35 protein-coding genes (1 of these 35 only partly in view) are annotated in these 49,160 nt (G+C 66.9%); 23 read left to right on the forward strand and 12 right to left on the reverse strand.

All coding sequences use genetic code 11. From position 1 onward, the window contains the following. The 5 genes from JW958_01830 to JW958_01850 all read left to right on the forward strand — a co-directional run. Positions 1 to 216: the end of a hypothetical protein gene (locus JW958_01830; GenBank protein MBN1824974.1), read on the forward strand. 1,029 nt of this gene lie to the left of the window's left edge; the window shows 216 of its 1,245 coding nt (coding positions 1,030–1,245); its start codon lies beyond the left edge, outside the window; the stop codon is at positions 214 to 216. Between the two features lie 130 nt (positions 217 to 346). Beyond that, positions 347 to 1,936, forward strand: a complete 1,590-nt coding sequence (locus tag JW958_01835) for a hypothetical protein (protein MBN1824975.1) — start codon at positions 347 to 349, stop codon at positions 1,934 to 1,936. Between the two features lie 167 nt (positions 1,937 to 2,103). Next, positions 2,104 to 2,916 carry a class I SAM-dependent methyltransferase gene (locus JW958_01840; protein MBN1824976.1) on the forward strand — a complete coding sequence of 271 codons (813 nt, stop codon included), beginning with the start codon at positions 2,104 to 2,106 and terminating at the stop codon, positions 2,914 to 2,916. After that, positions 2,913 to 3,947: a hypothetical protein gene (locus JW958_01845; GenBank protein ID MBN1824977.1), complete on the forward strand. Its 1,035-nt coding sequence runs from the start codon at positions 2,913 to 2,915 to the stop codon at positions 3,945 to 3,947. The genes JW958_01840 and JW958_01845 overlap by 4 nt, the downstream gene beginning before the upstream one ends. Then, positions 3,944 to 4,495, forward strand: a complete 552-nt coding sequence (locus JW958_01850) for a hypothetical protein (protein ID MBN1824978.1) — start codon at positions 3,944 to 3,946, stop codon at positions 4,493 to 4,495. Before JW958_01845 ends, JW958_01850 begins: the two co-directional genes overlap by 4 nt. A 91-nt stretch (positions 4,496 to 4,586) precedes the next feature. Here the strand turns inward: JW958_01850 and JW958_01855 are convergent, their stop codons facing one another. Both JW958_01855 and JW958_01860 read right to left on the reverse strand, forming a co-directional pair. After that, positions 4,587 to 5,048 (reverse strand): hypothetical protein, encoded by a 462-nt coding sequence (locus tag JW958_01855; GenBank protein ID MBN1824979.1) that lies wholly within the window; start codon positions 5,046 to 5,048, stop codon positions 4,587 to 4,589. A gap of 9 nt (positions 5,049 to 5,057) precedes the next feature. After that, positions 5,058 to 5,606 carry a hypothetical protein gene (locus JW958_01860; GenBank protein MBN1824980.1) on the reverse strand — a complete coding sequence of 183 codons (549 nt, stop codon included), beginning with the start codon at positions 5,604 to 5,606 and terminating at the stop codon, positions 5,058 to 5,060. 213 nt (positions 5,607 to 5,819) lie between these two features. On the opposite strand from JW958_01860, the gene JW958_01865 reads away from it, so the two are divergent. Together JW958_01865 and JW958_01870 are read left to right on the forward strand one after the other, a co-directional pair. Continuing rightward, entirely contained in the window at positions 5,820 to 6,935 is a 1,116-nt protein-coding gene (locus JW958_01865; protein MBN1824981.1) for a polysaccharide deacetylase family protein, read from the forward strand. After that, positions 6,932 to 7,873 (forward strand): glycosyltransferase family 2 protein, encoded by a 942-nt coding sequence (locus JW958_01870; protein ID MBN1824982.1) that lies wholly within the window; start codon positions 6,932 to 6,934, stop codon positions 7,871 to 7,873. Before JW958_01865 ends, JW958_01870 begins: the two co-directional genes overlap by 4 nt. Positions 7,874 to 8,044: 171 nt before the next feature. Here JW958_01870 and JW958_01875 read toward each other — a convergent pair whose 3' ends face one another. The 3 genes from JW958_01875 to JW958_01885 all read right to left on the reverse strand — a co-directional run bounded on the left by JW958_01875 (position 8,045) and on the right by JW958_01885 (position 14,253). Beyond that, positions 8,045 to 10,780, reverse strand: a complete 2,736-nt coding sequence (locus JW958_01875) for a T9SS type A sorting domain-containing protein (protein ID MBN1824983.1) — start codon at positions 10,778 to 10,780, stop codon at positions 8,045 to 8,047. A 143-nt stretch (positions 10,781 to 10,923) separates the two neighbouring features. After that, on the reverse strand, positions 10,924 to 12,666 hold the full coding sequence (locus JW958_01880; GenBank protein MBN1824984.1) for an agmatine deiminase family protein: 1,743 nt from the start codon (positions 12,664 to 12,666) through the stop codon (positions 10,924 to 10,926). A gap of 174 nt (positions 12,667 to 12,840) precedes the next feature. Next, positions 12,841 to 14,253, reverse strand: coding sequence for an MATE family efflux transporter (locus tag JW958_01885; GenBank protein MBN1824985.1), 1,413 nt, complete (start codon positions 14,251 to 14,253; stop codon positions 12,841 to 12,843). 241 nt (positions 14,254 to 14,494) lie between these two features. Between JW958_01885 and JW958_01890 the strand changes: the two genes are divergently transcribed. The 5 genes from JW958_01890 to aceE all read left to right on the forward strand — a co-directional run bounded on the left by JW958_01890 (position 14,495) and on the right by aceE (position 22,489). Continuing rightward, entirely contained in the window at positions 14,495 to 15,439 is a 945-nt protein-coding gene (locus tag JW958_01890) for a patatin-like phospholipase family protein (GenBank protein MBN1824986.1), read from the forward strand. A gap of 3 nt (positions 15,440 to 15,442) precedes the next feature. Continuing rightward, the gene (locus JW958_01895) at positions 15,443 to 16,633 is read left to right on the forward strand and encodes an FIST C-terminal domain-containing protein (protein ID MBN1824987.1); all 1,191 of its coding nucleotides are present in this window, start codon (positions 15,443 to 15,445) and stop codon (positions 16,631 to 16,633) included. A 69-nt stretch (positions 16,634 to 16,702) separates the two neighbouring features. Next, the gene (locus JW958_01900) at positions 16,703 to 18,490 is read left to right on the forward strand and encodes a M3 family oligoendopeptidase (protein MBN1824988.1); all 1,788 of its coding nucleotides are present in this window, start codon (positions 16,703 to 16,705) and stop codon (positions 18,488 to 18,490) included. Positions 18,491 to 18,590: 100 nt separating this feature from the next. Then, a complete protein-coding gene (locus JW958_01905; GenBank protein ID MBN1824989.1) occupies positions 18,591 to 19,664 on the forward strand; it encodes an NAD-dependent epimerase/dehydratase family protein in 1,074 nt (357 codons plus the stop codon). 146 nt (positions 19,665 to 19,810) lie between these two features. Further along, positions 19,811 to 22,489, forward strand: a complete 2,679-nt coding sequence (gene aceE, locus JW958_01910; protein MBN1824990.1) for a pyruvate dehydrogenase (acetyl-transferring), homodimeric type — start codon at positions 19,811 to 19,813, stop codon at positions 22,487 to 22,489. A 71-nt stretch (positions 22,490 to 22,560) separates the two neighbouring features. Here aceE and JW958_01915 read toward each other — a convergent pair whose 3' ends face one another. Next, entirely contained in the window at positions 22,561 to 25,194 is a 2,634-nt protein-coding gene (locus JW958_01915) for an AAA family ATPase (GenBank protein MBN1824991.1), read from the reverse strand. A 211-nt stretch (positions 25,195 to 25,405) separates the two neighbouring features. On the opposite strand from JW958_01915, the gene JW958_01920 reads away from it, so the two are divergent. After that, on the forward strand, positions 25,406 to 25,924 hold the full coding sequence (locus JW958_01920) for a YIP1 family protein (GenBank protein ID MBN1824992.1): 519 nt from the start codon (positions 25,406 to 25,408) through the stop codon (positions 25,922 to 25,924). Between the two features lie 23 nt (positions 25,925 to 25,947). Here the strand turns inward: JW958_01920 and JW958_01925 are convergent, their stop codons facing one another. Together JW958_01925 and JW958_01930 are read right to left on the reverse strand one after the other, a co-directional pair. Continuing rightward, entirely contained in the window at positions 25,948 to 27,159 is a 1,212-nt protein-coding gene (locus JW958_01925) for an ABC transporter permease (GenBank protein MBN1824993.1), read from the reverse strand. Continuing rightward, the gene (locus JW958_01930; protein ID MBN1824994.1) at positions 27,156 to 28,466 is read right to left on the reverse strand and encodes an efflux RND transporter periplasmic adaptor subunit; all 1,311 of its coding nucleotides are present in this window, start codon (positions 28,464 to 28,466) and stop codon (positions 27,156 to 27,158) included. Before JW958_01930 ends, JW958_01925 begins: the two co-directional genes overlap by 4 nt. Positions 28,467 to 28,567: 101 nt before the next feature. On the opposite strand from JW958_01930, the gene ggt reads away from it, so the two are divergent. From ggt to JW958_01945, 3 genes are all read left to right on the forward strand, one after another. Beyond that, the gene (gene ggt / locus JW958_01935) at positions 28,568 to 30,286 is read left to right on the forward strand and encodes a gamma-glutamyltransferase (protein ID MBN1824995.1); all 1,719 of its coding nucleotides are present in this window, start codon (positions 28,568 to 28,570) and stop codon (positions 30,284 to 30,286) included. Positions 30,287 to 30,579: 293 nt separating this feature from the next. Beyond that, complete coding sequence (locus JW958_01940; GenBank protein ID MBN1824996.1) at positions 30,580 to 32,664, forward strand: elongation factor G; 2,085 nt, start codon at positions 30,580 to 30,582, stop codon at positions 32,662 to 32,664. Then, a complete protein-coding gene (locus tag JW958_01945) occupies positions 32,664 to 33,368 on the forward strand; it encodes a hypothetical protein (protein ID MBN1824997.1) in 705 nt (234 codons plus the stop codon). Before JW958_01940 ends, JW958_01945 begins: the two co-directional genes overlap by 1 nt. Before the next feature lie 62 nt (positions 33,369 to 33,430). Here the strand turns inward: JW958_01945 and JW958_01950 are convergent, their stop codons facing one another. Beyond that, positions 33,431 to 34,936 carry a carboxypeptidase M32 gene (locus JW958_01950; protein ID MBN1824998.1) on the reverse strand — a complete coding sequence of 502 codons (1,506 nt, stop codon included), beginning with the start codon at positions 34,934 to 34,936 and terminating at the stop codon, positions 33,431 to 33,433. 236 nt (positions 34,937 to 35,172) lie between these two features. On the opposite strand from JW958_01950, the gene pepF reads away from it, so the two are divergent. Next, positions 35,173 to 37,062, forward strand: a complete 1,890-nt coding sequence (pepF, locus tag JW958_01955; protein MBN1824999.1) for an oligoendopeptidase F — start codon at positions 35,173 to 35,175, stop codon at positions 37,060 to 37,062. Positions 37,063 to 37,160: 98 nt separating this feature from the next. Here the strand turns inward: pepF and nth are convergent, their stop codons facing one another. Then, positions 37,161 to 37,829: an endonuclease III gene (gene nth / locus JW958_01960; GenBank protein MBN1825000.1), complete on the reverse strand. Its 669-nt coding sequence runs from the start codon at positions 37,827 to 37,829 to the stop codon at positions 37,161 to 37,163. After that, the gene (locus JW958_01965; GenBank protein MBN1825001.1) at positions 37,826 to 38,503 is read right to left on the reverse strand and encodes a molybdenum cofactor biosynthesis protein MoaE; all 678 of its coding nucleotides are present in this window, start codon (positions 38,501 to 38,503) and stop codon (positions 37,826 to 37,828) included. The genes nth and JW958_01965 overlap by 4 nt, the downstream gene beginning before the upstream one ends. Before the next feature lie 341 nt (positions 38,504 to 38,844). Here JW958_01965 and JW958_01970 point away from each other — a divergent pair, with 341 nt between their 5' ends. Further along, positions 38,845 to 42,048, forward strand: a complete 3,204-nt coding sequence (locus JW958_01970; protein MBN1825002.1) for a PD40 domain-containing protein — start codon at positions 38,845 to 38,847, stop codon at positions 42,046 to 42,048. Between the two features lie 77 nt (positions 42,049 to 42,125). Here the strand turns inward: JW958_01970 and add are convergent, their stop codons facing one another. Further along, positions 42,126 to 43,154, reverse strand: coding sequence for an adenosine deaminase (gene add, locus JW958_01975; GenBank protein ID MBN1825003.1), 1,029 nt, complete (start codon positions 43,152 to 43,154; stop codon positions 42,126 to 42,128). Between the two features lie 229 nt (positions 43,155 to 43,383). On the opposite strand from add, the gene hflK reads away from it, so the two are divergent. The 5 genes from hflK to JW958_02000 all read left to right on the forward strand — a co-directional run bounded on the left by hflK (position 43,384) and on the right by JW958_02000 (position 48,822). Beyond that, a complete protein-coding gene (gene hflK, locus JW958_01980; GenBank protein ID MBN1825004.1) occupies positions 43,384 to 44,364 on the forward strand; it encodes an FtsH protease activity modulator HflK in 981 nt (326 codons plus the stop codon). Next, a complete protein-coding gene (gene hflC, locus JW958_01985; GenBank protein MBN1825005.1) occupies positions 44,361 to 45,305 on the forward strand; it encodes a protease modulator HflC in 945 nt (314 codons plus the stop codon). The genes hflK and hflC overlap by 4 nt, the downstream gene beginning before the upstream one ends. A gap of 57 nt (positions 45,306 to 45,362) precedes the next feature. Beyond that, positions 45,363 to 47,033, forward strand: coding sequence for an alanine:cation symporter family protein (locus JW958_01990; protein MBN1825006.1), 1,671 nt, complete (start codon positions 45,363 to 45,365; stop codon positions 47,031 to 47,033). Between the two features lie 8 nt (positions 47,034 to 47,041). Next, positions 47,042 to 47,497 (forward strand): isoprenylcysteine carboxylmethyltransferase family protein, encoded by a 456-nt coding sequence (locus JW958_01995; protein MBN1825007.1) that lies wholly within the window; start codon positions 47,042 to 47,044, stop codon positions 47,495 to 47,497. Between the two features lie 113 nt (positions 47,498 to 47,610). Beyond that, the gene (locus tag JW958_02000; GenBank protein MBN1825008.1) at positions 47,611 to 48,822 is read left to right on the forward strand and encodes a radical SAM protein; all 1,212 of its coding nucleotides are present in this window, start codon (positions 47,611 to 47,613) and stop codon (positions 48,820 to 48,822) included. Positions 48,823 to 49,160: the final 338 nt, after the last annotated feature.

A 49,160-nucleotide genomic window follows, 5' to 3' on the forward strand; every position in this document is an offset into this window, starting at 1 on the left:
GAGAGTGCCGACGGCGGCCCCCTCTCGCTGCTCGTCTACGAACCGTCGGGACGGCGGGTCCGCACCCTTCTGGAAGGTCCGGCCCGGGCGGGCGAGGGGGACACGGCCTGGGACGGCACCGACGACCGGGGACGCCCCGTGTCGAGCGGCGTCTACATCCTCCGCCTGCTCTGGAACGGCGGGAGCCAGAGCGGAAGGTTGGTCCTCGTCCGGTAAAACGCCGGCGGGAGCGGGCGCACGCCGCCGGCACTATCCCCCCGGCGGCTTTCCGTGTATAATAGAGGCGATTCGTAGATATCTCCCGGCACTCCCTCGCCATCGTTCACACAACACGAAGAGGTGCGATATGCGTTTGCGCGCGTCCCTGTCACTCGCGGCCTGTCTGCTTCTCGCGACTTCCGCCGCCGCTTCCAACCACACCGTGCTGCCCGACGGCATGGGAGACTTCCCGACGATCCAGGCGGCGATCGACGCCGCTCAACCGGGCGACACCGTTTCCCTGGGGAACGGCGTGTTCACCGGGGCGGGGAACCACCGCCTCCACGTGAACGGCAAGGCGATCACGATCCGGTCCGCCGCGGGCGATCCCGACCTCTGCGAGATCGATTGCGCCGGCGACGGCCGCTCCTTCTTCTTCGCCTTCGGCGAGGGCCCGGGCACGTTGATCGAGGGAATCACCATGCGGAACGGCGTGGTGCGCTACCCGGATTACGGCGGAGGCGCGATTTACATCTATCAAGCGACGCCGACGATCCGGAACTGCGCCTTCGAGAACAACTACGCCTCCGCGCAAACCAGGGATCAGGGCTTCGGAACCGGCGGGGCGATCTATATCGACAGTGCGGAACCGCTGATCGAGGAGTGCGTCTTCACCGGAAACATCGCCGACTACGACGGCGGCGCCGTGCGGTGCGCGTACTTCGCCTCCCCCGTCATCAACGGCTGCGTCTTCTCCGACAACGAAGCCTCCGGCGGCGGCGGCGGCGTCTCCATCGACGAGAACTCCTCGCCGATCCTCTCGGACTGCTTCTTCAACGGCAACAGCGCGCAATACGCCGGCGCGATCGAGGTGGATCGCCTCTCCTCCCCCGAGATCTACAACTGCGAGTTCCACGAGAACACGGCCGCCGGGGCGGGCGGCGCGCTTTCCATCTACTACACCTCCAATCCCGTTCTGCAGGGATGCCTCTTCGCCGGGAACCGGGCAACCGGAGGCGGCGCGATCTACAGCGGATACTTCTCCGAACCGACGATTCGATTCTGCACCTTCTACGGCAACGAGGGAACGAACCTCGCCTCCTCGATCTACTGCTACTACTACAGCACGGTGACGGTGGAGAACTCGATCCTGGCGGGCGGCGCGAGCGGCGGCTCGGTTCATTGCCTCGACGGCGGCTCGATCGTTCTCTCCTGCGCCGACGTCTGGGGGAACACGGGCGGCGACTGGATCGGCTGCATCGCCGGCCAGCTCGGCTCGGACGGCAACTTCAGCGAAGACCCGCTGTTCTGCGATATCGCCGGAGGGAACTTCCGGGTGGCTGAAACCTCCCCCTGCGCCGCGTCGAACTCGCCGGCGGGATGCGGAACCATCGGCCTCGGCGAAGGCTGCGTCAACGTCGGCGTGGACCAGGCGGAGGGGAACGCGCCTCGAAGCCTGCGCCTGGTAGGCAATGCGCCCAACCCCTTCAATCCGACGACGACGATCCGCTACATCGTCCCCGAGGACGGCTCGGAGGCGTCGGTTCGCCTGACGATCCACGACCTCTCCGGGCGCCTGGTTCGCACTCTCGTGGACGAGCCCCGCGGCGCCGGCGAGCACCGGGAGGTGTGGAACGGCGCGAACGACCGGGGAGAGCCGGTCGCGAGCGGAATCTACTTCAGCCGTCTTCTGCGCGGCGGGGAAAGCCGGACCGGCCGCATGGTTCTGGTGCGGTAATTTTACTTTTCGTGTAAACATCATGGGCCCGGGGTTCACGCCCCGGGCCTTTTTCATGCGTGCACGCCGCGGAAAAGCACGCGGCGCGGCCCCGCCCCTGTTACAATCCTCCGAAAGCGGGGTCCGTTCCCCCGGCGCGGCGGATCGGGAGAGGAGAAGAGAGAGAGATGTCTTCGCCGGCTTCGATGGAAGAGATCGATTGGAACGCGATCTACCGGCGCGAGCTCGCGGCTTCGGGTTTCGCCCGGAAAAGCGCCGAGGAATGGAGCCGCCGCGCCGGGATCATGGCGGACCGATGGTCGTCCGATAGCGATTACGTGCGGGACTTCGCCGGCCGGATGAATCTCGATGGATGCGCGTCGATGTTGGACGTGGGTTGCGGAACGGGCGACCTGCTCCTCTTCCTCGCCCCTCGCCTGGAGAAACTGTACGGGATCGACTTCTCTCCCGGCATGCTGGAACGAGCGGAAAAGAAGATCCGCGAGAAGGGCGCGACGAACATTTCTCTGGAACGCCTCTCCTGGACGGACGACTGGAGTTCCCTCCCCCCCGTGGACATCGTCACGGCGTCCCGTTCCTTCTCCGTCGCCGACGCCCGGGACGCCCTATCCCGGATGCACCGGCAGGCCTCGCGCCGGGTCTACATGACCTATCTTGCCGGCGGCTCCTTTCTCGACGAATCCATCCTCTCCGCCCTCGGACGGCGGGCGGCGCCCCGCCCCGACTACATCATCCTCGTAAACATCCTCCATCAGATGGGGATACGCGCGTCCGTCGATTTCATCCCCGGTCCATCCGACTCGATCGTCTCTCCCTCCCTCGACGACCTCGTGCGCCGCGTCACATGGAGCCTGGGGTCGATCGACGAGCGAGAAGAATGCGCCCTCGCGCTCTATTACGACACCCTTCCCCGGGTCGAAGCGGGAGCGCTCCTTCCCCGGGCGCGTCGCGAATGGGCTTGGATCGCATGGGAAAAATGACGGAGAAGCCGATTCCGCTCGTTCCCGACCGCGGGGCGGCCGTTCAGCGGCTGACCGCGCTCTGGGCGCTCAACGAATCCGGACTGGGCGGCGTCGTGCACGCACTGAAGATCCCCTTCACGGGCATTCTGGTCGGAGGAACGGCGATTCTGATCATCACGTTGATCGCGTTCTTCGCGGAGCACAAGGCGCGGGCCGTGCTGCGGGCCCTGGTGTTCGTGATCGTGATCAAAGCCGCCGCCGCGCCCCACACGCCCCTGCCCGCGTATTTCGCCGTCGCCTTCCAGGGGCTCGCCGGGGCGCTCCTCTTCTCCCTGCTGCCGGGAACGAGGCTCCCCGCCATGCTCCTCGCCGTCACCGGACTGCTCGAAGGAGCGGCGCAAAAGCTGATCGTCATGACGATCGTCTTCGGCGGATCCCTCTGGCGTTCCCTGGACCTGGTCGGCCGCCACGTCGCCTCCACCCTCCATCTCTCCGTCCCCGAGGAGTACCGTTTCAGCGGCCTCGTCATCGGCGCCCTTCTGGCCTATCACCTGGCCGGCGGCGTTTTGATCGGAGCGATCGCGGGAGGCCTGCCGGATCGCCTCCTTCGCGAACTGGAAAAGCCCATGCCGGCGGCGGCCGGAGACGCCGAAGAGAGAACGGGAGCCGCGCGCCCCTCGCAGGGAAAGCGGTGGAGGAAACGAATCCTTCATTGGTCCTTCCTCCTCCTCTTCATCCTTCTCGTTCTCGCGTTCCTCGGCTCCGAAGGCGGCCTTCTTCACCGCCTCCTCCGGCCGATCCTGCGCACGGCGGTCGCCCTCGGGGTCTGGTTTCTCTTCGTCGCCCCGCTTTTCCGTCTCGCCCTCTCCCGCCTCCGGAACAGACAGATGAGCCGTCACGCCCGGGAAATCGACGACATGCAACGCCTCCTCCCCCGCCTTCGCGTTCTCGCGGGCGTCGCCTGGCGGGAGACGAGGGGAAGCCGCGCGTCGCGCCGCTGGCCGGACTTCCTGATCCGCCTCGCGGCGCGGGCGCTCACGGAAACATGAGGATCCTTCTCACAGGCGAAATCGGCTCCGGCAAGAGCACCGTGGTGCGGGAGGTGCTGCGTCTCGCGGCATTCGAGCGCGTCACCGGCCTCTTCTCCCGCCGGGTGGACGAGCGGGACGGTTCGCGCGGCTACCGGCTCGTCTCCTCGCTCGACGGCCGGGAGATGCGGTTCGCCTTCCCGAAAAGCGGCCCGGACGACGGTCCGGGAAAATTCCGCATCGACCGGGAGGTCTTCGATCGCTTCGGCGCGGAAGTCCTACGGGCGGCGGCTCGCGACGCCGATTCTCCGCTGGTGATCGACGAGTTGGGGATCTTCGAACGGGGCGCCTCCGCGTACGTGGAGGCGGTGGGGGAGTGCGTCGCCCGCAAGCGGGACGCTCTCGTCGTCGTGCAGGAGAGGGCTCGGGATTTCTGGACGCCGATCCTTAGGACCGAAGAGTTCGACCGATGCGCGGAGGTGACGCTCCGGAACCGGGACGGGTTGCCCATCACGCTGGCGGAGCTTTTTTCTCGCCCGGGCGGCGGGGAGCGTCCGGGAAACCGGTGAGGGCGGGAGAGCGCCCCCCCGCGGAGAGAGGAGACCGCCCGCTCCGATCGTTTCACGCGCCGTGGGACCCGCGCGCCGCGCGCGAGGGATCCTACAGCACCATCCAGCGACGCTCCATTTTACCGAGCACCTTATCCACGGCGCGGAGTGGGATCGCCACGCGGACTTTTTCCCCCGTGTCGCGGACGTTGATGATGAGCCTGTCCCCCTCCTTGGAGATGCGCACCGTCTCCCGGCCGTCCCGCACGTCGACCAGCACGCAATCCGGAATATCACGCAGTTCGCCGCAGGCCCGGCGCGCGATGGTGAGATAGGGGATCGTCTCGCTGTCGATCTCCTCGTAAACCTCGCTCGGGAGAAAATTGAGGCCGAGGATGAGAAACGCCGCGGGGACCTCGATCTCCAGGTTCGCGCCGCCCGACCCGCTCTCGTCGACCATCACCTCGATCATCCCCACGCCGCCCAGATTGACGACCAGCGCCGCGCCGGTCAGCGAAAAGAGCGCGATCACCGCCGCGGATATCCAAAGCGCCTTCCGGTCTCTCGATTTCATGATCCTCTCCTAGTCCGACGAACAGCTGTCGTCGATCCAGATCCGGACACGGCTCTCCTCGTCGTTCACCATCACCAGCGTCTCCCCCTTCTGCTCCGACAGGGTGCGGAAGGCGGCGAGAAGGTCCAGCTCGTTCTCCTCGCCGGCGAGAAGGGCCCGGAAGAAGGAGAGGTGGACCTTCACGTCCACGTTCTCGCCGTCCCCCTCGCTGCGGATGAGGATGAAGCTCCCCTTCTTGGCGACGCGCACGTCCTCGTCCACCTCGTCGACGTGGATGTATTCCCCCTCCTCGGCCTTCTCGAGCGCGTCCAGGATCTTCTCGATCTGCTCGCGGTCGAAGTCCTCGTCGTCGATCACCACGCGACCGTGATGAAAATCGTCCTCGTCGATCAGCGGCAAAACCGCCTCGACCAGGTCGAAGGGAAGGTTGATCCTCACGGTTTCCCGTCCGCCGTCATCCTCCACGAACACGTGGAGCCAATCCGCGGCGTGCGCCGGGCGCGCCGCGAGCCCGAGCAACGTAAAGGCCAGACCCGCGGCGATAGCGATGCGTCTCATCTTACGCCCCCTTTCCTCTCCGGATGGCCCGGTGGGACTTTCGTTTCCTCCCTCCCCTACGTTCCCTCCCCTCCAATGGTTTCCGGTCCGGACCCCTCCCCCACCGCGCCGCCCCCTTTTTCTGCTATCCTGGGCTCCGTCGCCGGTCCCGAAGGCCATGCCGGGCCTCGGAACCCCTCCGCACGGGCCGCCGCGCCCGGGGGAGCGAACGCCATGGAACGACTCTCCTCGATACTCGCCGACGCCCGCTCCGTCGCGGCCGCGCTCGCCCGCTCCGGATACCCCCCTTTCGTCCTCTCCGGCGCGCCTCCGGAGGAAACGCCGGTCTTCGTCTTCCACCGCGCGGGCGGGAAACGCCTCGGCGCGAGCCTCCGGCGGCTGGTCCGGAACGGTTACCGCACACTGAGCATGGACGAGTACCTGAAGACGCGCCGCGGCGCCCGCCCCCCCGGAGAGCGGGAAGCGCTCCTCACCTTCGACGACGGCCTCGCCGACCTCCACCGCACCGTCTTCCCGCTTCTCCGGGAACACCGCTTCACCGCCGTCTCCTTCATCGCCCCGGCGCGGATCGGCTCGCCCGGCCTCGTGGATTGGGAAGAGGCGCGGCGCATGCATGAATCGGGGGTGATCGATTTCCAGTCCCACACCCTCTCCCACCGCGCCGTCCCCGCGTCGCCTCGGATCGCCGGCTTCCACCGTCCCACCCGCCGCCCCCCGCTCCCCTGGGAAGCTCCGGAGCGCCCGGACGAACCGCCGGGGCGCCCGCACCGCCCGGGTGAGCCGATCTACGCCTCCGCCCCCCGCCTCGCCGACGAGCCCGCCCACCTGCCGGACCCGGCGATCCGGGATCGCTGCGCCGCCCACGTCGCCGCCCACGGAGGGGAGGCTTTCTTCCGGCGCCCCGGCTGGAGGCGGGAACTGATGCGGATCGCGGCGGAGGGCGCGGAGAAGAGCCCCCTCGCGACCGATCGCCGCGAATCGCCGGAGGAGAGGACCGAAAGGATCCGCGAGGAGCTTCTCCTCGGGAGGGAAGCGATCGAGGAACGCCTCCCCGGCAAAAGGGTCGCCGCCCTCGCCTATCCGTGGAACCGGTGCGGCGCGATCGCCCGCTCCCTCCTCTCCTCCTGCGGCTATGAAGCCGCCTTCACCGGCATGGAGGGGGTAGGCGCCCCCTCCGACCCCTATCGCATCCCCCGGTTGAGCGGAGACTTCCTCGACCGTCTCCCCGGAGAAGGACGCACCCCCCTTCCGATTCTCTTTCTGCGGAAAACGGCGCGGCGGATCGCCCGAGGCCCCCACTGGTCGGCCGGCGAGGAGATTCGTGCATGAAGAAATCGCTCCCTCCCGTGGCGATCGTGGCGCTCACCTGGAACCGGCGCGACTCCATGCTGGAGTGCCTCGCCTCGATCGATGCGCTCGACTATCCCGACAAGAGGATCATCCTGGTGGACAACGCCTCCACCGACGGCACGGCGGCGGCGGCGCGGGAACGTTTCCCCGGCGTCGAACTCATCGTGAACGAGAGAAACCTGGGCGCCATCGGCGGAAAGAACGTCGGCCTCCGCCGGGCGCTCGACCTCCCCGTTCCCTATGTCTTCATGGTCGACGACGACGTGGTGCTGGAGAGGGAGACGCTCCGCGAATTGGTCCTCGCCGCCGAAGAGGACCCGCGCATCGGTCTCGTGGGGCCTAAAATGTTCGACCTGGACCGGCCCGAGATTCTCCTCGCCGCGGGCGGCCGGATCGACTACACGGAAAACATCGGCCGCCACATCGGCGAGGGGGAACGGGACGACGGCCGCTACGACGACGGCTTCGAACCGGATTATCTCTGCGGCGCGGTGCTCTTGGCCCGATCCGACGCGCTTCGAGAGGCGGGGCTCTTCGACTCCGACTTCGTCGGCTACTGGTACGAGGACACGGACCTCTCGGTTCGGGTCCGCGCCTCGGGCCTAAGGGTCGTTCTCGCCCCCCGCGCGCGCGTTCGGCTCCGCGCCGCCCCCGCGGCGGAGCAGCTCTCCTACCGGAAAAAATATCTCGCCTCGCGGAACGCGATCCGCTTCCTACGGAAGCACGCCGGCCGCCGGCAGTGGGCGAGGTTCCTCCTCTTCACCGCCGCCGGAGTCCCGTACGCGCTCGCCCGGGATCTCCTCCACGGCCGCGGTCCCGGCGCGGCGGCGGGGAAAGCGCTCGGCATCCTCGACGGCCTTCTCGGCCGCGAGAAAAGGGCGCGCCGTCTCATGGGCGGGCCGCCGCCCGGCGCGTGATCCAAGCGGGGGAACGAAGGACAACCCTCCGTTCCAAGAGGAGAGCATGTAAAAAGGCGGGGGAGTGATTCTCCCCCGCCCGCGATCGAACCGTGAATCGCCCGGGCGCCGGATCCCTTTCCCATCGCCGCGGCTCGCGAAAAGAGAACCCGGCACCCTCCCTTTCGTTCGCTACCGGATCAAGACCATCTTCTTCTTGGAGACGAAATCCCCCGCCTCCATCCGGTAGAAATAAACGCCGGAGCCGACGGAACGGCCCGTGTCGTTCCTTCCGTCCCAGAGAACGGCGTGCGCGCCCTCGCCGTACTCGCCGCTCGCCAGCGTCCGCACCAGGCGGCCGGAAGTCTCGTACACCTTGAGATCCACATGGGACCGCTTCGGAACGGTGAAGCGGATCGTGGTGACCGGGTTGAACGGGTTCGGCCGGTTCCTCTCGAGCGCGAAGCGCGCCGGCGCCGGTCCGCCCTCCTCCACGCCGGTCGGGTCGAAGGGCTCCAGGAAGAAGTGCTCGAGCATGTACTCCATGTTCCCCCGGAGGTCGGCGTGATTCATCCGGTAGGGACGGCCGCTCAGGAAGGCGAAGCGCCCGCCGTTGACGCGGTGCGTTCCCCCGCCGGCGGGGGCGCGGTAAGCGCCCGTCCCGTAGTTGCCGGTGCTCGAGTTCGAGGTGAAGAGAAGCTCCGTCTCTCCCTGGGAGAAAGAGGTGTCGAAGAGGGAGCAGAAGCTCTGCGTGCTGGTAAAGCTCTGGTTCGCCAGCGAGGGATGCTGGGAGACGTAGTTGTATAGCGTCGCCTCCGTGTCCCCCATCCAGCTCACGCCCAGGTAGTCCCAAAAGCCGGGGTGGAAGAAGTCGTCGCCCATACGGGTCAAGAGGATCGCGTTCCCGCCCGCCTGGAGGTAGTCGAGTATCGACGTGTTCATCCACCCATCCAGGTCGCCGAGATAGTTATTCCCCACCCAGATCACCGTGGAGAACTGCTTCAGCGTGTCCGCCGGTATCGCGCCGTGGCCGAGGGCGGCCGGGAGCGTGGAAGGATAGCCGCCGCCCGGTTCGGTCCAGTAATCCCAGAAGGAGATGTCGAAATCCCCCCAGAAGGCGCTGTCCTCGTAGGCGCTCGTGATCTCCGCGCCGTAGGAATCCCAGCGGACGCCGTTCACCACGAGAATGCCGCGGTCGAAGGTGGGCGCCGTGACCGGCTCCTGGATCACCTTGAGGATCCAGCCGCCGTTCAGCTTGTCCAGCTTCACGTTGGTCGGCTCTTCCGGAACGTTGAGCACGAAGGTCTGCGTCGCCAGCGTGTCCTGCACGACGTAGGTGTTGTTCGCCGTGGGCATCTCGACCCACACGTCGACGGGCATCTTGAAGACGCGGTTGGTCTGCTTCTGCTCGATGGTGACGGTCAGGTCGTAGCCGACGGCGGCGGGCTCGTAGCTCCACTCGAAGGTGTAGATCGGATACCACTCGTCGTACACCCACTGGTCGAAAAAGTCGTCCAGATCCATCCCCGAGACGGTCTCGGCGACCCGCTGGAGATCGTCGGTGTGGGCATTCCCGTACTGCACCGCCGGATCGGCGTAGTAGGCGCGCGTGATGTCGAAGAAGGTTTCGTTCCCCACCACGTGCCGCAGCATGTGGAGCACCCAGTTCGCCTTGTTGTATGTGAGGTCGAGGCTCATCACCCGGTTCGGGTCGCTCGTGTCGTAGCAGTAAACCGATCCCGGTCCGAGGTACTTGGTCTCGTTCATCGCCGCCCGGTACTCGCCCATGCCGTACTTGTACTCTTTCCAGAGCGCCTCGCTGTAGACGGCGAATCCCTCGTTCAACCAGATGTGGTTCCAGCTGATCGGCGAGATCATGTCCCCCCACCACTGGTGGGAAAGCTCGTGAAGCACCACGTCCTCCCCCCAGAAGCCCATGCTCGTGCAGGTCTGGTGCTCCATCGCCCCGCCCCAGAGGAACTCGGCATGGCCGTACTTCTCGTCCAGGAAGGGATAGGCGCCGTAGACGCTGTCCATGAAGGCGATCATCGACGGGGTGAGCGCCGTGTAGGAAGGCACCGTGCCGGCGCTTCCGGGGAAGATGAAGTTCTGGATCTCCATCGAGTCGTTCGCGCCGTAGACGTACCAGTCGGAGTAGACCAGGTAGGGATAGGCGGTGACGCTGACGAGGTAGGAACTGATGGGATGACCCTCGTGCCAGTGATAGGTCTTCTTCCCCGGCGTGGTCAGGCTGTCCACCGAGAGGAGGACGCCGTTGGCGGCGACGATCAGGTCGTCCGGAACGCGGTAGCGCAGGTCCACCGAGTCCGCCTTGTCCCCCACGACGTCCTTGCAGGGCCACCAGGTCCGCGCGCCGTACGGCTCGCTCAGGCTCCAGATCATGTCCTCGCCGTCGTAGGTGTCGAAACCGAAGCCTCCCCAGGACGCGGCGGGCGTCCCGCTGTAATCGACGGAGAGGACGAAGGTCTCGCCGTTCGAGTAGGTCCGGTCCAGGTCGACGGTGACCACGTCGCTCGCGTGCGACCAGGTGGTCGCCGATCCGCCGGAGGTCGCCCCCGAGACGGTCATGTTGTCCAGGAGATCCAGGTCCGCCTCGTCGAGCGAGGCGCCGGTCACCTCGGCGGTCATGGTCACCGTGCCGCTCACCAACTCCGTGGTCGGATCGAGGTCGATGTCCACGTCGTAGTGCTTCACGTCATAAAGGTCCATGTTGGACGTCGGCCGCCCGGCGATCATCAGCTGCCGGAAGAACTCCGCCTTTCGATCCGCCTCCGCCTTGTGCGCTTGGAGACGCGGCGAGAGCGCCTCGTCCTGCGCGAACGCGAGAACAGGCAGGAGAAGGGCGGCGAGAAGGAAAGCCGCGCCGAGAAGGGCGCGCCGCGGCGGACGCGGTGACAATGGGTTCATCGGTGATCTCCTTTTCTCGGACACAGAATGGATCCCTGAGAGTCTCCTGAAAACATACAAACGATTCTCCGGAACGTCAAACAGCCCAACCGGTTCGGCTGACCGGACCGGTGGCGGCGCGGGCTTTGCGCCGCCTCCGGCCTCTATCGGACCAGAACGGCCGGGCGGGTGTAGACCACGCCGGCCGCGCGCAAACGGTAATAGTAGACGCCGGAGGAGAGCTCCCGCCCCCGGTCGTCGCGTCCGTCCCAGACCACCTCGTGGCTCCCGGCGTCGCGCGCGCCGTCCACCAGATGCCGCACCGCGCGCCCCCGCACGTCGAAGACGGTCAGCTCCACATGATCCTCGTATTTGAGGTCGAAACGGAACGTCGTCTGCGGGTTGAAGGGGTTGGGGCGGTTGGGATGGAGGACGGTCACGGCCGGCACGCCCGCCTCGCCGGCGCCTGTGTCGATCCCGCGCAGGATCGAGAAGGTGTAGTACGCCGCCGGCTCCACGCGGGGCATCCCCTCGGCGCGCCCGTCGTTGTCCTCGGCGTGGATGTAGTAGTCCACGGTCGTGTCCGACGCCGGGTTGGGAATCTCCCCTTCGTAGTAGTCGCCGCCGAGGGCGGTCATGGCGACCGTCTGCCAGGAATCGCCGGAGAAACGGTAGTGCAGCTCCACCGCGGAGAGGCCAGTCTCGCTCCTGTCGTCCACGAAGGCGGTGACGGCGACCGGCCCGGTCATCTCCTCGCGGATGGGAATGTGCGACACGCGCAGCATCCCGCGATCCATCACCCCTTTGGTGCGGCAGTGAAGGGCGTCGTCGTCGAGGAAACCGCTGTAGTAGTACCCCTCCACGTCGTATCCGGGGGCGGCCGCCTGATAGGCGGCGATCGCCTGGTTGTCGTATGTGGAGTTCCCGAAGAAGGGGACGTAGATCTTGTCGTTCAGTATGAGGGAGTTGGTGTACGACGCCGGGCCGCTGCTGGTGCTGTAGCAATAGACCCGGTGGACCGTGTAGTTCCGTCCGGTGGAGGACTGCAGGGAGGCGATCAGGGTCGCCCTCTGCTCCAGAGCGGCGTAGGTGTAGTGGCTGGTCCACACCTCCTTGATCAGCACCGTCTCCTCGTCGAGGAACTTCCCCCATGTGTCGATGTGATGGATTCCGCTGGAGCTGATGTCGTCCACCACGTTGTAGGTGGTGATCCCCAGGTAGTCCTCCATCAGCTGGTCCACCGCCGCCTCGGACATCCCCGCCTCGTCGTAGACCAGGTCGGTGGACATGCTGATGTGGGCGCCGTCGGTCATGTAGTTGCCGCCTGTGTGGTCCATCCCGTGCGCGTAGACGGGGATCCCCTGCTGGGCGCCGAAGTAGCCGTTGATCCGGTTGTCATCGGCTCGCGGACGGTTGTATTCGTGATCGACGATGCCGATGTCGCCGTTCCCGTCGAAGACGAACCAGGGACCATAGTCGCGCGTCCAGATGGAGTTCAACGGCTCGACGAGAAACTCCACCTTACTCGTATCGATTCCGTTGGAGACGAGCCAATTTACGCATGAATTGTAGTAGCTGCTCGGAACGGCGATATGGATGGTCACCACATCGTCAAAATCCTGAAAAAGAGAGGCGGGGAGACCGAAGTAGCTCGGATATCCGATCAGAACACCCGTGCACGGCTCCCACTCGGCGCAGTTCCGTACCGGTGCCGTCGGCGGGGGATCGACGCGTAGATCGCGGGTTTGCTTGTATGCATCCCAAATCCTCTCCTCCTCCGGCGTCATGCCGATGGGGAGCGGGTCGTTTGGATCGGCGGATACGGATTCGGCGCGAACGGTCCATGGGGAAAGGAGTATCGAGATGCCGAGGCTGAGAAGCATCGCACGGAAGTAAAGGCGCAGCATGGCGACTCGCTTTCGGGAAGGGGCGGGAACCGCCCGTGGGATAAGAGGTTCCATCATCGGGGAGTGATTCGATTCTACCACAACGGGAGACAAAAATCGACCCTTTTCTCCGCGGGTCCTTGGCGGCAACACATTATATTGCAGGCGGTTAGGTCTGTCGGGCGGCCGCGCCGGTCAGTCGCCGAGGGCCGCCTCTTCGCCGGAGAAGATGCACATTCCCCTCCATGTCCCCGCGCGGAAACGCAGATAGGTCCCTCCCGCCATCAGTAGATAGCTGAAGATCCCCACGATCCAGGCGTGGCGCACGTCCCCCCCCATCACTTCGACGGCCAGATAGGTGAGTGGGACGAAGACGCAGAGGAGAGTCACGAAGGCGAGTCCCATCGGGAAGCGGGTGTCCCCCGCCCCCTCGAGGATGCCGAGGCCGATCATGCGGAGTCCGTCGAAGACCTGGAAGAGCGCCGCCAGCGCGGCGAGGCCCCCCGCCAAGGCGAGCACCCGCGGGTCGCTGGTGAAGACGCCGAAGATCGGCCGGCCGAGACCGACGATGAGAAGCGCGAGAAGGAAGGTGTAGTAGACGGCGATCCGGTACGCCTCGTTCCCGTAGCGCTCCGCGCGGTCCAGGTCCCCCTTGCCGATCTCGTTCCCCACCAGAACGGTCGCGGAGATGGTGAGCCCCCAGAGGGGCATGAAGGAGAAGGAGAGGATCTGGATCGTGATCTGGCTCGCCGCGAGCCCCGCCTCACCGGTCCTTCCGATCAGCGCCGTGAAGAGGAAGAAGGAGAGCATGTCGATGAAGTTGCCGATGCTCGCCGGAAAACCGACCCGCACCAGGTCGGCGATCTTGGCGAGGGCGGGGACGCGTGGGAGGTGGATCTTGTAGCGGACGCGAAAGATCTTCCGCCCGAAGAGGACCATAAGGAGGACCGCCGCGTTGGCGAAGACCGCGATGCTTGTGGCGATCGCCGCCCCCTTCAGCCCCATCGCGGGGGAGGCGAAGAGGCGCGCGCCGCCGACCGGGATCCCCTCCCACCCGAAGATGAGAATCGCGTCGAGGATCACGTTCAGCACGTTCGCGCCGACGCCGGCGTACATCGGCGTCTTCATGTCCTTGCGGCCGTTGAAGAATCCGGTGAGGCACATCAGCAGCTGCGTGGCCGTCGCGGAGAGGGTGCGGTAGCGGACGTAGACGTAGGCGTTCTGCTGAATGTCCGGGGCGTTCCCCGTCCAGCCGAGGACGATGTGGCTGTAGTAGCCGCCCACGGTGAGGAGCGCGCCGGCGATGAGGGCGATGTAGATCCCCTGCCAGGTATAGTCCCCGACCGCGCCGAGATCGCGCCTCCCCTCCGCCTGGGAGACGAAGGTGGAGGTGACCCGCGAGAGACCGTTGAACAGTGTATACACGGTCCAGGTGAGCATGCCGCCCAGTCCCGCCGAGGCGAGGGCGAGGCTGGAGACGTGCCCCAGAAAGGCGGAGTCCACCGTCCACATCAGCGTGTGGGAGAACATGGTGAGGATCGTGGGCGCGGCGAGGGAGAAGATCTCCCGGCCGTGCCGGATCCCCATTCTTTCCGCCAGACGCTGCAAGGCCCTCTCCCTCCCCTCCCCCGGGGAGACGCTCCCCGGCGCCGCCGGGCGCGCCCGGTTCCCGGAAATCCGGTTGTCGGCGGTGGGCGTCCCTCTCGGGTGAAGCGAATGATTGTACACCGGACCTATCGCGGCGGGAAGCCCGTAGCCGCGTTCTCCGGGGGCGCTTGTCCCTTTTCCCGCTCATACTCTATGATAGCCGGAGGCGGATGGGCCGCCGGGAGAGGAAGGGATTCGGAGGATGGGACGGAAGATCGGGCTCGCCCTCGGGGGCGGGGGGGCGCGGGGCATCGCCCACATCGGCGTGCTCAAGGTCCTGGAACGGGAAGGGATCCCCATCAACCTGATCGCCGGGACGAGCATCGGCGCGCTGGTCGGGGCCGTGTACGCCGCGGGGATCGGGCCGGAGGAGCTGGAGCGGAAGGCGATCGACTACATCCACGGCGCCGATTTCCGCGACTCCGCGATCCGGGCGATCGAGAGGGCTCACGCGGGCGAGGAGCGGAACTGGAAAGAACGCCTCCAGTCGTTTCTGCAGAACCGGTTCCTCGTGGTGCAGGCCATGTTCAAGCCGGGGATCCTCTCCGCCGAGGAGTTCCGCACCGTCATCAACTATTTCATACCCGATATACAAATCGATGAGACGCGGATTCCCTTCCGCGCCGTCGCCACCGACCTGAAAAGCGGACGGTTGGTGGCGCACGAGACCGGATCGCTCCGGAAGGCGGTGATGGCGAGCTGCGCCGTCCCGGGGGCGGTGGAACCTCTGAAGGAGGGGGAGATGATCCTCTCCGACGGGGGCGCGATCTGCCTGGTCCCCATCTCGGTGGCGCGCGCGGCGGGGGCGGACGTGGTGGTGGCGGTGACGGTGGACCGGGACATCTGCACGGCGACGGAGTTCCGGAACGCCCGCACCGTCACGCGCCGGGCCGCGGAGATCCTCGCCCGCCAGCTGGAAAACTACGAACTGATGGAGGCGGACGTGGTGATCCGGCCGAACGTCGGCGATCTGCACTGGTCCGAGTTCTCCCAGGCGGAGGGGCTGGTCCGGGAGGGGGAGCGGGCGGCGCGGGAGAAGCTGGAGGAGATTCGACGCGCCGCGCCGCGGCCCGTGACGCGCCTCAGGCTGGAAGGCCTCCTCCGGTCTCTCCGGCGCCGCGTCGCCATCGGGGAAGAGGAGCCGTAGGCGATGCTCTGGGTTTCCGCTTTCGGCGAGTCGCCCGTTCTCGAGGAGGCGGTGGAGTACGCCGCCGGCCGCGTCCGGGTGGAGCTGGCGGGGAAGAGCATCGACCTGGTGCTCGCCTTCCTCTCCCGCGATTTCCACGACCGCTACGCCGAGTTCCCCGAGATGCTGCAGATGGCCCTTCCGCACCACGTGCTGATCGGCTGCAGCGCCCGGGAGGTGATCGGCGACGGCCGCGAGGGGTTGGGCGCGCCGGGGCTCTCCCTCACGGCGGCGCACATCCCCGGTTCGATCCTCACCGCCACGGCGCTCCACTCTTCGGACCTCCCCGACATGGACGCGCCCCGGACGGCGTGGCAGAAACTGCTCGACGTCCCCCCCGAACCGGTCCCCTCCTTCCTGGTTTTCGCCGATCCCTTTACTTTTCACCCCGGAAATATCCTTTCCGGCCTCGACTATGCCTACCCGTCGAGCCCGAAGCTGGGCGGCCTCGCCGGCGGCGCCCGCAAGATGGGGGGAAACGCCCTCTTTCTCGGGAATGAGACTCGGTCCGACGGGATCGTCCTTCTCGCAATGGCGGGAAACGTGGAGATGCGCGCCGAGGTCGTGCAGGGGTGCCGCCCCGTCGGCGATCCGATGCGCGTGACCCGTTGCGACGGCGGCCTGTTGATCGAGCTGGACGGGCGCTCTCCCCTGGAGACGATCCCCCGGCTTCTGGGATCCCTGCCGGACAGGAACCGGAAGGCGGGGGTCCGGGACCTGATGGTCGGCGTGCAACAGGATTCCCTTTTGGAAGAGGCCGGCGCCGGCTCCTATCTGATCCGGGCGCTGATGGGGCAGGACCCGGAGACGGGGGCGATGCTCGTGGGGGAAACGCTCCGCCCCGGCCAGATGATCCGCTTTCATCTGCGGGACAAGAGGACCGCGCGGGTCGGTCTCGCCAAGAGACTCGCCCGAATCGCGTCGGAGGACCGGGCGTCGCGGAACCGTTGCGTGCTCCTCTTCCCCGACGAGGCGCGCGGCGAGGGTCTCTACGGCGAGCCGGAAACGGAGACCCGGCTTGTGCGGGAACACCTCGGCGACCTTCCGCTGGGAGGATTCTACTGCGGAGGCGCGCTCGGCCCCGTCGCAGGCGCGACGCATCTGCACGGCATGGCGAGCGCCTTCGCCGTCATTCGCCCGAAGAAAACGAAATAGCCATCGGCCCACCGGGCGGGCGGCGCGGCGCGCCCCGCCCCCGGGACATCGACGAGAAAGGAACGCCTCATGGGAACCTATCCGATCAACTGGAACCTGGATTCCCTCTACGAAGGGGGAAGCGGGTCGGCCGATTTCGCGCGGCTGTTGGACCAATGCGACCGCGCGCTGGACGGATACGAAAAGGTCCTGGCCGCCCTGCCGGAGCGGCCCGGCGGGGAATGGGCGCGGGCGGCGCTTGAACTCCAAAAGATCGCCCGCGACGTGTGGGAGGCGATCGCCTTCATCGAATGCCTCCAGGCGCGGAACGTCGAGGACGGGCGGGCCGACCTGCTCATGGCGCGCGCGGAGGCGATGAACGCGCGCCAGAGAAGCTACCGGACCCGGCTCGGCACGCTTCTGCTCTCCGCCGGCGACGAGGAATGGCGCGCCTTCCTCGCGAGGGAGGAACTAATCGCGATCGCCTTCCCCCTCGAGGAGCAGCGCGAGGTGATGCGCCTCAAGATGGACACGAACCGGGAGGTGCTCGCCGAGGAACTCGCCGTGGACGGCTACCACGGTTGGAGCCGGCTCTACGAGAAGATGGCCGGATCGCTCCGCGCCGAATGGACCGAGGGGGGAGAGACGAGCCGTATCTCCATGGGCCAGCTCCACAACAAGATGGAGAACCCGGACCGGGAGACGAGGCGCCTCGCCTTCGAGAAGCTGGAGGAGGCCTGGCGGTCCGTCGCGCACCCGACCGCCATGGCGCTCAACAATCAGGCCGGCTTTCGCCTCGGCCTGTACAAACACCGGGGATGGGACTCGGCGCTAGACGAGCCCCTCCGCATCAATCGCATCCGCCGGGAAACGCTGGACGCCATGTGGGGCGTGGTCGCCGACGAGAGCCGGCGCCTCCTCCCCTTCATGGAACGGAAGTGCCGCCTCCTCGGCATCGACCGGATGAAATGGTACGACCAGAACGCGCCCATCGGCGGGAGCGGCCGAGGCTACACCTACGACGAAGGAGCGGCGTTCATCCTGGAGCACTTCGGCGGCTTCAGCCCCGATCTGCGCGACTTCGCCGCCATGGTCTTCGAAAAGGGATGGATCGAGTCGGAGGACCGGCCGGGGAAGCGTGCGGGCGGCTTCTGCACCGATTTCCCGATCCACCGAGAGACGAGGATCTTCACCACCTTCGGCGGAACCTATGGAGGCGTGTCGACCATCGGCCACGAGCTGGGGCACGCCTATCACACGTGGCTGATCCGGGAACTCCCCTTCTGGACGACCCAGTACCCGATGACGCTGGCGGAGACGGCGAGCACCTTCTGCGAGACGCTCCTCCTGGACGCCGCGCTGGAGACGGCCGAATCGGACGCGGAGCGGCTCACACTCCTCGCCCAAAAGGCGGAGGAGGCGGTCACGATGATGATGAACCTGCGCGCCCGTTTCCTCTTCGAGTCCGCCTTCTTCGAGGCGCGGGCGAAGGGGGCTCTCGGCCCGGAGGAGCTGGACGAGATGATGACGCGCGCCCAGAAAGAGGCGTACTGCGACGGTCTCGACCCGGAAGGATATCACCCACTCTTTTGGGCGTCGAAACTGCACTTCTATATCACATCCATGCCCTTCTACAACTTCCCCTACGTCTTCGGGTATCTGTTCAGCAACGGCATCTACGCCCGGGCGACGGCGGAGGGACCGGCCTTCGCGAAGCGCTACGAGAACCTGCTGAAGGACACGGGACGGATGACCTGCGAGGATGCCGCGCGGAAGCACCTGGGCGTGGACCTGGCGCGGCCCGAGTTCTGGAAGAGCGCGGTGGACATCGTCCTGGACGGGGTGGAACGGTTCAACGAGCTGGCGGACAAAAGCTGATCCGGCGGACCCTATCGAGGGCTCTATTAGGAACCGGATTCTCTTCGATCGGGCGAGGCGAGAGAGAAGGCATCCGGTTCCGAAAACGCCGAGGAGAAAGATGGCTCCCATCCTGGTGACCGGCGCGACCGGCACGATCGGGACGCACCTCACGGCGCTCCTGAACCGGGAAGGGATCGAGCCGCGCGTCCTTCTCCGCCGCCCCTGTCCGCCCGAGGCGTGGGGGGATCTGCGCGTCCGGCCCGTGCCGGGCGACCTCGCCGACCGGAGCGAAGCGGGGGCGGAGCGGCTCCAGCGGGCGATGGAGGGGGCGCGGACGGTTTACCATCTCGCCGCGCCGGTCCGCATCTCCGGCGGCGACGCGGCGGAGCAGTGGGAGACGAACCGGGACGGAACGGCGAGACTCTACGCCGCCGCCGCCCGCGCCGGCGCCGCGCTTTTCCTTCACGTCAGTACCATCGGCGCCGTGGGCGCGTCGGAGGACGGCGAAGCGGTGAACGAGGACTCCCCCTGGAACCTGGGCGCCGCCCGAAACCCCTACTTCGACTCCAAAAGAGCCGCGGAGGAATATCTCCTCGCGCCTCCCGGAACCCCTTCCCCCGCCGGACTGCCGCCGCGCCCCGCCGGCCCGCCCGTCGTCGTGGTGAACCCTTCGGTGGTGCTCGGCTCCCGCGCATCGGTCCGAAAAAGGGCGCGCCTCCTCTCCCGCGGCGAACCGCCCCCTCTCCGCGCCGTGGAACGTCTTCCCCGTTGGACGGTACTCCTCCGCCTCCCCCTTCCGGCGCCGCCCGTCACGCTGAACCTGGTCGGCGCGGAAGACGTGGCCCGGGGGATTCTCCTCGCCTCCGCGCGCGGCCTCCCGGGAAGGCGCTATCTTCTGACCGGCGCGGACGTGGACTGGGCGACGGCGCTCCGCCTTCTCCGGCCGTGGGTGCGGACCGCCCCTCCCCTTCCGCCGATCCCCCGCCCCCTCTTCTCCCTCTTCTACCGCCTCTTCGCGCCGGCGGCGCTCCTCGCCGGCCGCTCCCCCGATCGGATGCGAACCCGCGCCCGGCTCGCCCGCTATCGCTGGATCTACTCCTCCGAGAGGGCACGCCGTGAACTGGGATGGACGGCCGCGCCGATCGAGGAGACGCTCCGCGCGGTTCTGGGGCCCGAGCGCGCGCGCTCCTGAGTCCGGTTCGGCGTGGGAAAACGCCGCGCCTGTTGCCCGGCCGCCGCCGCTCCCCTATGCTGATCGAAGCGGCGGGCGCCGAGCCGGTCCCGCCTGCGATCGCGAAAACCAACGAGGGCGAGCCGCCCTCTCCCGGGGGGAATCCGATGGAACCGCGTTCCTGCGTGCCGCAGCTCTTCGATCTCGATCCTCTGGAGACCGCCGAGTGGGTGGAGGCTCTGGACGGCGTCCTCCGCCGCGACGGACCGGAGAGGGCCCGCTTTCTCCTACGCCGCGTTCTCTGCCGCGCCGAGATGGACAAGCTCGGAATGGAGCTGATCCAGACCCCCTACATGAACACGATCCCGCCGGAGGAGGAGCCGGAGTTTCCCGGCGACGAATGGATGGAGAAGAGGATCCGGCGGATCGTCCGTTGGAACGCGATGGCGATGGTGAGCCGGGCCAACAGCCGCTTCCCCGGGATCGGCGGGCACATCTCCACCTACGCGAGCGCCGCCTCTCTCTACGAGGTCGGCTTCAACCATTTCTTCCGGGCGAGGACGGAGGAGCGCTCCGGCGACCACGTCTTCTTCCAGGGACACGCCGCGCCGGGGATTTACTCCCGCGCCTTTCTGGAGGGACGCCTGAGCGAGGAGTCGCTCGACCATTTCCGCCGCGAAACGGAGGAGGGGGGCCTTCCCTCCTACTGCCACCCGCGCCGCCTTCCCGACTTCTGGGAGTTCCCCACCGTCAGCATGGGGCTCGGTCCGTTGAACGCCATCTACCAGGCGCGCTTCAACCGTTACCTGATGAACCGCGGCCTCCGGGACACGGCGGAGAGCCGGGTATGGTGTTTCGTCGGCGACGGCGAGACCGACGAACCGGAGTCGCTCGGCTCGCTCCACCTCGCGGCGAACGAGGAGTTGGACAACCTGATCTTCGTGGTGAACTGCAACCTGCAGAGGCTCGACGGCCCGGTCCGCGGCAACGGCAAGATCATCCAGGAGCTGGAAGCGGTCTTCCGCGGCTCCGGCTGGCGGGTGATCAAGGTGGTGCTCGGCCGCGAATGGGACGAGCTTCTCAAGAAGGACGAGACCGGCGCGCTTCTGCACCGCCTGAACACGACGGTGGACGGCTGGTTCCAGCGCTACAGCGTGGAGGGTCCCGCCTTCGTGCGGGAGCACTTCTTCGGCGGCGACGAGCGGCTCGCCGCGATGGCCCGGGATCTGACGGACGAGCAGATCTGGCATCTCCGCCGGGGCGGCCACGACTATCGGAAGGTTTACGCCGCCTTCGCCCGCGCCGCCGAGCCGACGGGCCGGCCGACGGCGATTCTGGTCAAGACCGTCAAGGGATGGGCGCTCGGCGAGGGGTTCGAGGGGAAGAACGTCACCCACCAGCTGAAGAAGCTGAACGTGGAACAGCTCCGCGCCTTCCGCGACAAGCTGGAGCTGCCGATTCCGGACGATGAATTGGAGAAGACGCCCCCCTACTACCATCCGGGCGAGGAGAGCGAGGAGGTGCGCTATTTGAAGGAGAGGCGCCGCGCGCTGGGCGGTTCCCTGCCGGCGCGCCGCATTTCTTCCGAGGCGCTTCCGGCGCCGGAGGAGAAGCTCTTCGCCGAGTTCGGCGCGGGCACGCCGGAGGGGCAGGAGGTCTCCACCACCATGGCCTTCGCCCGGATCCTCCGCGCGCTCGTGCGGGACGAGAAGATCGGTAAGAGGATCGTGCCGATCGTGCCGGACGAGGCGCGCACCTTCGGTTTGGACGCCCTCTTCAAGGAGGTGGGGATCTACGCGCAGAAGGGGCAGCTCTACGAGCCGGTGGACCACAACCTCCTCCTCCGTTACCGCGAGGAAAAGAACGGGCAGATCCTCGAGGAGGGGATCACCGAGGCGGGAGCGATGGGGTCCTTCACGGCCGCCGGCACGAGCTACGCCACACACGGCCTCCCGATGATCCCCTTCTACGTCTTCTACTCCATGTTCGGCTTCCAGAGGACCGGCGATCTGATCTGGTCCTTCGGCGACCAGAAGGGGCGCGGCTTTCTCCTCGGCGCCACCGCCGGGCGGACCACCCTCGCCGGCGAGGGGCTGCAGCACAACGACGGCCACAGCCACCTGACGGCGTCGACGATCCCCAACATCCGCGCCTACGACCCCGCCTTCGCCTACGAGCTGGCGGCGATCGTCCGCGAGGGGATCGCGGCGATGGCGGAACGCGAGGAGGACTGCTTCTACTACATTACCCTTTACAACGAAAATTATCGAATGCCGCCGATGCCGGAAGGGGCGGAGCGGGGGATCGTGGAGGGGATCCACCCGGTCCGGGCGACGGAGAAGCGCGGCGGCCCGGAGGCGCGTCTCGTGGCGAGCGGGGCGATCCTTCGGGAGGCGCTCGCCGCGGCGGAGATTTTGGAGGAACGCTACGGCGTTTCGGCTCGCGTGTGGAGCGCCACGAGCTGGCAGAGGCTCCGCGCCGACGCCCTCGCCGTGGAGCGTCGCAACCTGCTCCGGCCGGAGAAGGAGGAGGAGAAGCCTCTGGTGACCCGCGCCCTCGAGGAAGGGGCGGGGCCGATCGTGGCCGTCTCGGACTGGGTGCGCGCGGTGCCGGAAATGATCGCCCGCTGGGCGCCCGGGCCCTTCCGCGCGCTCGGCACCGACGGGTACGGGCTGAGCGGCACCCGGGAAGGACTCCGCCGCCACTTCGAGGTGGACGCGGCGCACATCGCCTGCGCGGCCCTCGCCGCCCTCGCCCGGGAGGGAACCTTCGACGCCGCGGCGGCGGCCCGGGCGCGGGAGGAGTTGGGAATCGATCCGGATCGCCCCGATCCGATCGGTTTCTGACGGAAAAGAGCGCGTGTTAAAAGGGTCCCGGCGAGAGAACGCCGGGACCTTTTCTTTCGGCGGTGAACCGTTTACTTCTTCTTGCGCGCCCCCCGGCGGCGGACCGGCGCGGAACCCTTCTCCAGCTCCCGCAACCTCTCCTGGATACGGGCGTAGAGGGTCCCCTTGGGCCACTCCCCCTTTTCGTTCGGCTCGCCCGCCTCCGCGCCGGTAAGAAGCCCGATCCCCTGCTCGATCCGGGAGATCGGATAGATGTGGAAACTCCCCTTCTCCACGGCGCGGCGCACCTCTTCCCGCAGCATCAGATCCGGCACGTTCGACTCGGGGATCAGAACCCCCTGTTCGCCGGTGAGGCCCCTCTCGTTGCAGAGCGCGAAGAACCCCTCCACCTTTTCGTTGATCCCGCCCACCGCCTGGACGTCCCCCTTCTGATTCACCGAGCCGGAAACGGCCAGGTCCTGCCGGATCGGAACGCCGGCGATCGCCGAGAGAATCGCGTACAGCTCGGTGGAGGAGGCGCTGTCGCCGTCCACGCCTCCATAGGACTGCTCGAAGCAGATGCTCGCCGTAAGGCCGAGAGACGATTTACGAGCGAAGTTCTCGCGCAGGTAGCCGGTCAGGATCAGCACCCCCTTGTCGTGGGTGTTCCCGGAGAGCTTCGCCTCCCTCTCCACGTTGACGATCCCCGCCTTCCCCACGCCGACGGCGGCGGTGATCCGCGAGGGGATTCCGAAGCGGTGTTCGCCGTAGGCGAGCACGGCCAGACCGTTCACCTGGCCGACGCGGGAACCGCCGGTGTCGATCAGCACCAGCCCCTCCCGGTACCGGTCGCGCACCTTCTCCTCCACGAGATCGATCCGGTCCCGGCGGCCCCGGAGCGCCCTCTCCACCGCCTCGCCGCTCACCCGCTTCCGGCCGCTCTGCTCCGCCCAGAAACTCGATTCGCGGATCACGTCGGCGATCTCGCCGAAGTGGCTGGTGACCCGCTCCCGCCCTCCCGCGGCGCGCACGCCGTGCTCGATGAGGCGGGCGACCGCCTCGGGACGGAAAGGCCGCAGCCCCTCCCGGTCGCACATGCGCGCCACGAAGGAGGCGTACTTCTGCACCGCCTCCTCGTTCAGCCGGATCTCCTGGTCGAAGTCGGCCCGGACCTTGAAGATCTTGCGGAAGTCCTCGTCGTACTGGTGGAGTAGAAAATAAAGATAGGGCGGTCCGATCAGGATCACCGTCGTCTCCAGCCGGATCGGCTCCGGCTTGAGGCTCACCGTGGAGAGCTGGAAGAGTCCCTCGATCCCCTGGATCACCAGCTCGCGGTGCATCAGCACGCGCTTGAGCGTCTTCCACAGCCCGGGCTCGGAAAGGGCGTCCACCGCGTTCAGCACCAGGAAGCCGCCGTCCGCCTGCAGAATCGAGCCGGCCTTGATCTTGGTGAAATCGGTCACGGTCTGGCCGATGTGGGTCACGGTTCTCTCGATCGTCCCGAACACGTTGTTGTAGGTCGGGTTGGTCTCCTTGACGATGGAGCACGTGTCGGTGCCCGAGTTGTCCAGGATGACGTTCACGCGGTACGGGAGATAGGGATCCCCGGGGTTGCCGGCGCCGAGGGGGCGCGGCTCCTTCTCCTGGTTGTGGATCGCCTTCAGTTCCGTCAAGTGAGTCAGAATGTGCTCGGTCAGGTCCGCCAGATAGGCGCACACTTTCTCGTTGTCGGCGAACTCCTCCTGGATGTCGGCGATGATGTCGCCGATCAGATCGGACACGGCGCGGCGCTCGAGGCGCTCGAGACGCTCCGCCAACTCCGCGTTCAGCCGCCGGGAGGTCTTCATCACCTCCCGCATCCGCTTCCGGAAACCGGCTTCCTTCGTCTTCATCGCCTCCAGGTCGACCTCGCCGGGAAGTTCGATCTGCCCCGTCTCCACCAGGATGGCCAGCTGCTCCACCGAAAAGGCCTTGTCGCCGACGGGGATCATGATCTCCGGGCGCGACATCGCCCCCATCCGGATCTGGCTCAGAATGAAGCCGTTCTTCTTGAGTTCCTCCTCGAAGGAAACGAAGAGCCCCTTCTGTTTCTTGATGTACGCCTCGGCGAGGGTCTCCCGCTGTTCCGCGAAAGTTCCCCCCTCGAGGGTGGCGGGGAGTTCCTTCCTGAGCACGCGAACCAGATCGTCCATCCGGCGGTGGAAACGGATCCCCCCTCCCTTCGGGAAAACGAGGAGCAGGGGCTGATACGAATTCTTGAAGTTATAGACATAGGCGAAATCGCGGGGGGCGCGGCAACGGGAGCGCGCCTGGTCCAGGATTCGGGTGACGGTGGTCATCTTGCCCGTGCCGGATTGGCCGCTCACGTAGATGTTGTACCCGGGCGAGCGGAGGCTTACCCCCAACTCGATGGCCCGCACGGCTCGGTCCTGGCCGACGGTCTCTCCGAGAGGCCGGATCGTGGAAGTGTCCTTGAAACGAAAACAATCCGGGTCGCACCGCCAGCAGAGACGGTCCGGGGAGAGCGCCGTGTGGGCGGGCGCCGGTTTCAGACCGTCCTTCCGCGCGGCGCGCTTCCGGGCGGGCTTCTTCGCCCCGCTCCGGCCGGTCCCCGCGCGAGCGCCTTTCTTCTTCCCCGTTTTTTTCTTCACGGTCTTCGCCGCGGTTTTTTTCGTGGTCCTCTTTCCTGTTCCCTTCTTCGCCGTCTTTTTCTTCGCCGTCGCCATCGGTCCCTCGCCTCGATCGGTTGATTGCCGCCCCCGCTCCGTTGGAGCGTTACGCCCTTTCGACTAAACTACCGCGGCCGCGCCTCTTCGTCCACCGGAACCGGAAGGGTGGGCGGACGCCGCGGGGGCGGATTGACAACGCGGCGCTCGATCGTTTACGGTCCGGACGACGCGGGGATCGATTCCGGCTCGCCTCGTGGAGGAAAGGTTCATGTCCCAGTTTACCGATCGCCTGATCCGCGCGGCCCGGCTCGACGCGACGCTGTTCGAGGAAGTGGAGGCGGACGAGGAATCCCTCGGCCAGGCGATCGCCGCGGTCCTTCTCTTCGGTCTCGCCGGCGGCGTGGGGACCCTCTCCCTCGCCGGGCTTCGGGGTCTATTCGCCGGCGCCGTCCTCGCCCTCGCCGGCTGGTTCCTCTGGGCGAACCTGGTCTACTGGATCGGCACGCGCCTCCTCCCGGAACGCCAGACCGACGCCGACCTCGGTCAACTCCTTCGAACCATCGGTTTCTCCAGCGCGCCGGGGATCCTCCTCGCCCTCGGCGTGATTCCGCCGATCCGCTTCGTCGTCTACGCGGTGGGGCTCCTCTGGATGCTCGCGGCGATGGTGGTCGCGGTGCGGCAGGCGCTCGACTACACGAGCACCCGGCGGGCGTTGGAGGTGTGCCTGATCGGCTGGCTGGTGCTCCCCCTCCTCCTCAGCGTTCCTTTCATCATGTTGGGACGGTAGAAAGAAGAGGCGCGGGTCGGCGGCTACTCGTGCCGGAGAGCGGCGATGGGGTCCATCGCGGCGGCGCGGCGCGCGGGGTAGATCCCGAAGAAGAGGCCCACGCCGGTGCTGAAGAGGATCGCGAGGAGAACCGCCCGCGGCGAGAGGACCGTGTTCCAGTCGGCGAAGCGGGAGAGAATGACCGCGCCCCCCGAGCCGACCAAAATCCCGAGCAGGCCGCCGAGCACGCAAATCGCCACCGCTTCCACCAGGAACTGGCTCAGAATGTCTCGGCGCCGGGCGCCGATCGCCTTGCGGACGCCGATCTCCGAGGTCCTCTCGGTGACCGAAACGAGCATGATGTTCATGATGCCGATCCCGCCCACCAGAAGACTGACCGCGGCGATTCCCGCCACCAGGAAGGTAAAGGTCTGGGTGGTCTCCTCGAGGGTGCCGATCAGTTCGGTCCGGCTGAAGACGGAGAAGTCGTTCTCCGCCTCCGGCCGGAGCCGGTGTTCGCGGCGAAGCGTCCTCTCGATCTCGAGCATGGCGATTTCCATGTCCGCGTCGGGGGCGAGCCGGACGCCGATCCGGCGGACCAGATCGGTGCCGAAGACCCGGTACTGGCCCGTGGAGAGAGGAACGATCACCTGCTCGTCCTCGTTGGACCAACCCTGAGCCCCCTTCTCCTCCAGCACGCCGATCACGTCGAACGAGATACCGCGAATCCGGATCTGCGCGCCGAGGAGACGCGCCGCCGGCACGCCGAGCGTGGTCGGGATCGCCGAGCCGATCACCGCCACCCGCCGCCTCGCCTGCAGGTCGGAGGGGTCGAAAAACTTTCCGGATTGTATTTTGAAGTTGTTTACCCGGGCGAAGTTGGCGGTCGTCGCGGTCACGGTGACGTTGGCGTTCCGGTTGCCGTACTCCACCTGCAGCGAGCCGGTGATCTCGGGAACCGTCTCCAGGACGGCGGCGGAGGATCGCTCCAGCGCGGGGGCGTCGTCCACGGTCAGGTTCGCCCCCCCCCGTCCGACGCCGTGACGGCGGAACTGGCCGGGATAGACGGTGAGCAGGTCGGTTCCCATCGCCTCGATCCGTTCCTGCACCGCCCGCTGCGCCCCCTCGCCGAGGGCGACGGTGGTGATCACCGCCGACACGCCGATGATGATGCCGAGCGTGGTGAGCAGCGACCGCATGAAATTGCGCCGCAGCTCCTGAACGGCGACGCGAATCGTTTCGGCATGAATGATCATTGGCTCTTGCTCTTGTCCTTCTTCATCCCCGGCATTCCTCCCCAACGCTCCGCCCGCTCCTTCATCTGCTCCTGCTGCCGGAGAAGGCCGGTGGAGAGTGTGACCACCACCCTATCCCCCTCCTCGAGACCGGAGAGGACCTCCGTTTCGTTCCAATTGCGGAGCCCCAATTCCACCCGGATGAGGCGGAAGCGCGCCGCGGCCGACCCGGCGTCGGAGGCGCTGCTGTCGCCGGAATCGACCGGCTTGAAGACGATCCCGACGGAACGTCCCGATTGCCGCTCCTCGCTCCGGAGCGCCGCCTCGGCGACGTCCGAATCCATTCCGAGGGCGCCGGCCACGTAAATCGCGTCCTTCTCGGAGCGGATCGCCTCGTTGGGGACGGTGAGCACGTTTTCGCGGCGATCGATCCGAACCTCCACGTCGGCGTTCATGCCGGGAAGAAGGAGCCCGTCTTCGTTCGGGATGCGCACCAAGACGGGAAACGTGGTCACGTTCTGTTCGATCACCGCCTGAGGCTCCACCTTGATCACCCGGCCGAGAAAACGCCGTCGCGGGTAGGCGTCGACGGTCACCTCCGCCTCCTGACCGGCCTGGATCAATCCGATGTCCGTCTCGTCCACCAGGGTCCGGATCTGCACCTCCGTGAGATCCGCCATGGTGAGAAGGAGCGTGCCGTCGCTCACCTGCGTGGTGGCGCTGCTGATGATCTGCCCCTCCTCGACCTCCTTGGTGATCACCCGGCCGGTGATGGGCGCGCGCACCGTGGCGTCGGCGAAACGCTCCTTGGCGAGATCGAGCACATTCTCCGCCTTCACGAGCTGGGTTCGCGCCTGGGCGTGCTCCAGCACCACGTTTTCGTGCTCCTCCTCCGATTGCAGGCCCGCCTCGCTCAGCTGACTGGAGCGGGTGAGACGGGCCTCCGCCACCCGGAGCCGCACCCGCGCCTCCTCCACGTCCGCCTCGGCCTGGGCGAGGGAACTCCTCACTTCGTCCCGGTCCAGGTCGACCAGAATCGCGCCGCGTTCCACCCGGTCGCCGCTCTCGACGGGCATCCGGAGGATTTCGCCGGACGCTTTCGACTTGACCTCCACGACCCGGACCGGTTCGATGGAGCCGGACGCCGAGGCGGTGACGATCAGTTCCCCCCGCGTCACCGGCACGAGTTGGTAACCGGCGATCGAATCGGAGGAGGCGCGATCGGAGCAGCCGGTCGGCGCCAACAGAAACAACAGGAAAAGGAGAGGGGCCGCCGCGGCGATCGCTCTCCGGGATGAGGCTCGGAAATCGGGGTGCGGGCGAATCATCGTTTCGGACTCCTTTCGCTGAAGAAAAACATAACAGGTTTCGCATCTTCGCGCGCAGGGAATGTAATTGCGCGGCGGCGGAGCACCGGAAGGGAGAGGGCATGGCGGGCAACCGGGGACGGTGGGCGGCAACCGTCCTTCTGGCGATCGGAATCACCGGAAGGGCGACGGCGGGGGATGTCTGGACCGGAGGCGTGGTCGCGGCGGACCACGAGACGGCGAGCCGGGCGGGCCTGGAAATGCTCGAGGCGGGCGGAAACGCGGTCGACGCGGCGGTGGCGACCGCCTTCTGCCTCGGCGTGGTCCGCCCCTATTCCTGCGGGATCGGCGGCGGCGGTTTCCTCCTCCTCCACCTGCGGGGGGACGCGGAGGGCCCGCGGGAGGTGGCGATCGATCACCGGGAGCGGGCGCCCGGCGCCTGCGGCCCGGACTATTACGAAGGGTTGGAACCGGAGGCGAGCCTATGGGGGGCTCACGCGGCCGCGGTCCCCGGAACGCCGGCGGGGCTTCTCCTGGCGCTGGAGCGCTACGGCGTCCTCGATCGGGCGGCGGCGCTCGCCCCGGCGATCCGCGCCGCCGAGGAGGGGTTCGAGGCGGACGCCCACTACGGGAAAAGCGCCGCCGAGGTGATCGCCTGGTTCGAGGAGAGGCCCGCCTGGAAGGAGCGTTTTCCCTTCGTGTGGAAACGATTTCTCCGCGAAGGAAAAGTGCGCGAGGGGGATCGGATCCGCCTTCCCGAACAGGCGGAGGCGCTCCGCTTGATCGCTCGGGACGGGGCGGCCGCATTCTACGACGGTCCGATCGCCGAGGCGATCGTCGCGGCGGTTCGCATGGGCGGCGGCGACCTCACCCGGGAGGACCTGCGCCGTTACGAACCGGTGGAGACGAAACCACTCGAGGGGAGCTTCCGCGGGCTCCGGGTGCTCGCCATGCCCCCGCCCTCCAGCGGCGGCACGGCGCTTCTGCAGACATTCGGGATCCTGGAGGCGCTCGAACGGAACCCGGCCGCGGAGAAGCCGGGATCGGCCGCCTATATCCACCTGGTCGCCGAGGCGGAGAAACACGCCTTCGCCGACCGAGCCGCCTGGATGGGAGACCCGGAGTTCGTGGACGTCCCTCTGGAGCGCCTCCTCGCGCCGGACTACCTGATCGCTCTCGCCGCGCGAATCGACGGCCGCTCCCACCCGCCGGGGGAGTACGGCACGCCGGCGCTCCTCCCCGAGGACGGGGGAACGAGCCACTACTGCGTCGTCGACCGGTGGGGAAACGCGGCGAGCGGCACCGAAACGATCAACCTGGAGTTCGGGTCGTTGATCGTCGTCGAGCCCTACGGTTTCTGTCTCAACAACGAGATGGACGACTTCCTCACCCGCCGGGGGGTGCCGAACGCCTACGGCCTTTATCACGACGATCGGAACCTGCCCGCGCCGGGGAAACGCCCCCTCTCCAGCATGTGTCCCACCATCCTCCTGGACGACGACGGGCCGGTCGCGCTGGCCGGGGCTTCCGGGGGGCCGCGCATCATCAGCGCCACGATCCAGGCGCTCCTGAACGTGGTCTTATTCGACATGGACGCGGAAAAGGCGGTTTCCCTCCCCCGTTTTCATCATCAGTGGATGCCGAACGACCTCTATCTGGAGCGGGGAATCGACAGCGGCGTCCAGCTGGATCTCTTCGGCAAGGGACACCACATGGAGCGGATGGAGGTGATCGGACAGGCGCAGCTGATCCGCCGCGCCGGCGACGGCTACGAGGCCGCCTCGGATCCGCGAAAGGGGGGAAAGCCCGCGGGGCGGAACGAGACGGCGGCGGCGGAATAGGATCCTCCGGCCCGCCGCCTCGGCGGGAGCCCCGGAGCCGACCGTCCCCCCCGCGCGCCGACCCCCGAGGGGCGAAAAACCCCAATCAAGTCTTGCGCGGAGAGGGCGAAAACAATTATACTACTAATTCGCCTCGGACCCGGTCCGATCGGCGGATCGATGAGAGGCGAACCATCTCGACGACGGCCCGGTCGCGCCCCCGGCACCCGCCGGGGGCGTTTCGCCTGCCCGCGAAAGGGGCGGTTCACGCCCGAACCAGCGGTCGGTAGAGCAGGACGCAAGGACGGAGAGTGATGAGCGGCGGAATCGAACGGATCCGGAACATCGGCATCAGCGCCCACATCGATTCGGGGAAGACCACGCTGACCGAGAGGATCCTTTACTACACGAAACGGATCCACGAGATACACGACGTGGACGGCAAAGACGGCGTCGGCGCCAAGATGGACTCGATGGACCTGGAGAGGGAGCGGGGGATCACCATCCAGTCCGCCTCCACGCAGGTGATGTGGGACGACCATCGGGTGAACATCATCGACACGCCGGGGCACGTGGACTTCACCATCGAGGTGGAGAGGGCGCTCCGGGTGCTGGACGGCGCCGTGCTGGTGCTCTGCGCCGTCGCCGGCGTGCAGTCCCAGTCGATCACGGTGGACCGCCAGATGAAGCGGTACGGCGTGCCGCGGATCGCCTTCATCAACAAGTGCGACCGCTCCGGCGCCGACCCCCGGCGCGTGACGCAGCAACTCCGAGACCGGCTGGGCCACAATGCGGTGCTCCTCCAGATCCCCATCGGGCTGGAGGCGGAGCACCGGGGCGTGGTCGATCTGATCGGTATGCGCGCGATCCTCTTCGAGGGACCCCGCGGGGACGAACTCCGCGTCGGCCCGATCCCGGAGGAGCTGCGCGCCGAAGCGGAGGCCGCCCGTGAGGAGATGCTGGACCGTCTCTCGCTCCACTCCGAGGAGCTGACCGAAGCGATCCTGGAGGACCGCGTCGACGAGGAGACGATCCACGCCGCGATCCGCGCCGCCACCCTCGATCTGCGGTTGACGCCGGTGCTGGTCGGGTCGGCCTACAAGAACAAGGGCGTGCAAACGCTTCTGGACGCGGTGGTGCGCTATCTCCCCTCGCCGGCGGACATCCGGAACGAGGCGTTCCTCCTGGACGATCCCCGCGAGCGGACGACTCTCGTCCCCGACGACGACGCGCCCGCCCTCGGCCTCGCCTTCAAGCTCGAAGACGGCCCGTACGGGCAGCTCACCTATCTGCGCGTTTACCAGGGGCGGATCGCCCGCGGCGATACGCTGATCAACAATCGAACCAACAGGCGGGTGCGGATCGGACGGCTCGTGCGAATGCACGCCGACGAGATGGAGGAAATCGACGGGGCGGGCCCCGGGGACATCGTCGCCCTCTTCGGGGTGGACTGCGCCTCCGGCGACACCTTCGCCGCCGACGGCTATCGGTACGGCCTCACCAGCATGCACGTCCCCGAACCGGTGATCGCCCTGTCGGTCCGGCCGAAGACGCGCGACGCCCAGGACCGCCTCTCCCGCGCGCTGGCCCGATTCTCGAAGGAGGATCCCACCTTCCGTACCCACGTGGATCACGAGAGCAGCGAGACGATCATCTCCGGCATGGGCGAGCTGCACCTGGAAGTGTACGTGGAGAGGCTCCGCCGCGAATACAACGCCGACGTGGAGACCGGACAGCCCCAAGTCGCCTATCGCGAGGCGATCACGCGCCGGGCCGGCTTCGACTACACGCACAAGAAGCAGACCGGAGGCGCCGGGCAATACGGCCGCGTGCAGGGGTACCTCGAGCCTTGCGCGGAGAGCGATTTCGCCTTCGTCAGCGAAGTGAAGGGGGGAAACATCCCCGTCGAATACATACCGTCCTGCGAGAAGGGCTTCCGGGCGGAGACGGCGGAGGGGCGGCTCGTCGGCTTCCCGGTGGTCGGCGTGCGCGTGGTGCTGGTGGACGGCGCATTCCACAACGTGGACTCGTCGGATCACGCCTTCCAAACCGCGGCGCGCCACGCTTTCCGCGAAGCGTACCTGCGCGCCCAACCGGTCCTCCTCGAACCGATCATGAACCTCTCGATCGAGGGGCCGACGGAGTTCCAGGGGGAAATGCTCCGAACCGTGATGCAGCGCCGCGGCGTGATCATCGGCACCGCCGACGAAAACGAGTTCGTGCGCGTCGACGGGGAGGTGCCCCTCTCGGAGATGTTCGGCTACGCCACCACGCTCCGTTCCGCCACGCAGGGGAAGGCGGAGTTCACCATGGAGTTCGCCCGTTACGCCCCGGTCCCGTGGGAGATCGCCAAGGATCGGATCGAGGAGATCCGCCGAAGGAAGGAAGGGAAGGGATAATGTATCGTAAGGAGGTGCATCAGCGGAGCCCGCTGCGCATTTTCGAGGGCTCCGCCCGCGGCGGCCTGGGGCGGGGAAACCTGGGCGCGGTCATCTCCCGAGCCGGCGTGGGCAAATCCGCCTTCCTCGTGAACGTGGCGTTGGACGAGCTGATGGCGGACCGCCGCGTGCTGCACGTGGCGGCGGGTTCGCCGTTGGATCGGGTCCGCAATTTTTACGACAAAACTTTTAACGAGCTTCTCCGCTCCGCCTGCGTGACCGACACCGCCTTCCTCCGTCTTTCCATGGAGAGAAACCGCCACATCCACTGCTTCGCCCCCGGCTCTTTCCGAACCGGGAGCCTCTACGACGAGGCGCTTTCCCTCCGGGACCACGCCGACTTCCGGCCCGACCTGATCATCCTGGACGACTTCCCCTTCGAGAGCGCCGTCGAGAGGGACATGGAGGACCTGCGTCGTCTCGCGACCGAGTTCCAAGCCGAGGCATGGCTCGCCGCCCTTTCGCACCGGCACGAGACGCCCCCCGACGGCGGCGTGCACGACCCGACGCAGGCCTTCGACGCCTACCTGAGCGTGAAGCTCTTCCTCGAGCCGGCGGGGGATCGGGTGAAACTCCGTGTGCTGAAGGACCACGAGAACCCGGACCCGGCGGCGCTCACCGTCGATCTGGACCCCTCCACCCTGCTGATCCGAAACGGGGATTGAGAAAAGGCACCTCCGGCCGAGGTGCCTTTTCCCGCTCGCGCCACGCCGAAAGCTCTCTCTGTCTACACTCCGTACAGCTCCCCGTACTTCCCGTTCAGGTATTCCATCAGATACCGCGCGTCGAGGGGCTCGCCTGTGACCGTTTCCACGAGACGTTCCGCGGAATAGGTCTGACCGCGGCCGTGAATCTCGCGGCGTTGCCACTCCCGCAGGGGCTCGAGATCCCCCGCCGCCATCCGTTCCTCCAGGTCCGGGATCGCCCGGCGGGCGGCGCGGAAAAACTGGGCGGCGTAGATGTTGCCCAGCGTGTAGGTCGGGAAATAGCCGATCGCTCCCATCGCCCAGTGGATGTCCTGCAGCGCGCCATGCGCGTCGTCCGGCGGGGTGATGCCCAGATACTCCTCCATCTTGGCGTTCCAGAGCCGGGGGAGTTCATCGACCGGCGCCCTCCCCTCCGTCATCGCCTTCTCCAGCTCGAAGCGGAGGATGATGTGGAGGTTGTAGGTCACCTCGTCCGCCTCGACGCGGATGCAGGAAGCCTCGACCCGGTTGATCCGCCGGTACCACTCCTCCGGGGACATCCCGGCGGTCCCTTCCGGGAAAGCCTTGCGAAGAAGCGGGAAGGCGTGGTCCCAGAAGGGGCGGCTCCGGCCGACCATGTTCTCCCAGGTTCGGGACTGGGACTCGTGAATGCCGAGGCTGACCGACTGGGCCCGGGGCGTCCCCTCGTGAGCCGGATCGAAGCCCTGCTCATAGAGACCATGCCCCCCCTCGTGGAGGACGCCGAAGATCGCCATCTCCGGCCGCCGCTCGTCGTAGCGGGTCGTGAGCCGGACGTCGTTCCCGTTGCCGGCGGTGAAGGGGTGGGCGCTGACGTCGAGCCGCCCCGCCTTGGAATCGAAGCGGATCAGGTCGAGCAGACTGCGGCAGAACGCCTCCTGCGCCGAAACGGGGAAAGGTTTCGACTCCGCCGGCGGCGAGGCGGCGGCGGCCGCGTCCAGAAGACGCCGCACGAAGGGGATGTACTCCTTCTTCAGGTTCTCGAATACGCGTTCGATTCCGGCGGCGGTGGCGCCCGGTTCGAACTCGTCGATCAGCGCGTCCAGGCGGGATTCCTTCCAGCCGACGGCGTCCGCCGTCTGGAGCTTCAGGTTCAAAATTTTCTTCAGCCAGGGGGAGAAGGCCGACCAGTCGTCTTCGGCGCGCGCCTTGACCCAGGCCTGTTGGGCGAGGGACTGGACGCGGGCGATCTCCCGCACGAGGTCGGCGGGAATCTTCCTCTCGCGCTCGTGAATCCGGCGGATCTCCCGCACGTTCACCCGGCCGTCCTCGTCCAGGCCGCCCCCTTCCGACTCGTCGAGTCCGGCGAGCGTCTCCGCCATCGCGTCGCCGGTCAGGCGGTCGTGCCGGACGCCGGCCAGCGTGGCGAGTTGGGAAGCCCTGGCGTCCGCTCCCTTCTCCGGCATGTAGGTCTGCTGGTCCCAGGAGAGGACCATGTCCGCCATGTCCAGGTCGTGAATTTCCCTCACGATCCCCAGAAAGGCACCGTATCGTTCCCGCAGGGTCATTGGATCTCCTCCGCATTCGAGGTTGTCGCGTTCGGACGCCCCGCCGGGGCGCCGGCGCCGTGAGCCGCGCTCTCATTATGAGCCGATCTGCCGGTCCGGTCCACCCCACCCCATCCTCTCGGCGCTTGCCCGAAGGGGAGAGGACTGGTAGAGTAAATAGGTTCGGCCCACCCCGGACAGGGAGAAGTCTCCGAACCCCGGTTCGGTCTATCCACAACGGACAGAAGGAGTTACGAATGACGAGGAAGGCACGCATCATCGCGGCGTCGTTGGCCTTGCTGCTGATCGTTCCCACGCTCGCCATGGCGGGCAAGGAAGCGCGGGAGCGCGCCGACGTGGACGAGCAATACAAGTGGGACCTCTCCCACATCTACGCCACCGACGCGGACTGGGAGGCGGATTACGCCCGCCTCGAGGCGATGCTCCCCGAGATCACGGGCTGGGAGGAGACCTACAAGGGCCATCTCGGCGAGTCGGGCGAAGAGCTTCTCGCCTTCATGAAAAAGAACGAGGAGTTGGAGAGCCTGATCGAGCGTCTCTACTCCTACGCCGTTTTGAAATGGCACGAAGACCTGCGCGAGTCCGCCTATCAGAACTACACCCAGAAAGTGCAGATGCTGCTCACGCAGATGGCGGCCGCCACTTCCTGGATCCAACCGGAGCTGGTCGCGATTCCGCGGGAGAAACTGCAGGCGCTCCTCGACAACACGGAAGGGCTGAAAATCTACCAGCAGAGCTTCGACGACATGTGGCGCACGCAGGAGCACGTGCTCTCCGAGCCGGAGGAGAGGATCCTCTCCCTCGCCGGCGACGTCGCCTCGGTGCCCGCCGACGCCTACCGGCAGATGACCGACGCGGACATGAAGTTCGGCACCTTTCTCGATGAGAACGGGGAAGAGGTCGAGATGACCCAGGCGCGTTACATGACCTACTTGCAGAACCCGGACCGCCGGGTGCGCCGCGACGCCTACCGCGTCTACTACGACGGCTACGAGACCTACATCCACGGCACCACGTCCACCTATCAGGGCGTGGTCTATCGCGATCTCTTCTACACCCGCGCGCGGAACTACGGCTCCTGCGCCGAACGCGCCCTCGATTCGGACAACGTGAAGGTCGATGTCCTGGAGAACTTGATCAACACCATCAACATGAACTTCGCGGCGGTGAAGAAGTACAACCAGATCCGCAAGCGCGAGATGGGCTTGGACACGCTCTATCACTGGGACTACTACGTGCCGATCGTCAGCGAGCTGGACGAGGAGGTTCCCTTCGAGGAGGCGGTGGCCACGATCCAGAAGGGCCTGAAGCCGCTCGGCAAGCAGTATCTCAAGGACATGAAGGCCGGTTTCGAGGGGAGCTGGATCGACGTCTACGAGAACGCGGGCAAGCGGAGCGGCGCCTACAGCTGGGGAGCGTACTCCCTCCCCCATCCCTACATGCTTCTCAACTACGAGAACACGCTGGACGACATGTTCACCGTCGCCCACGAGATGGGACACTCGCTCCACACCTTCTACACCAGCTCCAACCAGCCGCAGGTGTACGGGGACTACACCATCTTCGTCGCCGAGGTCGCCTCCACCACCAACGAGGCGCTCCTCATGCACTATCTGCTGGAGCACGAAAAGGACAAGCGGAAGCGCGCCTACCTGATCGACCACTACATCAAGCAGATCCTGGGAACCGTCTACACCCAGGTGATGTTCAGCGAGTTCGAGAAGGTGACCCACGAGATGGCCGAGCGGGGCGAGCCCCTCACCCAGGACGCGCTGAACGCGGTGTACGGCGAACTGCTGAACAAGTACGGCGGCTATGAGATCACCTATCCGGAGTGGGCCCAGATCGGCTGGAGCCGAATTCCCCACTTCTACCGGAATTTCTACGTCTACAAGTACGCCACCAGCTACGCCGCGGCGACGGCGATCTCCCGGAAGATCTTGGACGGAGACAAGGGCGCCCTCGAGGCGTACCTGAGCTTCCTGAAGAGCGGCTCCAGCGACTATCCGGTGGAGCTGCTGAAGAAGGCGGGCGTCGACCTCTCCACCCCGGCGCCGATCGAGGCGACCTGCAAGCTGCTCGGCGAGCTGGTGGACGAGTTGGACCGGCTTCTGCAGGAGAGCTAGACGGAAAAGGTCCGGCGCCGCCGGACGAAACGAGACGATCGGGGTCTCCGCCCGCGGGCGGGGACCCTTTTCTTTTCCTGCGAGCAGGACGGCGCGCCTCAGACGAGGCCGGCGGAGGGGCAATGCGGGGCGATGGAGCAGCCGGCGCAGTCCGGTTTGCGGGCGGCGCAAACCCTTCGACCATGAAGAATCATCGCGTGGCTGAAAAAGGTCCAGGAATCCCGTGGGATGATTTCCATCAGATCCTTCTCGATCCGGACCGCGTCCTTCCCGTCCCGGCTCGTCCGGGTGAGCTTCATGCGGTGGGCGAGCCGCCCCACGTGCGTGTCCACGGCGATCCCGTCGTTCCGGCCGAACCAGGTGCCGAGGACCACGTTGGCGGTCTTGCGCGCCACGCCCGGGAGAAGGATCAGATCCTCCATCCGGTCGGGGACTCGGCCGTCGAAGCGCTCCTCCAGCATCCGCGCCGCGCCGATCACGCTCTTCGTCTTTTGGCGGAAGAAGCCGGTGGGACGGATCTCCTCCTCGAAGGCGGCGACGTCCGCGGCCGCGTAGTCCCGGGCGGTCCGGTACTTGCGGAAGAGCGCCGGCGTCACCTTGTTCACGGTCGCGTCGGTGGACTGGGCGGAGAGGATGACCGCCACCAGAAGCTCCAGGGCGCTCTTATGGCGAAGTTCGCAATCCGCGTTCGGATAGGCCTCCCGAAGCGATTCGAGAATCCGTCCCGCCCGCTCCGCGCGGGCCCCCTTCGATTCCCGGGGCATCATTCCTCCTCCGGCTTTTGGCCGACCCAATCCGCGCTCCCGTCCGCCCGGACCGCCCTCTTCCAGATCGGCGCCTCCTCCTTCAGGCGATCGAGGAAGGCGCGGCACCCCGCGAACGCCTCGGCGCGGCGAGGGGCGGCGGCGGCGATCGCCACGGACCTCTCCCCGACGGCGACGCGCCCGAGCCGGTGCGCGACCGCCAGGTCCAGGAGCCCGTGGGAGTCCATGATCTCTTCGCGCAGGCGGGAGAGCGTCTCCGTGGCCATCGGTTCGTAGGCGACGTACTCCAGCGCGACGAGCCGCGGCGGTCCCTCCTCGGCGCGCGCCGACCCGAAGAACAGACAGACCGCCCCCGCTTCCGGCGATGCGACGCGCGCGGCGATCGCCTCTCCGTCGACCGGTCCCTCGACGAAACGGACACGGTCCTCCGGCGCGCCCCCGGAGACCGGCGGGATCACCGCCACCTCCACACCGCTCTCGAGGGACGGGTCCCCTCGCGCGTAGGTTCCGCCGACGGCGTAACGGAGGGACGAGGCGAGAGGCGCGAGGGCGGGGTGAATCTCCAGCAGCCTCCCGCGGAGGGTTTCGAGCGTCGCCCCCTCGGGCAGGTCGACGGGTTCCTCGTGAGCGCCCGCCGCGTCGGCGGCGGGACCGAAATAGAGAACGCGCACATTCACGTCGGTTCCCCCTCGATGAATCCCCCTGAACCTTTTCGGCGGGTCGGTCGTCATTATAGCGGGTACGGCGCCGCGCGGCCACCACGCGGCCCGCCCGGCGCCCACCCCTCTTCCCCGTTCCGGCCCACCCCGGGGGAGTTCATCCGGGATTCCGCAGAGCCGGCGGCCCGCCCTCCGTCCGTCGTAAGTTTGTTGCGCCGGGCGAATCGGACCGTTAGCGTGAAGGCGAACCGGAGTCCCGATTCGAAAGGCGGCGCGTTCCCTCCGCTCCCCGCGGGGATCCGCGCCGCCCGGTGAACCCCATTCTCGGAGAGAGATCCCTCTCCACCGGAGACCGGACCATGAAGCGTTTCACCGTTCCGTTCCCGCTCCTCTTCGCGCTTTTCCTTCTCCTCGCCGCCGCGCCGCCGGCCGCCGCGGAAGAGGGAGGCGCGGATCTCTTTCTCGCGCGCCATCCCTCCCTCTCGCCGGACGCCTCGCGGATCGCCTTCTGCGCCATGGGCGATATATGGGTCGTTCCCGTCGAAGGGGGCGATGCGCGACGCGTGACCGTTCACGATGCGTACGACGACCGTCCGATCTGGTCCCCCGACGGCACGCGGATCGCCTTCGTTTCGGATCGCCACGGCAACGACGACGTCTTCGTCATCGACGCCGGCGGCGGACGACCGGAACGGCTCACCTACCACTCCGCCAACGACGCCCTTACCGACTGGAGCCCCACCGGGATTCTCTTCGGCTCCCGGCGGGAGGACATGTGGGGGATGCTCTACCGGGTGCGCGAGAACACGCCGGTGCCGGAGATGGTGCTCGCCGACCGCTCCCTCTCGGCGGCGATGTCGCCGGACGGCGCCTGGCTCGCCTGGGTGCGCGGCTGGACGCCCTGGTGGCGCAAGCACTACCGCGGCGAGGCGAGCCGGGACATCTGGATCCGCGCCGCCGCGGGCGGGCCGAGCGAGAAGCTGACCCTCTGGGCGGGGGACGACGACTACCCGATGTGGGCTCCGGGCGGCGACGCGCTTTACTTCGTTTCCGAACGGGAGGACGGCGCGGCCAACATCTGGAAGCAGCCGCTCGGCCTCTCTTCCGGCGCCCCCCGGGCCGCCGGGGCGCCGGTGCGGCTCACGAGCCACGAGGAGCGTTCCATCGAGTACGCCTCCATCTCCGCCGACGGGCGAACGATCGTTTATGAATGGAAAAACCAGGTTTGGACCGTTCCGGCGGCGGGGGGCGCGGCGCGGCGCGTGCCGATCCGCCTCGTCAGCGACGACAAGTGGAACCGCGTCGTCCGCAAGGTTCGCGGCTCGGGATGCACCGAGTTCACCCTGTCGCCGGACGGCTCCGAACTCGCCTTCGTCGTCCACGGCGAGGTGTTCGTGATGGAGCTGGAGGACGGCGAGGGAACCGACCGGATTCAACGGGTGACCGACACCGCCGGCCGGGAGCGGGAGGCGGCCTGGGCGCCGGACGGCGAAGCCCTCTACTTCGCGAGCGACGAGGAAGGGGACACGGATATTTGGATGGTGCGCTCCTCCGACGAGGAGGAGAAGCGCCTCTCCCGCTCCCGCAAGCGGGAGACGGTGAAGGTGATCGACTCGAACGAAAACGACATGTTCCCCCTCCCCTCGCCGGACGGGAAGAAGCTCCTCTTTCGGCGGGGCGCCAACTACCTCTGGATCGCCGACATCGACGGCTCGGGGCAGAGACTCCTCGTCCCCGGCCCGGACGTGCAGACCTTCCACTGGTCCGGCGATTCCCGCTGGGTTTCTTATTCTCAGTCGACCCTCGGCTCGCTGGAGGACGTCATGCTCGTCCCCGCCGACGGAGGCGTCCCCTTCAACGTCACCCGTTCCCCCCGGGACGATTACAACCCGACCTTCGTATTCGAAGGGAAACGGCTCGCTTTCGCCACCCGGGACGACCAGGGAAGCCTCTGGATGCGCTACCTCTGGCTCACCCGCGAGGAGTGGCTGAAGAGCGACGCCGACCGTGAGGAGGAAGAGGAGGCGGCCGAGAAGACGAAGGACGAAAAGAAAAAGGACGAGGAGGGCGAGAAGGAGGAGGACGAGGAGGAAACGATCGTCGTCGAACTGGGCGACGTGACGCCGCGGATCGTCGACGTGGTCCGCGCCGACGGAAGCTACAATCCTTGGTCCGTCTCGCCCGACGGACGGCTCTACGCCTTTCAGGGGAACGCCCTCGGTTCCGCCGATCTCTGGCTCGCCACCGACGACGGCGAGCGCCTGACCCGAGTCACTCACGACGGCGCCGGGCCGTCCAACATCATTTTCTCCTCCGACAACGCCTCCCTTTGGTTCCTCGCGGGCGGGCGGATCCTGCGCGCTGTCGTGAGCGAGGACGGCGACGTCTCCTCGGGGCCGAAGCCGGTTTCCTTCCAGGCGGAATACACCGTGGACCGCGCGCTCGAGGCGGGACAGAAATTCGACGAAGCCTGGTCCCTCCTCTACGACGGCTTCTACGACGAACGCTTCCACGGCGTCGATTGGAAAGCGCTCCGCGAGGAGTACGCCCCCCGGGCGAAGGCGGCCTACACGGTGGAGGACTTCTCCGACGTCCTCTCCGAGATGATCGGCGAACTCTCCGCCTCCCACCTCGGCGTCTATCCTCCCGGGAAGGGAGGAGACGACGACGCCACCGGACGCACCGGCATCCTCCCCGATTTCTCCTACGCCGGCCCCGGCGTGCGCGTCGCCGCGGTGACGCCGGACGGCCCGACGGATCGCGAGGGGAGCCGCGTCCGTCCCGGCGAGTACATCCTGGAGGTGAACGGCGAAACGATCGGGAACGCCGGCTGGTACGCCCTTCTGAACCACACCATCGGCAAAAAGACGGACCTGATCGTGGCCGATGACGGCCGCGGCAAGAACCGCCGCGAGGTGACGATCACGCCGATCGGCTCCGGCGCCCTCAATGGTCTCCTCTCCCGCCAATGGGAGGACGAGAACCGGGCGATGGTGGAGCGCCTCTCCGGCGGCCGGATCGGTTACGTCCACGTGAGCGCGATGGGCGCCGGCGAAATGCACCGCTTCCGCAAGGAGCTTTGGGCCTATGCCGGGGACAAGGAAGCCCTCGTTCTGGACGTGCGCTACAACAACGGCGGCTCCACCCACGACGAGCTGATCACCATCCTGCAGCGCCGCCCCTACGCGGTGGAGCGTTCCCGGGGCCGGGAAGAAAACTTCAATCCTCATGAAATGTGGAACCGGCCGGTGGCTTGCGTGATCAACGAGAGAAGCTACTCGGACGGCGAGATCTTCCCCTGGGCTTTCAAGGAAATGGGCCTCGGCGCGCTGGTGGGAACCAACACCTACGGCGCCGTGATCGGCACGCACGACGTGCAGCTCGTGGACGGGACATGGTTCCGCATCCCCGGGAGCGGTTGGTTCGGTCTGGACGGGACGAACCTGGAGAACACCGGCGCCGCGCCGGACGTTCCGGCGTACGCGGTGCCGGAGGAGCGCGCCGCCGGGCGGGACGCCCAGCTCGAGGCGGCGGTCCGCTACTTACTGGAGGAGATCCGCTAGGCCGCCGCGCAGGGCGGGAATCGGGCAGGGGGCGCCTCCGACCGCGGGGGCGCCCTCTTTTTCGCCGCGAACCCCCCTCACTCCCCACGCGGGAGAGGAACGATGAAGGTCGCTTCTTCCGCCATCCGGGCGAGCCGCGCCATGTCGTCGTCGGAAAAGCCGAAAGTATCCTGAGCAACGGCGTATTCCCGGAGAATGTCGGTCCGGGAGACGGTCGGATTGTCGGTGCAGAGGGCGCAACGGATCCCCGCCTCGAGAAAACGCGGGAGGGGATGGTCCTCCAATCGCTCCACCGCGCCGGTCTGCAGGTTCGACGTCAGGCAGACCTCGACGGCGATCTTCTCGTCGGCGAGGCGCTTCAGGAGGCGCGGATCGGCGGCGGCGCTCACGGCGTGGCCGATCCGCTGCGGCGCGAGGAGGTCCACCGCCTCCCAAACGCGCTCCACCCCCTCGTCCTCGCCGACGTGCACCGTTTTACGGAGACCCATCTGTTCGGCGAGGCGATACGGCTCGACGAAAAGGATCGGCGGAAAGGGTTTCTCCGCGCCCGCGATGTCGAAGGCGACCACGCCGAGGTCCCTGTGAAAGCGATCGATCTCGCCGGTCAGACTCCGCAGAAGAATCTTCGCCATGTTGCCGCCGTGATTCCGCATGGCGATCGCCACGACCCCGGCCCGGAAATCCTCGTGGGCGCGCATCACCTCCCGCAGCCCCTTCCGGACCGCCGAGAGCACCTGGCGCGAGGTCAGCCCCGCACGCTGGTGGATGATCGGATTGATCCGCACCTCCAGCGTGCGGATTCCCTCGGCGTAGGCGTCCCGGCCGATCTGCTCCGCGATGGTCTGGATGTTGTCGTAGAACTGCGTGTACTGGAGGGGGATATCGAACTTGCCCAGGTAGTCGAGCAGGTCCCGGTCGGTCTCCGGATCATAGGTCAGCTTGCCGCGGAACGCCTCGTAGCCCAGGCCGGGAATGGCGGAGTAGTACTTCTGCGAGAGATCCCAGAGCGTTTTCGGACGGACCGATCCGTCGAAGTGCCGGTGCAGGTCGGGCGGCCGGAGCGACCGCAGGAACTCCCGTTTCTCCTCCGTCGTTCGATTCCCCATCGGCGCCTCCTCCCCTTCGCGTTTGGCGGACCTTTGCCGGTAAACCTAACAGATCCGCGCCCGCGCCGCCAAGCCCTCGCCGCCCAATCGTTCCTTGACAGGAAGGGGGCGCTTGCCTAACGTCTTCCGAGGGGTCCGTCCGCAATCGCAAGCCGCACCGGTGGTTGCGAATCGCCTCGTGGCGACGCGCCCGCGCGCCCCTCGTCCCCACTCGACCAGGAGGTTTTCCATGCCCGACCAGGGACAGCCCTTTCCCGAGATCCGGCTTCCCAAAATTCCCGCGCGAACGATCGGCCTTCTCGTCGGGGCGGTCGTTCTCCTCGCGATCCTCTTCTCCAGCGTGTACACCATCGAACCGGAGGAGGTCGGCGTCATTCTCACGCTCGGCCGATATAGCCGCACCAGCGAGCCGGGGCTCCACGTCAAGGCGCCCTTCGGCATTGACAAGCTCTACAAGGTGCCGGTGCGTAGGCAGCTCAAAGAGGAGTTCGGCTTCCGGACCACCCAAGCGGGGGTGCGGAGCGAGTTCGCGCGCCGCGGCTACGAGGACGAATCGCTCATGCTCACCGGCGACCTGAACAGCGCCGTCGTGGAGTGGATCGTCCAGTACAAGATCTCGGACGCGGAGCAATTCCTCTTCCGGGTCCGCGCGCCGAGGGAGACCTTCCGCGACATCTCCGAGGCGGCGATGCGCGAGATCGTCGGAGACCGGAGCGTGACGGAAGTGCTCACCACCGGCCGCGTGGAGGTCGCCGACGAGGTCAAGCTGATCCTCCAGCGCCTCTGCGAGCAGTATGAGCTGGGAATCGACGTGCAGGTGGTGGTGTTGCAGAACGTGAACCCGCCGGCGCCCGTGCAGCCCTCCTTCAACGAGGTGAACGAAGCGATCCAGGAGAAGGAGAAGCTGATCAACCAGGCCGTGGCGGACTACAACCAGGCGATTCCCCGCGCCGAGGGAGAGGCGCACGCGACGATTCTCGCCGCGGAGGGATACGCCTTGAACCGGGTGAACCGCGCGAAGGGTGACGTGGCGCTGTTCGACGCGCTCCTCACCGAATACAGGAAGGCACCGGACGTCACGCGGCGACGCATCTACGTGGAATCGATGCGCGAGATTCTCGCCGGGATGGAACGGAAGGTGATCGTCGACGAGTCGCTCCGGGGGATCCTTCCCCTCCTCCCACTCGGCAAGGAGGAGGTGAAGCCATGAGCAAGACCGGAAGAAACGCGCTGATCGTCGTCGTGCTTCTCCTGCTTCTCGTCCTCTTCAACGGCCTCTACGTGGTGAGCGAGGTGGAGCAGGTCATCATCACCCAGTTCGGCAAGCCGGTGGGCGACGCGATCGTCGACGCGGGCCTCCACTTCAAGATCCCCTTCGTTCAGAAGGCGAACCGCTTCGAGAAGCGTTGGCTGGAGTGGGACGGCTCGCCCAACCAGATCCCGACGAGCGACAAGAAATACATCTGGGTCGACACCTACGCGCGCTGGCGGATCGCCGACCCGCTCCTCTTCTTCCAGAGCGTGCGGGACGAACGGGGCGCCCAGTCGAGGCTCGACGACATCCTGGACGGCGAAACCCGCAACGCCATCGCCAGCTATCCGCTGATCGAGGTGGTCCGCGCCTCGAAACGGGAGATGGCCCTGGACATCGATACGGAGGAATTCGGCGAAACGCCCATCTCCAGCCTGATCGAGACGGGGCGGGAGAAAATCAGCCGAAGCATCCTCGCGGCGGCTTCCGTGGTCACTCCGGCCTACGGGATCGAGCTGGTGGATCTCCGGATCAAGCGGGTCAACTACATAGAGAACGTGCGCGAAAAAGTTTATGATCGAATGATCAGCGAGCGGCTTCGGATCGCCGACAAGTCCCGCTCCGAGGGGCAGGGTCGGAGCGCCGAGATCCGCGGCGAGAAGGAGAAGGAGCTGCAGAGAATCGTTTCCGACGCCTACCGGCAGGCGCAGGAAATCCGGGGCCGCGCGGACGCCGAGGCGGCAGCCATCTACGCAGCCAGCTACGGACGCGATCCGGAGCTGTACCAGTTCCTCGCCACGCTGGAGGCGTACAAGGCCACCCTGGGCGAGAACGCCCTTCTCGTCACGGGCCAGGACACGGACTTCTTCCGTTATCTGGAATCGATGCGCGGGCGCTAGGACGGGAGCGAAACCCGGACCTTCGGCGGGCCATCACGCGGCTCGGGCGGAGACGGCATGGACATCTTGCGGGACTGGATCTCTCGTCTGGGCGGCGTCGTGTGGGGGTGGCCGGAAACGGCCCCCCTCCTCGTCCTCCTTCTGCTCGGCACCGGGCTGGTCACGACCTTTTACATGGGGTGGATCCAACTCCGGCGGTTCCGGCACGGCGTGGAGGTGATCCGGGGAAAGTACGACGACCCGGAGGACGCCGGCGACATCACTCACTTCCAAGCGCTCACGACCGCCCTCTCGGCCACGGTGGGGATCGGCAACATCGCCGGAGTCGCGACGGCGATCCACTACGGCGGGCCGGGCGCCCTCTTCTGGATGTGGGTGACGGCCGTTTTCGGCATGGCTCTCAAGTTCGCCGAGTGCACCCTCTCGATGCGCTTCCGGGCGATCCTCCCGAACGGGGAGGCGTCGGGCGGGCCGATGTACTACATCGAGCAGGGGCTCGGGCGAAGTTGGAAACCGCTGGCGGTTTTCTTCGCGGTCTGCGCGGTGGTCAGCAGCTTCGGGCAGGGAAACGCGGTACAGGCCTTCACCGTAGCGGATCAGTTCCGCGTCGACCTCGGCGTGCCCACCTATCTGACCGGCGCGGTGATGGTCACGCTCGTCGGGTTGGTCATCCTCGGCGGCATCCGGCGGATCGGCGAGGTCACCAGTCGTCTCACTCCCTTCATGGCGGCAACCTACGTGGCCGGCGCCCTCCTCGTGCTCCTCGCCGACTACACGCACGTAATCCCCACCATCGGCCTGGTGGTCCGGTCCGCCTTCCAACCGGCGGCCGAGGTGGGCGGCTTCGCGGGCGGCGCCTTCATATTCATGCTTACTTGGGGGGTGAAGAGAGGGCTCTTCTCCAACGAGTCGGGGCAGGGATCGGCGCCGATCGCCCACGCGGCGGCGAAGACGAAGGAGCCGGTGCGCGAAGGGGTCGTCGCCATGCTCGGCCCCTTCATCGACACGCTGTTGATCTGCACCCTCACCGGCCTGGTGATTCTGATCACCGGCGTCTGGAAAGACCGCAAGGAGGAGACCGTTCCCCTCACGCCGCAGACTGCGGTCACGGTGGTGCGCTTGGGCGCGGCGATCGAGCCAAACGGCGTCACGCCCGAGGCGGCCCTGTTTACCGGCGAGGCGCGGTTCAACGACGGGCGCTCCGACGAGGTCGCTTTCGTACGGAACCACTCCGTCGTCGAGGGAGAGGTCCTTTTCAACGGCGCGGGGCTTCCCTTCACCGGCCCCCTTCCGATCGAGGGGGGGACGATCGATTACACCGAGGCGCCGGACCTCAGCCTCGGCGGGAAGATGGCGCAGAACGGTTCCCCCCTCACCTCTTGGGCCTTCGAGAGGGGACTCGGCTTCCTCGGCGGAGGAGGACGCTATATCGTCACTCTGGCGGTTTTTCTCTTCGGCATCAGCACGGCGATCAGCTGGTCCTACTACGGCGACCGCTCGATCACCTATTTGGCCGGGCCGGCGTGGGTGAAGCCGTACAAAGCGCTTTATCTGGCGATGCATTTCCTCGGCGCCGTCTTCCCCCTGGAAATCGTATGGGGGTTCGGGGACGTGGCACTCGGCTTGATGGCGCTCCCCAACCTGATCGCGATCCTCTTTCTCCTTCCGACGGTGAGGGCGCTCACGCGGGAGTACTTCTCGCGCGAACAGATCCCCTATCGGAAATGACGGAGCGAATGATGCCTGCAAGGAAACCGATTCTCCCGCCGGTCTTTTTCTGGGGCGCAGTGGCGATCGCGGCGGCGCTCGGTTTTTTTCTTCCCGGCGCGCGCTTCCTCGGATGGCCCTGGCGATGGACCGGGATTCTTCCGATCGTTTTCGGCGTCGCGTGGAACGGGATCGCCGACGGCGCCTTCCGAAAAGCGGGCACCACGGTGAAGCCCTTCGAGGAATCATCGGCGCTCCTCACCGGCGGCGTCTTCGCAGCGAGCCGCCATCCCATGTACCTCGGCATGACGGCGATCCTCCTCGGCGAGGCGATCCTCTTCGGCGCCCTCACCCCTCTCCTCCCGGCGGTCCTCTTTCCAATCCTCATGGAGATCCGCTTCATCCGGGCCGAGGAGAGTATGATGGAGGAGCGTTTCGGCGAAGAGTGGCGCGCCTACCGGCGGCGGGTCCGTCGCTGGATCTGACGACCGCTCCCCCCGCTTCTCCCTATTCTCGTCCACGGAAAGGGTGTTCCCGCCGATCCTAGGAATAGACGGGAAAGCGGGGCAATCCGGCGCGCCGCCTCGCGGAGCGAAAGATGGCGAAACGGTTCTACATCACGGCGAGACGCGGCTGCCCGAGGCGAACCTTGGACGCGGGCCGCGCCGTCCTTTATCTCGAAGCGAACGGCTGGAAACCGGCGGAGGAGCCGGAGAACGCCGATCTTCTCCTCGTCTACACCTGCGGCGGATTCCCGAGCAGTGAAGACCGCTCACTCCGAACGCTCGAGCGTTTCCGGTTGGAGAGAAAGCCGGACGCCGAGCTGGTGGCGACCGGGTGCCTCCTCCGGATCCATCCGGAGGCGCTCCACGCGAGCGGGTATCACGAGATCCTTCCGGAGGAGTTGGAACGTCTGGACGGCATCATCGGCGCAAGGATTCCATGGGCGGCGATCCCCGACGCGAACGTCCCCCGCTCGGTGCGCGATCTGGAGCCTCTCACACCCGGCGACCGCCCCCCGGAATCGAGGCGCGCCCGCCTCGGCCGCCGGATCGCCCGCGCCGCCCGCCGGAGCGCCGCCGAGCCACGCCGCCCGGTCTCCCTCTTCGGCGGCGACGCCTTCCTCATCCGCATCGCCACGGGCTGCCGCGGACGCTGTTCCTACTGCGCCATCCGTATCGGCGCCGGCCCCCTGCGGAGCAAACCGCCGGAGAAGATCCTCGCCGAGTTCCGGAAGGGGCTCGACGCCGGACGCCGGCGCTTCGTGCTGATCGCCGAGGACACGGGATGCTACGGCTTCGACCTCGGCACCGACCTCGCCGCGCTATTAGAAAGACTTCTCGCCGAACCGGGGGAATACGGAATCTTGGTGAACGATCTGAACCCGGCGCATTTCCTGTCGATGTTCGACCGGCTCCTCCCTCTTTTCCGCGATCACACCGATCGTTTCGAGACGATCATCCTCCCGGTTCAGTCCGGGAGCGACCGCATCCTGGAGAAGATGAGGCGGGAATACCGCGCCGGCGATCTGGCGGATCGGCTCCGGGAACTCTTCGCCGCCGCGCCGGGCATCCGCGTCTCCACCCATGTCCTCGTCGGTTTTCCCGGGGAGACGATGGAGGACCTGGAAAAGACCCGCCTCTTCCTGGAATCGATCCCCTTTCACCGGATCGGGGTCTATTGCTACCAGGAAAGGAGCGGCGTCGAAGCGTTCGCTATCGATGGAAAGGTTCCCTTCGAGGAAAGCCGCGCTCGAGCGGAGATCCTCAAGAGAATGGGAACCAACGTTTCAGGTCCATTCGAGCCGTAAAGCGGATTCCCCGGATCTCCCCCGCACAGACCGGCGCCGGGTACTTCCTCACTCATTCCGTTCGCGCAAAGAGAATCCTATACCGAACGGACGACACTCCTTGCGCTCCTCCCCGGACGGACGGCGTGATTCTTCGAGGAGAAGGGGCGGGACGGGGGCCCCCACCTTCCGCCGCCGGTCTCCCTCTCGGGGCCGTCTCGACTCGCCGGGCACCCACCGGAGCCCGCCTCCGTCGAGGTTATACAAAGCCAGTCGAGCTTATCGGGGCGGGCGGAGGTGGGTCGGCGAGCGAGAAGAGGGAGGATGCGGAAGCATCCGGACCGTGCCCCGAAGGGAGA

It is taken from the genome of Candidatus Eisenbacteria bacterium (assembly GCA_016930695.1).
Lineage (GTDB): Bacteria > Orphanbacterota > Orphanbacteria > Orphanbacterales > Orphanbacteraceae > JAFGGD01.

Bases quoted from the DNA above. Each gene is read 5' to 3' on its own strand.
- JW958_01870 (MBN1824982.1), top strand. From the start codon at position 6,932: ATGAAGAAATCGCTCCCTCCCGTGGCGATCGTGGCGCTCACCTGGAAC.
- JW958_01930 (MBN1824994.1), bottom strand. From the start codon at position 28,466: ATGATTCGCCCGCACCCCGATTTCCGAGCCTCATCCCGGAGAGCGATC.
- JW958_01905 (MBN1824989.1), top strand. From the start codon at position 18,591: ATGGCTCCCATCCTGGTGACCGGCGCGACCGGCACGATCGGGACGCAC.
- JW958_01860 (MBN1824980.1), bottom strand. From the start codon at position 5,606: ATGAGACGCATCGCTATCGCCGCGGGTCTGGCCTTTACGTTGCTCGGG.
- JW958_01950 (MBN1824998.1), bottom strand. From the start codon at position 34,936: ATGACCCTGCGGGAACGATACGGTGCCTTTCTGGGGATCGTGAGGGAA.
- JW958_01890 (MBN1824986.1), top strand. From the start codon at position 14,495: ATGGGACGGAAGATCGGGCTCGCCCTCGGGGGCGGGGGGGCGCGGGGC.
- hflC (MBN1825005.1), top strand. From the start codon at position 44,361: ATGAGCAAGACCGGAAGAAACGCGCTGATCGTCGTCGTGCTTCTCCTG.
- JW958_01855 (MBN1824979.1), bottom strand. From the start codon at position 5,048: ATGAAATCGAGAGACCGGAAGGCGCTTTGGATATCCGCGGCGGTGATC.
- JW958_01990 (MBN1825006.1), top strand. From the start codon at position 45,363: ATGGACATCTTGCGGGACTGGATCTCTCGTCTGGGCGGCGTCGTGTGG.
- add (MBN1825003.1), bottom strand. From the start codon at position 43,154: ATGGGGAATCGAACGACGGAGGAGAAACGGGAGTTCCTGCGGTCGCTC.
- JW958_01970 (MBN1825002.1), top strand. From the start codon at position 38,845: ATGAAGCGTTTCACCGTTCCGTTCCCGCTCCTCTTCGCGCTTTTCCTT.
- nth (MBN1825000.1), bottom strand. From the start codon at position 37,829: ATGATGCCCCGGGAATCGAAGGGGGCCCGCGCGGAGCGGGCGGGACGG.
- JW958_01920 (MBN1824992.1), top strand. From the start codon at position 25,406: ATGTCCCAGTTTACCGATCGCCTGATCCGCGCGGCCCGGCTCGACGCG.
- JW958_01945 (MBN1824997.1), top strand. From the start codon at position 32,664: ATGTATCGTAAGGAGGTGCATCAGCGGAGCCCGCTGCGCATTTTCGAG.
- JW958_01835 (MBN1824975.1), top strand. From the start codon at position 347: ATGCGTTTGCGCGCGTCCCTGTCACTCGCGGCCTGTCTGCTTCTCGCG.
- JW958_01875 (MBN1824983.1), bottom strand. From the start codon at position 10,780: ATGAACCCATTGTCACCGCGTCCGCCGCGGCGCGCCCTTCTCGGCGCG.
- JW958_01915 (MBN1824991.1), bottom strand. From the start codon at position 25,194: ATGGCGACGGCGAAGAAAAAGACGGCGAAGAAGGGAACAGGAAAGAGG.
- JW958_02000 (MBN1825008.1), top strand. From the start codon at position 47,611: ATGGCGAAACGGTTCTACATCACGGCGAGACGCGGCTGCCCGAGGCGA.
- hflK (MBN1825004.1), top strand. From the start codon at position 43,384: ATGCCCGACCAGGGACAGCCCTTTCCCGAGATCCGGCTTCCCAAAATT.
- JW958_01865 (MBN1824981.1), top strand. From the start codon at position 5,820: ATGGAACGACTCTCCTCGATACTCGCCGACGCCCGCTCCGTCGCGGCC.
- JW958_01995 (MBN1825007.1), top strand. From the start codon at position 47,042: ATGATGCCTGCAAGGAAACCGATTCTCCCGCCGGTCTTTTTCTGGGGC.
- aceE (MBN1824990.1), top strand. From the start codon at position 19,811: ATGGAACCGCGTTCCTGCGTGCCGCAGCTCTTCGATCTCGATCCTCTG.
- JW958_01925 (MBN1824993.1), bottom strand. From the start codon at position 27,159: ATGATCATTCATGCCGAAACGATTCGCGTCGCCGTTCAGGAGCTGCGG.
- JW958_01850 (MBN1824978.1), top strand. From the start codon at position 3,944: ATGAGGATCCTTCTCACAGGCGAAATCGGCTCCGGCAAGAGCACCGTG.
- JW958_01895 (MBN1824987.1), top strand. From the start codon at position 15,443: ATGCTCTGGGTTTCCGCTTTCGGCGAGTCGCCCGTTCTCGAGGAGGCG.
- JW958_01840 (MBN1824976.1), top strand. From the start codon at position 2,104: ATGTCTTCGCCGGCTTCGATGGAAGAGATCGATTGGAACGCGATCTAC.
- JW958_01880 (MBN1824984.1), bottom strand. From the start codon at position 12,666: ATGCTGCGCCTTTACTTCCGTGCGATGCTTCTCAGCCTCGGCATCTCG.
- ggt (MBN1824995.1), top strand. From the start codon at position 28,568: ATGGCGGGCAACCGGGGACGGTGGGCGGCAACCGTCCTTCTGGCGATC.
- JW958_01940 (MBN1824996.1), top strand. From the start codon at position 30,580: ATGAGCGGCGGAATCGAACGGATCCGGAACATCGGCATCAGCGCCCAC.
- JW958_01845 (MBN1824977.1), top strand. From the start codon at position 2,913: ATGACGGAGAAGCCGATTCCGCTCGTTCCCGACCGCGGGGCGGCCGTT.
- pepF (MBN1824999.1), top strand. From the start codon at position 35,173: ATGACGAGGAAGGCACGCATCATCGCGGCGTCGTTGGCCTTGCTGCTG.
- JW958_01900 (MBN1824988.1), top strand. From the start codon at position 16,703: ATGGGAACCTATCCGATCAACTGGAACCTGGATTCCCTCTACGAAGGG.